56 protein-coding genes are annotated in these 55004 nt (G+C 68.6%); 26 read left to right on the top strand and 30 right to left on the bottom strand.

From position 1 onward, the window contains the following. The coding region (locus tag LK533_RS16955; protein WP_267495498.1) for a helix-hairpin-helix domain-containing protein at positions 1-382 on the top strand (382 nt) is incomplete at its 5' end. 497 nt (positions 383-879) lie between these two features. On the opposite strand, the gene LK533_RS16960 is transcribed toward LK533_RS16955, so the two are convergent. Next, the gene (locus LK533_RS16960; protein ID WP_229364255.1) at positions 880-2187 is read right to left on the bottom strand and encodes a hemolysin family protein; all 1308 of its coding nucleotides are present in this window, start codon (positions 2185-2187) and stop codon (positions 880-882) included. Between the two features lie 200 nt (positions 2188-2387). Here LK533_RS16960 and LK533_RS16965 point away from each other — a divergent pair, with 200 nt between their 5' ends. Then, positions 2388-3020, top strand: coding sequence for an OmpA family protein (locus LK533_RS16965; RefSeq protein ID WP_420705881.1), 633 nt, complete (start codon positions 2388-2390; stop codon positions 3018-3020). A 124-nt stretch (positions 3021-3144) separates the two neighbouring features. On the opposite strand, the gene LK533_RS16970 is transcribed toward LK533_RS16965, so the two are convergent. Both LK533_RS16970 and LK533_RS16975 read right to left on the bottom strand, forming a co-directional pair. Then, the gene (locus LK533_RS16970; RefSeq protein ID WP_229364313.1) at positions 3145-3573 is read right to left on the bottom strand and encodes a nucleoside deaminase; all 429 of its coding nucleotides are present in this window, start codon (positions 3571-3573) and stop codon (positions 3145-3147) included. A 183-nt stretch (positions 3574-3756) separates the two neighbouring features. Then, complete coding sequence (locus LK533_RS16975; RefSeq protein WP_229364257.1) at positions 3757-3972, bottom strand: hypothetical protein; 216 nt, start codon at positions 3970-3972, stop codon at positions 3757-3759. A gap of 184 nt (positions 3973-4156) precedes the next feature. Here LK533_RS16975 and rpmB point away from each other — a divergent pair, with 184 nt between their 5' ends. After that, positions 4157-4459 (top strand): 50S ribosomal protein L28, encoded by a 303-nt coding sequence (gene rpmB / locus LK533_RS16980; protein WP_229364314.1) that lies wholly within the window; start codon positions 4157-4159, stop codon positions 4457-4459. An 86-nt stretch (positions 4460-4545) separates the two neighbouring features. Here rpmB and LK533_RS16985 read toward each other — a convergent pair whose 3' ends face one another. After that, the gene (locus LK533_RS16985) at positions 4546-5514 is read right to left on the bottom strand and encodes an esterase-like activity of phytase family protein (RefSeq protein ID WP_229364258.1); all 969 of its coding nucleotides are present in this window, start codon (positions 5512-5514) and stop codon (positions 4546-4548) included. 205 nt (positions 5515-5719) lie between these two features. Here LK533_RS16985 and LK533_RS16990 point away from each other — a divergent pair, with 205 nt between their 5' ends. Further along, positions 5720-6106 (top strand): glycine zipper 2TM domain-containing protein, encoded by a 387-nt coding sequence (locus LK533_RS16990; protein ID WP_229364259.1) that lies wholly within the window; start codon positions 5720-5722, stop codon positions 6104-6106. 103 nt (positions 6107-6209) lie between these two features. On the opposite strand, the gene phbB is transcribed toward LK533_RS16990, so the two are convergent. Genes phbB through LK533_RS17005 form a run of 3 tightly spaced genes read right to left on the bottom strand, consistent with a single transcriptional unit; the run spans position 6210 to position 10207 of the window. Then, entirely contained in the window at positions 6210-6932 is a 723-nt protein-coding gene (gene phbB, locus LK533_RS16995; RefSeq protein ID WP_229364260.1) for an acetoacetyl-CoA reductase, read from the bottom strand. 54 nt (positions 6933-6986) lie between these two features. Next, the gene (gene hemH, locus LK533_RS17000; RefSeq protein WP_229364261.1) at positions 6987-7994 is read right to left on the bottom strand and encodes a ferrochelatase; all 1008 of its coding nucleotides are present in this window, start codon (positions 7992-7994) and stop codon (positions 6987-6989) included. Then, positions 7991-10207, bottom strand: coding sequence for a xanthine dehydrogenase family protein molybdopterin-binding subunit (locus LK533_RS17005; protein WP_229364262.1), 2217 nt, complete (start codon positions 10205-10207; stop codon positions 7991-7993). The genes hemH and LK533_RS17005 overlap by 4 nt, the downstream gene beginning before the upstream one ends. Before the next feature lie 157 nt (positions 10208-10364). Between LK533_RS17005 and lgt the strand changes: the two genes are divergently transcribed. Genes lgt through pgeF form a run of 4 tightly spaced genes read left to right on the top strand, consistent with a single transcriptional unit; the run spans position 10365 to position 13556 of the window. Then, a complete protein-coding gene (gene lgt / locus LK533_RS17010; protein WP_229364263.1) occupies positions 10365-11243 on the top strand; it encodes a prolipoprotein diacylglyceryl transferase in 879 nt (292 codons plus the stop codon). Beyond that, on the top strand, positions 11240-12286 hold the full coding sequence (locus LK533_RS17015; RefSeq protein WP_229364264.1) for a class I SAM-dependent methyltransferase: 1047 nt from the start codon (positions 11240-11242) through the stop codon (positions 12284-12286). Before lgt ends, LK533_RS17015 begins: the two co-directional genes overlap by 4 nt. Continuing rightward, the gene (locus LK533_RS17020) at positions 12283-12792 is read left to right on the top strand and encodes a GNAT family N-acetyltransferase (RefSeq protein WP_229364265.1); all 510 of its coding nucleotides are present in this window, start codon (positions 12283-12285) and stop codon (positions 12790-12792) included. The genes LK533_RS17015 and LK533_RS17020 overlap by 4 nt, the downstream gene beginning before the upstream one ends. After that, a complete protein-coding gene (pgeF, locus tag LK533_RS17025; protein WP_229364266.1) occupies positions 12789-13556 on the top strand; it encodes a peptidoglycan editing factor PgeF in 768 nt (255 codons plus the stop codon). The genes LK533_RS17020 and pgeF overlap by 4 nt, the downstream gene beginning before the upstream one ends. 71 nt (positions 13557-13627) lie before the next feature. On the opposite strand, the gene LK533_RS17030 is transcribed toward pgeF, so the two are convergent. Further along, on the bottom strand, positions 13628-13792 hold the full coding sequence (locus LK533_RS17030) for a hypothetical protein (protein WP_229364267.1): 165 nt from the start codon (positions 13790-13792) through the stop codon (positions 13628-13630). Positions 13793-13893: 101 nt separating this feature from the next. Between LK533_RS17030 and tgt the strand changes: the two genes are divergently transcribed. The 4 genes from tgt to LK533_RS17050 are packed head-to-tail and all read left to right on the top strand — an operon-like array spanning position 13894 to position 19093. Continuing rightward, on the top strand, positions 13894-15024 hold the full coding sequence (gene tgt / locus LK533_RS17035; RefSeq protein WP_229364268.1) for a tRNA guanosine(34) transglycosylase Tgt: 1131 nt from the start codon (positions 13894-13896) through the stop codon (positions 15022-15024). A 19-nt stretch (positions 15025-15043) separates the two neighbouring features. Next, entirely contained in the window at positions 15044-15244 is a 201-nt protein-coding gene (locus tag LK533_RS17040; RefSeq protein WP_229364269.1) for a hypothetical protein, read from the top strand. Between the two features lie 25 nt (positions 15245-15269). Continuing rightward, entirely contained in the window at positions 15270-18113 is a 2844-nt protein-coding gene (locus tag LK533_RS17045) for a M16 family metallopeptidase (protein WP_229364270.1), read from the top strand. A gap of 11 nt (positions 18114-18124) precedes the next feature. Then, the gene (locus LK533_RS17050; protein WP_229364271.1) at positions 18125-19093 is read left to right on the top strand and encodes a cell wall hydrolase; all 969 of its coding nucleotides are present in this window, start codon (positions 18125-18127) and stop codon (positions 19091-19093) included. A gap of 56 nt (positions 19094-19149) precedes the next feature. Here LK533_RS17050 and LK533_RS17055 read toward each other — a convergent pair whose 3' ends face one another. The 5 genes from LK533_RS17055 to LK533_RS17075 form a co-directional block, all read right to left on the bottom strand. Next, on the bottom strand, positions 19150-19491 hold the full coding sequence (locus LK533_RS17055; protein ID WP_229364272.1) for a hypothetical protein: 342 nt from the start codon (positions 19489-19491) through the stop codon (positions 19150-19152). A 218-nt stretch (positions 19492-19709) separates the two neighbouring features. Beyond that, a complete protein-coding gene (locus tag LK533_RS17060; protein ID WP_229364273.1) occupies positions 19710-20120 on the bottom strand; it encodes a hypothetical protein in 411 nt (136 codons plus the stop codon). Between the two features lie 142 nt (positions 20121-20262). Beyond that, positions 20263-20874 (bottom strand): TetR/AcrR family transcriptional regulator, encoded by a 612-nt coding sequence (locus LK533_RS17065; RefSeq protein ID WP_420705882.1) that lies wholly within the window; start codon positions 20872-20874, stop codon positions 20263-20265. Positions 20875-20908: 34 nt separating this feature from the next. Then, complete coding sequence (locus tag LK533_RS17070; RefSeq protein WP_229364275.1) at positions 20909-23422, bottom strand: ABC transporter permease; 2514 nt, start codon at positions 23420-23422, stop codon at positions 20909-20911. Continuing rightward, positions 23419-24117 (bottom strand): ABC transporter ATP-binding protein, encoded by a 699-nt coding sequence (locus tag LK533_RS17075; protein WP_229364276.1) that lies wholly within the window; start codon positions 24115-24117, stop codon positions 23419-23421. Before LK533_RS17075 ends, LK533_RS17070 begins: the two co-directional genes overlap by 4 nt. A gap of 29 nt (positions 24118-24146) precedes the next feature. On the opposite strand from LK533_RS17075, the gene LK533_RS17080 reads away from it, so the two are divergent. Together LK533_RS17080 and LK533_RS17085 are read left to right on the top strand one after the other, a co-directional pair. After that, on the top strand, positions 24147-24866 hold the full coding sequence (locus tag LK533_RS17080; RefSeq protein ID WP_229364277.1) for an arylesterase: 720 nt from the start codon (positions 24147-24149) through the stop codon (positions 24864-24866). A gap of 60 nt (positions 24867-24926) precedes the next feature. Continuing rightward, entirely contained in the window at positions 24927-25952 is a 1026-nt protein-coding gene (locus tag LK533_RS17085; protein ID WP_229364278.1) for a DUF6624 domain-containing protein, read from the top strand. 197 nt (positions 25953-26149) lie between these two features. Here LK533_RS17085 and LK533_RS17090 read toward each other — a convergent pair whose 3' ends face one another. The 8 genes from LK533_RS17090 to LK533_RS17125 all read right to left on the bottom strand — a co-directional run bounded on the left by LK533_RS17090 (position 26150) and on the right by LK533_RS17125 (position 32478). Then, positions 26150-26503: a HesB/IscA family protein gene (locus LK533_RS17090; RefSeq protein ID WP_229364279.1), complete on the bottom strand. Its 354-nt coding sequence runs from the start codon at positions 26501-26503 to the stop codon at positions 26150-26152. Between the two features lie 14 nt (positions 26504-26517). After that, positions 26518-26991, bottom strand: a complete 474-nt coding sequence (locus LK533_RS17095; protein WP_229364280.1) for an SUF system Fe-S cluster assembly protein — start codon at positions 26989-26991, stop codon at positions 26518-26520. Beyond that, the gene (locus tag LK533_RS17100) at positions 26991-28205 is read right to left on the bottom strand and encodes a cysteine desulfurase (protein ID WP_229364281.1); all 1215 of its coding nucleotides are present in this window, start codon (positions 28203-28205) and stop codon (positions 26991-26993) included. The genes LK533_RS17095 and LK533_RS17100 overlap by 1 nt, the downstream gene beginning before the upstream one ends. After that, the gene (locus LK533_RS17105; protein ID WP_229364282.1) at positions 28202-29281 is read right to left on the bottom strand and encodes a SufB/SufD family protein; all 1080 of its coding nucleotides are present in this window, start codon (positions 29279-29281) and stop codon (positions 28202-28204) included. The genes LK533_RS17100 and LK533_RS17105 overlap by 4 nt, the downstream gene beginning before the upstream one ends. Then, entirely contained in the window at positions 29278-30021 is a 744-nt protein-coding gene (gene sufC, locus LK533_RS17110; protein WP_229364315.1) for a Fe-S cluster assembly ATPase SufC, read from the bottom strand. The genes LK533_RS17105 and sufC overlap by 4 nt, the downstream gene beginning before the upstream one ends. 2 nt (positions 30022-30023) lie before the next feature. After that, entirely contained in the window at positions 30024-30386 is a 363-nt protein-coding gene (locus LK533_RS17115) for an endonuclease domain-containing protein (RefSeq protein ID WP_229364283.1), read from the bottom strand. 140 nt (positions 30387-30526) lie between these two features. Continuing rightward, on the bottom strand, positions 30527-31990 hold the full coding sequence (gene sufB, locus LK533_RS17120) for a Fe-S cluster assembly protein SufB (RefSeq protein WP_229364284.1): 1464 nt from the start codon (positions 31988-31990) through the stop codon (positions 30527-30529). After that, the gene (locus LK533_RS17125; RefSeq protein WP_229364285.1) at positions 31990-32478 is read right to left on the bottom strand and encodes an SUF system Fe-S cluster assembly regulator; all 489 of its coding nucleotides are present in this window, start codon (positions 32476-32478) and stop codon (positions 31990-31992) included. Before LK533_RS17125 ends, sufB begins: the two co-directional genes overlap by 1 nt. 183 nt (positions 32479-32661) lie before the next feature. Here LK533_RS17125 and LK533_RS17130 point away from each other — a divergent pair, with 183 nt between their 5' ends. Continuing rightward, entirely contained in the window at positions 32662-33687 is a 1026-nt protein-coding gene (locus tag LK533_RS17130) for a quinone-dependent dihydroorotate dehydrogenase (protein ID WP_229364286.1), read from the top strand. Between the two features lie 172 nt (positions 33688-33859). Here the strand turns inward: LK533_RS17130 and LK533_RS17135 are convergent, their stop codons facing one another. After that, the gene (locus LK533_RS17135) at positions 33860-34177 is read right to left on the bottom strand and encodes a 2Fe-2S iron-sulfur cluster-binding protein (protein WP_229364287.1); all 318 of its coding nucleotides are present in this window, start codon (positions 34175-34177) and stop codon (positions 33860-33862) included. 66 nt (positions 34178-34243) lie between these two features. On the opposite strand from LK533_RS17135, the gene LK533_RS17140 reads away from it, so the two are divergent. The 3 genes from LK533_RS17140 (at position 34244) to LK533_RS17150 (ending at position 35812) form a co-directional block, all read left to right on the top strand. Further along, entirely contained in the window at positions 34244-34867 is a 624-nt protein-coding gene (locus LK533_RS17140) for a DNA-3-methyladenine glycosylase family protein (RefSeq protein ID WP_229364288.1), read from the top strand. Positions 34868-34952: 85 nt separating this feature from the next. Beyond that, on the top strand, positions 34953-35414 hold the full coding sequence (locus LK533_RS17145; protein WP_229364289.1) for a DUF2721 domain-containing protein: 462 nt from the start codon (positions 34953-34955) through the stop codon (positions 35412-35414). Then, positions 35411-35812 (top strand): DUF4345 domain-containing protein, encoded by a 402-nt coding sequence (locus LK533_RS17150; RefSeq protein WP_229364290.1) that lies wholly within the window; start codon positions 35411-35413, stop codon positions 35810-35812. Before LK533_RS17145 ends, LK533_RS17150 begins: the two co-directional genes overlap by 4 nt. A gap of 134 nt (positions 35813-35946) precedes the next feature. Here LK533_RS17150 and LK533_RS17155 read toward each other — a convergent pair whose 3' ends face one another. After that, positions 35947-37536, bottom strand: a complete 1590-nt coding sequence (locus tag LK533_RS17155; protein WP_229364291.1) for an amidase — start codon at positions 37534-37536, stop codon at positions 35947-35949. Between the two features lie 180 nt (positions 37537-37716). On the opposite strand from LK533_RS17155, the gene LK533_RS17160 reads away from it, so the two are divergent. Together LK533_RS17160 and LK533_RS17165 are read left to right on the top strand one after the other, a co-directional pair. Further along, positions 37717-37872, top strand: coding sequence for a hypothetical protein (locus LK533_RS17160; RefSeq protein ID WP_229364292.1), 156 nt, complete (start codon positions 37717-37719; stop codon positions 37870-37872). A 97-nt stretch (positions 37873-37969) separates the two neighbouring features. After that, positions 37970-39871, top strand: a complete 1902-nt coding sequence (locus LK533_RS17165) for a ribonucleoside-diphosphate reductase subunit alpha (RefSeq protein ID WP_229364293.1) — start codon at positions 37970-37972, stop codon at positions 39869-39871. 77 nt (positions 39872-39948) lie between these two features. On the opposite strand, the gene LK533_RS17170 is transcribed toward LK533_RS17165, so the two are convergent. Beyond that, the gene (locus LK533_RS17170) at positions 39949-40827 is read right to left on the bottom strand and encodes a rhamnogalacturonan acetylesterase (RefSeq protein WP_229364294.1); all 879 of its coding nucleotides are present in this window, start codon (positions 40825-40827) and stop codon (positions 39949-39951) included. Between the two features lie 145 nt (positions 40828-40972). Between LK533_RS17170 and LK533_RS17175 the strand changes: the two genes are divergently transcribed. The 3 genes from LK533_RS17175 to LK533_RS17185 all read left to right on the top strand — a co-directional run bounded on the left by LK533_RS17175 (position 40973) and on the right by LK533_RS17185 (position 43947). Further along, a complete protein-coding gene (locus tag LK533_RS17175; RefSeq protein WP_229364295.1) occupies positions 40973-41869 on the top strand; it encodes a Gfo/Idh/MocA family protein in 897 nt (298 codons plus the stop codon). Between the two features lie 232 nt (positions 41870-42101). Then, positions 42102-42614, top strand: coding sequence for a metallophosphoesterase family protein (locus tag LK533_RS17180; RefSeq protein WP_229364296.1), 513 nt, complete (start codon positions 42102-42104; stop codon positions 42612-42614). Next, positions 42604-43947: an ABC1 kinase family protein gene (locus tag LK533_RS17185; protein WP_229364297.1), complete on the top strand. Its 1344-nt coding sequence runs from the start codon at positions 42604-42606 to the stop codon at positions 43945-43947. The genes LK533_RS17180 and LK533_RS17185 overlap by 11 nt, the downstream gene beginning before the upstream one ends. Here the strand turns inward: LK533_RS17185 and LK533_RS17190 are convergent. After that, on the bottom strand, positions 43935-44999 hold the full coding sequence (locus LK533_RS17190) for a spore photoproduct lyase family protein (RefSeq protein WP_229364298.1): 1065 nt from the start codon (positions 44997-44999) through the stop codon (positions 43935-43937). The genes LK533_RS17185 and LK533_RS17190 overlap by 13 nt on opposite strands. Positions 45000-45104: 105 nt before the next feature. Here LK533_RS17190 and LK533_RS17195 point away from each other — a divergent pair, with 105 nt between their 5' ends. Beyond that, entirely contained in the window at positions 45105-45446 is a 342-nt protein-coding gene (locus LK533_RS17195; RefSeq protein ID WP_229364299.1) for a hypothetical protein, read from the top strand. 49 nt (positions 45447-45495) lie between these two features. Continuing rightward, positions 45496-46380, top strand: coding sequence for an exonuclease domain-containing protein (locus LK533_RS17200; RefSeq protein WP_229364300.1), 885 nt, complete (start codon positions 45496-45498; stop codon positions 46378-46380). A gap of 39 nt (positions 46381-46419) precedes the next feature. Here LK533_RS17200 and LK533_RS17205 read toward each other — a convergent pair whose 3' ends face one another. Genes LK533_RS17205 through LK533_RS17215 form a run of 3 tightly spaced genes read right to left on the bottom strand, consistent with a single transcriptional unit; the run spans position 46420 to position 52306 of the window. After that, the gene (locus LK533_RS17205) at positions 46420-47871 is read right to left on the bottom strand and encodes an efflux transporter outer membrane subunit (protein ID WP_229364316.1); all 1452 of its coding nucleotides are present in this window, start codon (positions 47869-47871) and stop codon (positions 46420-46422) included. 25 nt (positions 47872-47896) lie between these two features. Next, positions 47897-51094 carry an efflux RND transporter permease subunit gene (locus LK533_RS17210; RefSeq protein ID WP_229364301.1) on the bottom strand — a complete coding sequence of 1066 codons (3198 nt, stop codon included), beginning with the start codon at positions 51092-51094 and terminating at the stop codon, positions 47897-47899. 6 nt (positions 51095-51100) lie between these two features. Further along, the gene (locus LK533_RS17215; RefSeq protein WP_229364302.1) at positions 51101-52306 is read right to left on the bottom strand and encodes an efflux RND transporter periplasmic adaptor subunit; all 1206 of its coding nucleotides are present in this window, start codon (positions 52304-52306) and stop codon (positions 51101-51103) included. 331 nt (positions 52307-52637) lie between these two features. On the opposite strand from LK533_RS17215, the gene LK533_RS17220 reads away from it, so the two are divergent. Next, on the top strand, positions 52638-53276 hold the full coding sequence (locus LK533_RS17220; RefSeq protein WP_229364303.1) for a TetR/AcrR family transcriptional regulator: 639 nt from the start codon (positions 52638-52640) through the stop codon (positions 53274-53276). 37 nt (positions 53277-53313) lie between these two features. On the opposite strand, the gene LK533_RS17225 is transcribed toward LK533_RS17220, so the two are convergent. After that, entirely contained in the window at positions 53314-54393 is a 1080-nt protein-coding gene (locus LK533_RS17225; protein ID WP_229364304.1) for an alpha/beta hydrolase family esterase, read from the bottom strand. Positions 54394-54407: 14 nt separating this feature from the next. Further along, the gene (locus tag LK533_RS17230; protein ID WP_229364305.1) at positions 54408-54818 is read right to left on the bottom strand and encodes a hypothetical protein; all 411 of its coding nucleotides are present in this window, start codon (positions 54816-54818) and stop codon (positions 54408-54410) included. Between the last annotated feature and the right edge of the window lie 186 nt (positions 54819-55004).

The raw sequence follows: 55004 nt of genomic DNA on the forward strand, positions 1-55004 counted from the left end.
CGAGGCACCCGCACCCGCACCCGCAGCGCCCGCGGCACCAGCGCCGGTCGAGCCGGCGCCAGTGGCCTCCCCCGTCCTGGCGGTCCCCGTGGCCCCTGCGCCCGTCGCGCCTGCGCCCGCAGCACCCGCCCCCGCGCCGTCGACCAGCGAGCTCACCACCTTGAAGGGGCTCGGCCCCAAGGTTGCCGCGCAACTGGCCGAACTGGGCTTCACCACCGTTGCCGACCTCGCCGCGCTGACCCCGGCAGAGGCGGAGCGCCTCGATGCGTCGCTAGGCGCCTTCCAGGGCCGCATGGCGCGCGACCGCTGGATCGAGCAGGCACAGCTGCTCACCGCCGGCGACCGCGCCGGCTATGAAGCCAAGTTCGGGAAGCTGGGCTAAGAAACTCTGGGGGCCGGACAGCCCCTACACCCACCCGTTCGTCTCGAGCAGGGATCGAGCTTGTCGAGAGCCCGTGTCGAGAGGGTCGCGGCCGGTTTCTCGAGACGCCGTCTCGACGAGCTCGACGGCTCCTCGAAACGAACGGATGGTTGGACCACGCTGGCATGGCCTGCTGCCGTTCATCCTGATAGCCAGCGGGCGCGGTCGAAATGGCGTATCGAAGGACCGCCACCGGTGCTTCGATACGGGTCTTCGGCTTCGTTCAGCCCCACGTCAGCGAGACCTTAGCAAAACCCCTTCTCGTGCTCCCGCGCAGGCGGGAGCCCAGGGCTCCAGACGCGGTACGCCGTTGTTCTGCTTGGCCCTGGATCCCTGCCTCCGCAGGGATACGGTAATTTTTTGGGCTCCCGTTCCGCGCTTTTGCAAGGTCTCACTCAGCACGAACGGTTCTGGTGGACCCCAGCCTAGCACCGAGCCCAGCTCCCAGCCCGATGGCCTCAGCCCGCGGTCGCCACCAGCAGCTTGTCGATCTTGCGGCCGTCCATGTCGACGATCTCGAATCGCCAGCCCTGCTCGACGAAATGCTCGCCTTCTTCGGGCAGGTGCTTGAGCACTGCGAGTGCAAGGCCGGCCACCGTCGCATAGTCGCGGTCCTCCGGCAGCTCGATGCCGAGCCGTTCCGCCAGCGCATCGGCCGACAGCTGGCCCGACACCAGCAGCGTCCCATCCTCGCGCTCGATGACGTTGGGCGTGTCGCCCGGCTCGACGTCCGAGGCGAAGTCGCCGGAGATCGCCTTCAGCAGATCCGCCGGGGTCACCAGCCCTTCGAAATGGCCATATTCGTCGTGAACCAGACCCATCGGCACTTCGGCACGGCGAAGCGCAGTGAGCGCGTCCATCGCGTCGACCTGGTCGGGGAGCACTGCGGCCACTCGCATCAGCCGACGCAGGTCCAGCGGCTCGCCGCGCATCGTCGCGGCAACGATGTCGCGCGCCTGCACGACGCCCACCACTCGGTCGATCGAGCCTTCCGCCACCGGCAGCCGGGTATGCGGCGTCTCGGCAAGCGCCGCGCGCAGCTTCTCCGGCTCCAGTTCCAGGTCGAGCCAGTCGACGCTGGTGCGCGGCGTCATGATCTCGCGCACCGGACGATCGGCCAGCCGCACCACGCCCGAGATGATCGAGCGTTCATGCTCTTCGATCACGCCCGACTTGGTCGCTTCCGCCACCAGCAGTTGCAGCTCCTCGGCCGTGACGCGATTCTCGGTTTCCCGATCCAGCCGCAGCAGCTTGAAGACAAGGCCCGTGGTGGTGTCGAGCAGCCACACGAGCGGCGCGGTGAGCTTCGACAGCCACAGCATCGGCAGTGCCAGCACGGCCGCGATCGGCTCGGGCGAACGCAGCGCGAACTGCTTGGGCACCAGTTCACCGATCACGAGCGAGGCATAGGTGGTGAGGCCGATCACGATCGCGAACCCGATGGTCTGGCCGGTTTCGGGCGTGAGGCCGAACCAGGCGCTCAGCCGCTCGCCCACCGGCCCGCCCAGGCTCGCACCCGAATAGGCACCTGCCACGATGCCGATCAGGGTGATGCCGATCTGCACGGTCGACAGGAATTTGCCGGGATCGCTCGCCAGCCGGCGCGCGGTGGCAGCGCCCCTGCCGCCGGCACGGGCCAGCGCCTCCAGCCGGGCGGGCCGTGCGGACACGATCGCGAGTTCGGACATGGCGAAGACGCCGTTCAGAAGGACCAGCGCGAAAATGATCGCGACATCGATCCACGGGAAAGGGGTGAACTGGGTCATTGTTCTGCACCATGCTTAGCCGCAATGCGGCAGCGGCCACAACGCACGATGTTGCTTTTGGTCAGCCGAGGTTCAAATCGCGGGCGGAACAATCGCGTTCGGGTCGGTGTTCACCGGCACAAGAGAACCAGAAAAGTCCATCACGGAGGATAATGATGCGGAGTGTTTCGAAGCTGATGTTGGCGAGCGCACTTGGCGCCATGACGCTGACCAGCGCGTGCGTGACCAACCCGGAAACCGGCGAACGCACCATTTCGAAGACGGCGCTCGGCGGCATCGGTGGCGTGCTGGGCGGCTATCTGCTCGGCGATCTCGTCGGCGGTCGGAACGACCGCACCGAAAAGATCATCGGCGCGGGCCTGGGCGGCCTCGCCGGCGCCGGGATCGGCAACTACATGGACCGCCAGGAGCGCGAGCTGCGCGAGCGCACTGCCGGCACCGACGTGCAGGTAGTCCGCCAGGGCGACGACCTGCTGCTGAACATGCCCTCGGGCATCACCTTCGCCACCGACAGCGCCAATGTGCAGCCGCAGTTCCAGCCCACGCTGGACCAGGTCGCCGACGTGCTGAAGCAGTATAACCAGACCTATATCGACGTGTACGGCCACACCGATTCGACCGGTGCTGACGCGTACAACCAGACGCTGTCGGAACGTCGCGCGTCCGCGGTCGCCGGCTATCTCTCCAGCCATGGCGTGCAGAGCGCCCGCATCGGCACCCGCGGTTTCGGCGAGACTCAGCCGATCGCCGACAATGCGACCGAAGCCGGCCGTGCGGCCAACCGTCGCGTCGAGATCAAGATCGTGCCGATCAACCAGGACGAACTGCGGTAAGCCCAGCGCCGCCGTCTCTGCGGTCCCGTGCTCCTGCGCAGGCAGGAGCACGGAACAGGTACGAAGCGCCCGTCGGTCTTCCCGGCGGGCGTTTTGCTATCCGTTCCGCATTCGAGAATTTGCCCTAGCGCCGCCCGGCGAAAAACGCGCGCAGCAGCGCCGCCCCCTCGCGCTCGCCGATGCCGGGATAGACCTCAGGCCGGTGGTGGCAGGTCGGCTGTGCAAAGAAGCGCGGGCCATGTTCGATTGCCCCGCCCTTGGGGTCGGACGCGGCATAATAGACACGCGCGATTCGGGCATGCGCGATCGCCCCGGCGCACATGGCGCAGGGCTCCAGCGTCACCCACAGATCGCAATCCTCCAGCCGCTCGCGCCCGAGTTCGGCGGCGGCAGCGCGAATCACCCGCATCTCCGCATGCGCCGTCGGGTCGCACAGCGTACGCGGGGCATTGCCGGCGGTCGCCACCACCCGGCCGCGATGCAGCAACACCGCCCCCACCGGCACCTCGCCCGCCGCTGCCGCCGCGCGCGCGGCGTTCAGGGCAAGTCGCATGGGTTCGGGAAGTGGAAAGGCCATGCGCGGGTCATGGCCCGGCCAGCGCGGTTACGCCAGCCGGACACACACCGTGCTCCTGCCCAGGCAGGAGCCAGGGTCGCGAAGGACATCGCCTGAAACCCGGTGCTCCGGCCTGCGCAGGAGCACCGACAGGATCAAGGCAGTCGTCCGTGCTGCCCCTTACTGCGCGGTTGCGTTGTCGGCGCGCTGGATGTCGACGGTCGGCACCTGCACCGTGCGGTTCTCCGTACCCAAGTCGACTCGGCCGACGTCCGCCTCGAACTTGGGCGCCTGCACGGCCCCGGGGCGGACCATGTCGATGTTGACCAGGCCAAGCAGCATGGCGCCAACCAGCAGGAGCACGAGAAGGCCGAGAATGAACAGGATCGTGCGCATGGAAAAATTCCCCGGTTGCCAAAAGGATTCGCCGCCGGAATAACGCGCCCAGGTGGCGGGCGGTTGCACGCTGCGCAACGTCCTCCTGCTCGTCGAGCGGTTGACGGGGCGCGCCTCTGCCGTTACTAGCGCCGACTTTCCCGGGGCAGATGCCCCGACCATTGCCGTAACCAGGAACCAACGCATGTCGCGCATTTGCGAGCTGACCGGCAAGGGCCGGCAGGTGGGTAACAACGTTTCCCACGCCAACAACAAGACCAAGCGTACCTTTCTGCCGAACCTGCAGAATGTGACGCTGCTTTCGGACGCACTCGAGCGTGGCGTGAAGCTGCGCGTGTCGACGCACGGCCTGCGCTCTGTCGAGCACGTCGGCGGCCTCGACAACTGGCTGCTCAAGACCAGCGACACCGACCTGTCGCTGCGCGTTCGTCGCCTGAAGCGCGAGATCGCCAAGAAGGTTTCGGCCACCGCGCAGGCGGCGGCCTGATCCAGCTGCCTGGCCGCCCTTTCGGGCGGCCGGGCACCGGATCCCCTCCCTTGCCGCCTCCGGGCGGCGGAGGAAGCCGGTCTCTGTTACCTCCTGCCCTTGGGCGGGAGGTCCAGCCGGAACTTCAAGAGCAAGGATTGCTCGAACCAATTCTGGTTGTCGTCGGACGCGAGCCACAGGATGGTCGCGTCTTTTTCATAGGTGACGGCCAGCGCCTCGTAGTTGTCATGCACGACCTCGCCCGCCAGTCTGGCGAGTTCCCGGCCCTGCACCACCGCTCCGGGCCGAATCGCATCCGGTTCGACCACCGACAGGATGGCGGTGAACCCCTCTCGCAGCGACGCCTTGCGATGCAGCACCAGCAGCCTGCCGTCGGCGAGCTCCACCATATCCGTGGGCGCATAGTCCTTGGGCGGCAGATAGCGGAAGTGAAAGCCGCGATTCGGAGCTTCGGTCGGATCCCCGGCGAATCGGATCGCATCCAGCCCGATGGCTGGGCGATTCGCGCCCGAACGCTTCCGCACGCCTTCACTAAGCACCAGAAAGGCGCCGGAGCGTAGCCGCACCATCGCCTCCGGCCCGCTCTGCTTGGGCCATTTCCGCATGGCCCGTGGCGCAACGTGCCGCTCGGGGGCGGAAAAGTCCGGTGCATAGCGCCAGATCGCATTCACCCGTTCGAAACCGACCCAGATACGGCCGGTGGCCGGATCAACGGTCATCGATTCGCTGTCGCGGTCGCGCTTTTCCCAGCCGGTGCCGGGCCCGCCGGGCAGATCCAGCGACTGCGGCTCCGAGAGGGTCCAGTCCTTGCCCAGTCGAAAGCGCAGGACCGTCCCAAAGTCGCTCAGCAGTGTGAACCGGTCCCCTTCGACTCGCATCGCGGAGAAACCGCCGAACGCCCGATCGCGGCTCGTCAGGCGGACCCCGCCCAGATAGGTGAGCGCCCCCAACCGGCGGTCGCCCGGCGCGCTGGCGCGCAGCGGGACCGGATGCACGGAGACGTCGGGGTGCTTGCCCAGCTTCTGACGGGGGAGGGTCCCGCTCCAGCTCGGCATCAGGGCCAGGGTCAGAAGTGCCACGGTCGCAATTCGCATGCTGCCGCCCTTACGAAGCGATCGGGCACCGCGACAGTCCTGTTGGCGCCTGAACGGGGGATAACAGGCGCATTCAGGCTCGGCTCAAGGCGACTCGGCCAAAAGGGCTGCATCGACGACGGGCAGTCCCGCCGCTGACGAAAGATTTCGAGTAGGGAGACCACCGATGTTCAAGAAGCTTTCTCTCGCAGGCGCCGCCCTCGCTATGGGCTTCACGGCGCTGGTTCCCGCCGCTCCTGCGGCCGCCCAGGGCCGCTACTACAGCGACCGTCATTATGACCGCGGATATGACCGTGGGTACGATCGCCGTGATGACCGCGGCTACGATCGGCGCAGCTATCGCGGCAACGATCGCCGCTACTACAACCGCAACCATCGCCGCTGCGACAATGGCGACGGCGGCACGGTGATCGGCGCGGTCGCAGGCGGCCTGCTCGGCAACCAGGTTGCGGGCCGCGGGGATCGCCTGCTCGGCACGGTGCTCGGCGGTGCAGTCGGTGCGGTTGCCGGCCGTGCGATCGACCGGTCGGACAGCTCGGGCCGCTGCCGCTAACAGTTCCGCTCCCCTGTAGCGTATCGGGAGCCGGGGCCGGTCCAGCGATGGGCCGGCCCTTTTTCATCATGCGAAACCCGGCAAACCAGGGTTCCGCCTCGCATCAGTACATGTGCTGACCGCCGTTGATCGACAGCGTAGAGCCGGTGATGAAGCCGCCGTCCTCGGCGCAGAGGAAGGCGACGCCGCGCGCGATCTCATGCGCCTGGCCCAGGCGACCGACCGGGATCCTGGCGACGATCTTTTCCAGCACGTCGGCCGGCACCGCTGCCACCATTTCGGTGTCGATATAGCCGGGCGCGATCGCGTTCACGGTCACGCCAAAGCGCGCACCTTCCTGCGCCAGCGCCTTGGTGAAGCCGTGGATGCCCGACTTCGCGGCCGCATAGTTCACCTGGCCATATTGGCCGGCCTGGCCGTTGATCGAGCCGATGTTGACGATGCGGCCCCATTTGCGCTCGCGCATCCCCGGGAACACGGCCTTGGCCATGTTGAAGCAGCCGCCCAGATTGGTACGGATCACCTCTTCCCACATCTCCGGCGTCATCTTCAGGATGGTGCCGTCGCGGGTGATGCCGGCATTGTTGATGACGACGTCGACCGGACCCAGTGCCGCCTCGACCTCTGCCACGCCGCGCTGGCACGCGTCATAGTCGCTGACGTCCCAGCGGAATGCGGCAATGCCGGTGCGCTCGGTAAAGGCCTTGGCCTTTTCCTCATTGCCGGCATAGTTCGCCGCCACCGTCATGCCGGCATCCTTAAGCGCCAGGCTGATCGCCTCGCCGATGCCGCGCGTACCGCCGGTTACAATCGCTACCCGTGCCATGATGTCCTCTCCTTGCGCGTGCGGCCGCTATCAACCGCCTGCCGTCGAACAAGGCTAAGCGGCGGGTAACCAGCCTGCAAGCTCCGCTGCCAATATGCTGCGCAACATTTCATGTCCCGCAGGCTCTGCATTGAGGCACGGGAGATAGGCGAATTCGGTTCCGCCGGCCTCCATGAACGTCTCGCGACCGCGGATCGCCAGTTCCTCCAGCGTCTCGACGCAATCCGCGGAAAAGCCCGGCGCGACGATTGCGATACGGCGCTTGCCGGCACGCGCCAGCTCCGCCAGCGTCGTATCGGTCGCCGGCCCCAGCCATTTCGCGCGGCCGAAGCGGGATTGGAATGCGCCGACCAGCTCCATGCCCAGCGCCTCCGACAGCAGCCGGCCGGTCTTCTGGCAATGGCAGTGATAGGGGTCGCCCAGCTCCAGCGTCCGCTGCGGCATGCCGTGGAAACTCGCCATCACCACGTCGGGCGTGAAGGGCAGCTTGGCGAGATCCTCGCGCACCGTCTGCGCAAGCGCTGCGATATAGGCGGGGTGATCGTAGTAGGGCGGCAGCGTGCGGATCGCCGGCTGCCAGCGCATCTGCGCCAGCGCCTCGAACGCCTTGTCGTTGGCGGTGGCAGTCGTTGCTGCGCAATATTGCGGATAGAGCGGCGCCAGCAAGATGCGCTCGCAACCCGCCGCCTTCATCGCGCGCAGCCGCTCGCCGATCGACGGATTGCCATAGCGCATGCCCCAGTCGACCAGCACCTCCGGCCCGAACGCGCCCTTCAACCCTTCGGCCTGGGCGCGGGTGATCGCGGCGAGCGGCGAGCCCTGTTCCGACCACACCTGGCTATAGGCATGGGCCGACTTCTTGGGCCTGGTCGTCAGGATGATGCCGCGCAGGATCGGCTGCCACGCAATCGCCGGCAGCTCCACCACCCGGCGGTCGGACAGGAACTCGCCCAGATAGCGCTTCACCGCGCGCGGTTCGGGCGCGTCCGGGGTGCCCAGGTTGATGAGCAGCACGCCGATACGCGGCGCGGGAATGGCGGGATGGTCGATGGGCGGCATCATGCGTCTTCCGGTAGCAGCGGAAGACGGCGGAGGCGAACCCCGGTTGCGGCCATCACCGCATTGGCGATGGCCGGGGCGACCGGCGGCACGGCGAGTTCACTCACCCCGCCCGGATCGGCATCGCTGCGGATCACCTCCACCGACACCTCTGGCGCGTCGGCAAGGCCAGGCAGGTTCATGTCCCCGAACCCGCGCACATCGGCGAGATTGTCGGTAAAGCCGGTACTGGCTCCCAGCGCGGCGGCCAGACCGAACATCAGCCCGCCCTCGATCTGCTGCAGCACCAGGTCGGGGTTGATCTGCCGTCCGCAGTCCACCGCCGCGACAAGCCGATCGACCTTCACCTGCCCGCCAGCGCCCATCCGCGCCTCGGCCATCACTGCGATATGGGAGCCGCGCATCTGGTGGCAGGCGAGCCCCTGCCCACTCCCCGGAATGCCCCCCTGCCAGCCGCCAAGGGTCGCCACGGTCGAGAGGCAGCGCGCCAGCCGCGGATTGCCGCCCAGCATCGCCATGCGGAACGAATGCGCCTCCACGCCCGCGACATGGGCGAGTTCGTCCAGGAAGCACTCGTTGAAAAAGGCGGTGTAGCTGTGCGCGCCGGATCGCCAATAGCCGGTCGGCACCCCGATGTCGGCCGGATGATGGTCCACTGCCAGCGCCGGGATCGCATAGGCCGGCACCGCCCCATCCACCGCCAGCGTGTCGCCGCCGCGCGGTCGCAGCATCGCAGCGCGCGCGGTGGTGTCGCCGGCCAGCAGCCGCTGCGAAAGCTCGTGACCGACCGCGGGGGCTGCGATCTTGCACAGCCACCCGGCCACCCCGCCGCCCTTCCCCAGCCGCGCGGTCATGCGGGCGGCGGCCGGCGGGCGATAGCGATCGTGGAGGCAAGTCTCGCTGCGCGACCAGGTGAGCTGCACCGGCTTTCCGAGCCGCCGGGCGAGCAGCGCCGCCTGTTCGGCCACGCGATGTTCCAGGTTCGCGCCAAAGCTGCCGCCGGCGATGGTGGCATGCAGCACCACGCGATCCTCGGCGATGCCGAGCGTCCGCGCCGCGGCGGCGCGGGCCAGTGCCGGCGCCTGCGTGGGCATCCACAGGGTCAGCCGCCCGTCGCGCCATGTCGCCGTTGCCGCGGTCGGCTCGATCGCGGCGTGCAGCGCGGCACCGACGCGATAGTCGGCGGTGACGACCTGCGCATCCTTGAACGCGCCGGCGAGATCGCCGACGCTGGTCATGCGGCTGCCCTCGCCGTCGAGCGCGCTGTCCAGCGCCGCATCGATCGACGCGCTGTCGACCAGTGCGCCGCGCGTCTCGAACCGCGGTGCCAGCGCGTCGAGCGCGCGGTTGGCGGCCCACCAGGTTTCCCCGACCGCCGCGACCCAGTTCGGGTTCTCGATGACTGCCGAGACGCCGCGCACGCGATCGGCCGCGGCGCGGTCGACGCGCACCAGCCGGCTGTCGCCGATCGGCCCCTGGCGGATCGCGGCGAACACCATGCCGGGCAGTCGGATGTCTCCGGCGAAATTGGCGCTGCCGTCGACCTTTGCGGGCGCATCGAGCCGCGGCAGCGACTGGCCGGTCAGCCGCTTTTCCTCGCCGGTACGCAGCGGCAGGTCGCCGCCCGGCAGCGATTCCTCCGCAGCGTCGGCCGCCAGTGACCCGAACCGCTCGCGCTGTGATGCCATCACGACAAAGCCGTCGACCGTGTCGCAGCTGTGCCAGTCCGTGTCCCAGCGCCGCGCCGCCGCCTTGCACAACAGGATGCGGGCGGCGCCTCCCGCCTGGCGCAATTCCTCCTCGAATGCGCGCACCGAGGTCGAGCCGGCGGTCAGCATCAGCGTCTGCGCCTCGGCATGGCGGCCGCGCAGCGGCTCGGGCACGTCGCCCAGCGCATCCTCGAACAGGATCCGTGCGGCCAGGCGGTTGGCATAGAGCGGGTTGATCGGCGCCGGCTCGACCGACACCGTCCGCCAGTCGGCGCCAAGCTCGTCCGCCACGATCTGCGGCAGCGCGGTGTACACGCCCTGCCCCATCTCCGCCTGTGGCACCGCGACGGTCACCTGCCCGTCCGCGCCGATCTTGAGCCAGGGGCCGAAGATCGTCTCCCCCTCCGCTGCGGTCAGGTTGACGGCATAGTCGCGCGGCCACAGCGCCCAGGCGACGACCAGCCCCACCCCCGCGGCGCCGCCCACCAGCAGCCTGCGTCGGGTCATCCCTGTTCCCGGGGCGGTGGTCTGGGGTGCGGGATGCTTGGCCATGGCGGCAGCGTCTATCGCCGGGCAGGAGCCCACGCCAGCGCGGACGCTTCCGCGCTTGGGTTTTCCCAACGGGCGGCGTACCAGCAGCGCACAGACATCCGGAGCCCCAGACTTGATCCTTTCGACGCTAGCCGCTGCCGGCGGCCACATCCGGTTCGACCAGCTCGGGCTAGACCCCGTGGCGCTCGACCTCGGCTTCTTTACGTTGAAATGGTATTCGCTCGCCTATCTCGCCGGCATCCTGGTCGGCTGGTGGTATCTGCTGAAGCTGCTCGCCCAGCCGGGTGCACCGATGGCGCGGCGCCATGCCGACGACATGGTCTTCTATGCGACGCTGGGCATCATCCTGGGCGGGCGCATCGGCTATGTGCTGTTCTATGGCGAGGACATGTGGTCCGATCCGTGGCGCATCCTGCGCCTGTGGGACGGCGGCATGTCGTTCCACGGCGGCGTGGTCGGCACCTCGATCGGCATCCTGCTGATGGCGCGCAAGCACAAGCTCAACTGGCTGCGCATCCACGATTACGTCGCCTGCTGCGCGCCGTTCGGCCTGTTCTTCGGCCGGCTGGCGAACTTCGTGAACGGCGAACTGTGGGGCAAGGCGAGCGACGTCCCCTGGGCGATCGTCTTCCCGCACACGGTGGCCGGCGGCCTCGACCCGGCGCGCCACCCCAGCCAGCTTTACGAGGCGGGGCTGGAAGGCATCGTCCTCGGCCTGCTGCTGTGGTTCCTGTTCTGGCGCACCAACGCCCGCTACCAGCCCGGCAAGCTCGTCGGCTGGTTCCTGCTCGGCTACGGTCTCAGCCGCTTCTTCGTGGAATTCTTCCGCGAGGCCGACGAGCAGCTGATGGACTTCGCCCGCCAGACCGGCCTGCACATGGGCCAGTGGCTGACGCTGCCGATGATCGTGGGCGGCATCTATCTGATCGTTACCGCCAACCGCCGCCGCCAGCGGATCGAGCCGATCGCGGGGACGGAGAGCGTCGCTTGAGCGAGGGGCCGCTTCCAGAACGGCTCGCCCGTGCGATCACGCTGGGCGGGCCGATCGCGCTGTCGCAGTTCATGGGTGCCGCCAACGCGCATTATTATGCAACGCGCGACCCGATCGGTGCCCAGGGCGACTTCACCACCGCTCCGGAAGTGAGCCAGATGTTCGGCGAGCTGGTCGGCCTGGCGCTTGCCGAGGCCTGGGATCGCGCCGGCCGCCCGCCTGCCCGCTATGTCGAGCTGGGGCCGGGCCGCGGCACGCTCGCCGCCGACGCACTGCGGGCCATGGCGCGGGTGGGCCTCAAGCCTTCGGTCCACTTCGTCGAGACCAGCCCCACCCTGCGCGCGGCCCAGAAGGAGCGCGTGCCGGACGCCGAATGGCACGTTGACCTGGTCGGCGTGCCGGACGACGGCGCGCTGCTGGTCGTCGCCAACGAGTTCTTCGACGCACTGCCGATCCGCCAGCTCATCAAGACGGCCGAGGGCTGGCGCGAGCGGCTGGTCGCCTGCCAGGACACGCTGTTCCTGCCCATCGCTGGCACCACCGGCTTCGATCCGATCGTGCCGGAGGGGCTACGCGGTGCGCCGGTGGGCTCGATCCTGGAGACCGCGCCCGCCGCCGTTGCGATCATGCGCCAGCTTGCGAAGCGGCTGGTTGCGCAGGGCGGCACCGCGTTCGTGATCGACTATGGCTATTCCGGCCCGGCGATCGGCGACTCGCTGCAGGCGGTGCGCGATCACGGCTTCGCCAACCCGTTCGAGACGCCGGGCGAAGTCGACCTCACCGCGCACGTCGATTTCGGTACGCTGGTGGAGGCGGCGCGGGTCCAGGATGCCAAGGCCTATGGCCCGCTCGAACAAGGCTTCTGGCTGACGTCGCTCGGCATCGACGCGCGGGTGGCGACGCTCGCGCTCGCCAGCCCCGAGCGGGCGCAGCAGATCGCCGAGGATCGCAACCGGCTGGTCGCCCCCGACAAGATGGGCGAGCTGTTCAAGGCGATTGCCGTCACCGCGCCCAACTGGCCAGCGCCGGCGGGGTTCGCATGATCCTGCGCGATGCCGTGCCGGCAGACGGGGCGGCGCTGTCGGAGATGGCCAAGCGCTGCTTCGGCGACACCTTCGGCACGTTGTACCGCGCGTCCGACCTTGCCGCGTTCCTGGACTCGACCTTCGGCGAGGCCGGCCTGCCCTCGCACCTCTCGGACCCCGCGTACAAGGTTCGGCTGGCCCAGGCGGAGGATGGCGCGATCGCCGGCTTCGCAAAGCTCGGCCCGGTCCTGTTTCCGGGCGAATGGGGCGCGCGCACGGTCGAGCTGCACCAGCTCTATGTGCTCGGCCCCTGGCAAGGCGAAGGCGTGGCCCCGGCGCTGATGGACTGGGCGCTGGCCACCGCACGGGCCGGCGGCGCCGACCGGCTGGTGCTCAGCGTCTATGTCGACAACCATCGCGCCCAGCGCTTCTACGCGCGCTACGGCTTCATCGAGGTCGGCCGCTATGAATTCCTCGTCGGCGAGCAGATCGACGACGACCGCATCTGGAGCCTGGACCTGTGAGCGAAGCCCCCGAAGTGATCCGCGCCGCCGCACTGGCGGGCGTGCCGCATGGTTTCCTCGGCCGGCGCGGTGGCGTGTCGAGCGGTATTCATGCCGGTCTCAACGTCGGCTTGGGCTCCGGGGATGCTGCCGATGTGGTGGCGGAGAACCGCCGCCGCGCGACGGAGGCGGTGCTGCCGGGCGCGCAACTGGTGACGCTCTATCAGGTTCATTCGGCCGAGGCGGTGGCGGTGACGACCCCATTCGAGCAGGCGTTGCGCCCGCACGCCGACGCGCTGGTGACCGACCGGCCGGGCCTGGCACTCGGGATCCTCACCGCCGATTGCGCTCCCGTGCTGCTGGCGGACGTGCAGGCGGGCGTGGTCGGCGCCGCCCATGCCGGGTGGAAGGGCGCGATCGGCGGCGTCACCGACGCGACGCTCGCGGCCATGGAGCGGCTGGGCGCGCGGCGCGACCGCATCGCCGCGGCGGTCGGCCCCTGCATCGCCCGCGCCAGCTATGAGGTCGATGCCGCATTCGTCGACCGCTTCGCCGCTGCCGATCCGGAGAACGAACGCTTCTTCACCGACACGCGCGAAGGCCACGCCCAGTTCGACCTGGAGGCCTATGTCGTCCATCGGCTCGCAACGGCCGGCGTGCGGCGCATCGAGGCGCTGGGGCTCGACACCTATGCCGATCCCGATCGCTTCTTCAGCTACCGCCGGGCGACGCACCGCGGTGAGCCGGATTATGGACGGCAAATCGCGATTATCGGGCTCACCTGACCGCCATACGGTTCTGCGCCAGGCTCAGCCCCTGCTCAGCAGGAACGGACTGGAGAGGGCCAGACAAGCCCTCACCCCCCGCCGATCCCCTCGATCACCTTGCCCGTACCCTCGCATTCCGGACATTCGGCACCATCGATCTGCCCGCTTCCGCTGCAGCGCGGGCAGAGGTTCTCGCCGGTGCCGGGGGTGCCGGGTGCGGCGTCGTCGCCGGGCGACAGGGGTTGTTCGGCCATGGCTTGCTCCTCTTCCTCTTGCCTTCAAACGCACCGCGCCGCCTGACGCTCCCGCGCGATCGCGGCTCGACAGCAGCCGCGCGCAGCGGCATCAGGCGGCCATGTCCCCCCGTTTCGACTTCACCATCCACGCGACCGACGGCCGCGCCCGCACCGGCGAGATCGCGATGCGCCGCGGTACCATCCGCACCCCCGCCTTCATGCCGGTCGGCACCGCCGCTACGGTGAAAGCCGTCAAGCCCGCCGACGTGCGCGCGGCCGGCGCCGACATCCTGCTCGGCAACACCTATCACCTGATGCTGCGGCCCGGCGCCGAGCGCGTCCACCGGCTGGGCGGGCTGCACGGCTTCATGGGCTGGGACCGGCCGATCCTGACCGACAGTGGCGGCTATCAGGTGATGAGCCTGTCGGACCTCACCAAGCGGTCCGAGGACGGTGTCGAGTTCAAGAGCCACCTCGACGGCTCGCGCCACCTGCTGAGCCCCGAACGTTCGATGGAGATCCAACGACTGCTCGGCTCCGACATCGTCATGGCGTTCGATGAGCTGGTGCCGACCACCGCCACGCGCGACGTGCAGGCGCGCGCGATGGAGCGCTCGATGCGTTGGGCCAGGCGCAGCCGCGACGGCTTCGACTCGGGCGGTGCCCATGCCGAGGGTGCGGCACTGTTCGGCATCCAGCAGGGTGCGCTCGACGAGTCGCTGCGCCGCGAGTCGGCCGATGCGCTCAAGGACATCGGCTTCGACGGCTATGCGATCGGCGGCCTGGCGGTCGGCGAGGGCCAGGAGGCGATGTTCGGCGTGCTCGATTATGCCCCCGGCCAGCTCGACGCGACCAAGCCCCGCTATCTGATGGGCGTCGGCAAGCCCGACGACATCGTCGGCGCCGTCGAGCGCGGCGTCGACATGTTCGACTGCGTACTGCCCACCCGCTCGGGCCGCACCGGCCAGGCATTCACCCGCACCGGCCCGATCAACATCCGCAACGCCCGCTTTGCCGAGGATACGGGGCCGCTCGACCCCGAATGCCCCTGCGCCAGCTGCACCGGCTGGAGCCGCGCCTATATCCACCACCTCGTGCGTGCCGGCGAAATCCTGGGCGCGATGCTGATGACCGAGCACAACCTGTGGTTCTACCAGCGGCTGATGGCCGATCTGCGCGCGGCAATCGCGTCGGGCAGCTTATCCATGTTCGCCAACGACTTCCGGACGCGCTATTCCAGTCGCGGATGATCGCACCCGGAGAGGAAAAATGACCGACACCCACCCGATCAACGAGGTCGAAGCCGCCTGCAAGGACGCCAAGCGCGTGCGCGAAGCTGCCGGCGACACGCGTGAGCACGACCGCCCCACCCGCTGGCCTGCCGTGCCGATCAGCATCGGCGTCGGCATCGGCTCCGCCGCGCTCACCGCCGCGCTCCTCTACGCCAACCGTTCCCGCACCAAGCGCTGATTCCAGCGCACACCAAGGCTGATCGATGCTCCATTTCCGCGCGGCACTGCTGCTCGCCACCGCTCTCGTTCCCGCAACCGCCAGCGCGCAACCGGCCCCCGGAGCATCGACCGCCACACCACCGGCTCCCGCCCCGGTGGCCCCGCTCGCCTATACCGAGCGGACGCTGGCGAACGGCCTGAAGGTCTATGCGATCCGTGACACCTCGACGGCGAACGTGTCGGTGCAGGTCTGGTATGACGTGGGCTCGAAGGACGATCCGCGCGGCCGCTCCGGCTTTGCCCACATGTTCGAACATCTGATGTTCAAGCAGACGCGCAACCTGCCGTCGGAGGCGTTCGACCGGCTGACCGAGGATGTCGGCGGCTACAACAACGCCTCCACCGCCGACGACTACACCAACTATTTCGAGGTGGTGCCCGCCAACCATCTCGAGCAGCTGTTGTTCGCCGAGGCCGATCGCATGGCGACGCTGGTGGTGGAGCCGACCAGCTTCGCCTCCGAACGCGGTGTTGTGAAGGAGGAGCTGCGCAGCCGCGTGTTCGCGCAGCCCTATGGCAAGCTGTTCGGCTTCTACCTGCCGATGATCTCCTACACCCGCCACCCCTATGCGCGGCCGGGCATCGGCAGCATCGAGGATCTGGACGCGGCGACGATCGACGACATCCGCGCCTTCCACGCGACCTACTACCGGCCCGACAATGCGGTGCTGGTGGTCGCGGGCAACTTCGATCCCGCACAGCTGAACCGTTGGGTCGACCAGTATTTCGCGCCCGTTGCCCGCCCAAACCGGCCGATCCCGCGGGTGGCCGTCAAGGAACCTGCGCGCACTGCCGCCACGCGCCATGTCGTCCACGCCGAAAACACCCCGCTCCCCGCCGTCGTGCTCAGCTACCAGATTCCGCCGGACAACCATCCCGATCAGGCCGCGCTCGCGGTGCTGAACGCGGTGCTGTCGAGCGGCCGCAGCTCGCGGCTGTACCAGTCGCTCGTCTATCGCGACCAGCTCGCCCAGTCTGCGGAGACCTATCTCGACGGTAGGAAGGACACCGGCGTGCTCGCCGCCTATGCGATCGCCGCCGGCGGCAAGGACATCGATGCGGTCGAGGCGGGCCTCAAGCGCGAGGTCGCGCGCCTGCGCGATGCGCCGGTGACCGCCGCCGAACTTGCCGAGGCCAAGAACGAGATCCTCGCCGCCTCCCTCGCCCGGCGCGAGACCGCCGAGGGTCGCGCCTTTACGCTTGCCAGCAGCGTGATCGTCGACGGCGATCCGCGCGCCGCCGACCAGCAGCTCGCCGCCATCGCCAAGGTGGACGCGGCCGCCGTCCAGCGCGTGGCCCGCCGCTATCTGGGCGAGAATCAGGTCGCGGTGCTCCAATATCTGCCGCAGGCGGACGGCGCCCCTGCCGACACTTCGCTGTCGGTGCCGAAGACGGTCGAGACTCGCCCGCTCGCGATTCCGCCCGGCGTGCCGGTCCACCAGGTCGCGGCCGAGGGTGAGCGCACGCCGCTGCCTGCGATCGGCGCACCCGTGGCGGCCGCGCTGCCGGCGCGTACCGAGACTCGCCTCGCCAACGGCCTGCGGCTCGTGACGGTGCCCAAGCCCGGCCTGCCGCTGGTCGCCGCCACCATGGTGGTCGACACGCGCGAGCTGTCGGCGCCCGGCCGCCGCCCGGAACCGAGCCAGTTCGCGACCGAGCTGCTGACCGAGGGCACCCGCACCCGCTCCGCCACCCAGATCGCGGCCGAGGTCGAGGCGCTGGGCGCCTCGCTCGACACCGGGGCCGAGGATGACGGCGCCAGCGTCTCGCTGCTGGTCGGCACCAATGGCCTAGCACCCGCGATGAACATCCTGGCCGATGTGGTGCGCAACCCCGCCTATGATCCCAAGGAGATCGAGCGGGTCCGCACCCAGTGGATCGACGCGCTCCAGATCGAGCGATCGGACCCCGGCGCGCTCGCCGGCAAGGTCGCGGCGCGCGCGGTGTTCGGCGACAGCCGCTATGGCAAGGTCGGCACCGAGACGAGCTATCGCCAAGTCGACCGCGCGCAGATCGTCGCCGCGCACGGCGAGAGCTGGCGCCCGGACCGCGCCACGCTGATCCTGGTCGGCGACATCACCCCGGCCAAGGCGCAGGCCATGGCAGAACAGCTGTTCGGCGACTGGAAGGCTCCGGCCGGCACGGTGGCGGCACCGGCCGAACCGGCGCTGCCCAAGACCCCGCGCGTCATCGTCGTCGACCTGCCCGGCAGCGGCCAGGCGGCCGTGGTCGTGTCGCGCGCAGCGCTGGCGCGCGGCGACGCCCGCTTCCCGGCCGCGCGGCTGGCGAGCACGGTGCTTGGCGGCGGCTTCTCGTCGCGGCTGAACCAGGAGATCCGCATCAAGCGCGGCCTCTCCTATGGCGCGCGCGCCGCATTGGATGCGGACCGCGGCGTCGGCGCGTTCAGCGCCACCGTGCAGACCAAGAACGAATCCGCCCCCGAAGTCGTCGACCTGATCGTCGGTGAGCTGCAGCGCATCGGCCGCGATCCCGTGCCGACGGCCGAGCTTGCCACGCGCAAGGCGGTGCTGTCGGGCGGGTTCGGCCGCGACGTCGAGACGCGCGGCGGCCTCGCCGGCAAGCTCGCTGCCTATGTGCTCGCGGGCCAGCCGGTCGACGCCATCGATCAGGCGCTCGCCGAGATCGAGGGCGCGGACGCTCAGGCCGTGCAGCAGGTCGCGGGCCAGGTGCTCGACCCGGCCGGCGCGAGCATCGTCGTGGTGGGCGACGCCAAGCAGTTCGCGGACACGCTGCGCAAGCGCTACCCCCAGGCGGAGGTGATCCCGGCGAGCGCGCTCGACCTCGACAGCCCCAAGCTGACGCGCTGACCGGCGGCCGCGTGAGGAGCTGGGGACCGCTTCGCACGCGGCGGCGCGCCGTGCTGCTGCTGGCCGGCGGCGCCGGCCTCGCCTTTGCGGTCCATGCCGGCTCGATCGCGGTCGACCAGCAGCAGCGCGCCGCCGCCCGACGCATGGCGCTGCCGCCGCGCAGTAGCGCGCAGGCGCAGGCCCCTGTCTTTTCGGGCGCACTCGCGGCACCGCAGGCGGGCACCACCGGTACGACGACGCTGCCGGACTTGCCGATCCCCGCGCTGGCGCTGGAAGGGGACGGTTCGATCGTCCCGGCGCAGCCGTTCCACGCGCGCGGCAGCGTCATCGATCAGGCACGCGCGCTCGAATGCCTGACCACGGCCATCTACTACGAGGCGGCGAACGAGCCCGACGACGGGCAGCAGGCGGTCGCGCAGGTGGTGTTGAACCGCGTGCGCCATCCGGCCTTCCCCGCCACCGTCTGTGGCGTCGTCTATCAGGGATCGGAGCGGCGCGGCTGCCAGTTCAGCTTCGCCTGCGACGGCGCCCTTGCCCGAGCGCGTGCCCCCGGACCCTGGGCCCGCGCCCGCCGAGTCGCGGCGCGCGCACTCAGCGGATCGGTGTTTGCGCCCGTGGGCCTGGCGACTCATTACCACACCTATGCCGTCACACCGGCGTGGAACCGCTCGCTGGTGATGACCGGCGCGTTCGGCGCCCATTTCTTCCATCGATGGAAAGGCTGGTGGGGAACCGCGGACGCCTTCGCCGATCGCTATGTGGGCCACGAGCCGGTACCCGGCCCGCACGTCCGCTCCCCGCTGGATCCCCTGCCGCTTCCGCAACCGACCACTGCCGCCCCGGCGGAGGCTGCCCCAGCAGAGCCGCTGCCGGTCGCGCCGCGCACCGCCCCGACGCCCGCACCCCAGCCGCCCGAGAACAGCCTGCCGGAATCCGCCATCCGCGACCGCTGGAAGGATTCGGGCAAGCCGCTGCGCTGATGCAGCGACGCCCCGCCGTTGCCGGCGAGGCGTCCCGGAAGTCCGAAGCGACAGGCTCAGCGGCGGTGGCCGCGATGCTCCTGGCGATCATGCTTCTCGTAGCGCGTGCGTGCGGTCAGCTGGTCCAGGCGACGGTCGAGGTCGCGCCGCTCGCTGACGGACAAACCACCGCCGCTGCGGCGATAGCGATTCTCGAGTTGCGCGATCTGGCGAACCTCGGTGCGCAACTGCACGGCCTCGCGGCGGTTGAGCTGGCCGCTGCGCACGCCCTGGTCGATGCGACGCTCGATGGTCGCCTGGCGCTGATTGACGCCCTGCCACGGAGCGGCGCTGGCGGCGGTGGGCAGTGCGGTCACGGCGATCCCGAGGCCCGCAATCATCAGTGCGATCTTCTTCATGGTGACACTCCTCAAAACCGACCGTCGTTCGGTCGAGAAGCAATCTGGGCCTGGCTCGTCGCGCAGGTTTGTCAGCAACACCGCTTTTGTGTCGCCGTCTGTCGCAAGTGCGAGCGGTTCGTTCAGCTTCGCACGGGCTTGGTCTACTCCGCAAAAAAAGAAAGGGCGGCTCGCCCACGGCAAGCCGCCCCAAGGGGGACGAAGGGAGCTGGTAAGCGTCAGGCAGCGCGGGTGCGCGTTCCGGCGAGACGCCCGCGACCGATGCTGGTCAGCAGCGTCTCGAACTGGTTGGTGGTGAAACCGGCTTCCAGGAAGCGGCCGATCTCCGACTTGGGCAGATTGTCGCCGCGGTGCCATGCCAGCACAGAGATACGACGCAGCGCCTCCAGCCGTGGATCGGCGAGCGGCAGGCGGGCCCGCATGCCGAACACGGATGCCAGCGCCACCGCAATGCGGCCCGGCTGCTTCAGGCTGGAAAGCCGCTCGCCCCGCGCGATCGCGACTACCGACCACTCAAGCGCCGACAAGCCTGTGGCGGCCGGTACCGGATCGGCCTTGGGCGCCGGTGCGGCGACCCATGCCTTGGCAGCGGCGGCGCCGCCCAGTTCGCTGAATGTCAGATAGCCCATGGCCTTCCCTCGCTTGGCAGATGGGCCGGACCAGGGGGGATGCCGCTGTCGTGCCCTCAATACCTACTGGGCGGTATAGAAGCAGCTCGTGGCCGTCAATGACATTCCATACCCGGCGGTATATTTTCTTGAAACCCAGCGTTCAGGCGCTCGGCCACATCGCCAGGCTGGTGTCGACAAGGGCGTCCAGTGCCTCGCGGCTGGCACCCGCACCCGCCTGGACGCTGATGCCCTGGAGAATGGCCACCAGATAGGCGGTGAGCCCGGTCGCATCGATCGACGCCGACAGATCGCCCTCGGCCTTGGCACGCTCGAAGCGGGCGACCACGGCATCCTGCGACGACGCCCGGCGCTTGATGACCTCGTCACGGATCCCTTCGGCATCGGCCCCACAGGCGACCGAGCTGATCACGCCCAGGCAGCCGCGCGGACCCGACGCGCTCGCATGGCTCTCCACCGCGCCGCGCAGCAGCCGCTCGGCCACTCCGCGCGCCGTCGGTGCTTCCAGCGCGACGTTGATATAGCCGAGCTTTTCCTGCTCGTAGAGGTCCAGCGCCTTGCGGAACAGCGCTTCCTTGTTGCCGAACGCGGCGTAGAGGCTGGGGCGGGTGATGCCCATCGCCTCGGTCAGGTCCGACAGCGACGCCCCCTCATAGCCCTTGCTCCAGAAGACGCGGAGCGCGGCGGCCAAAGCCTCGTCGACATCGAATTCGCGGGGACGACCCCGACCGGAACAGCACAGCACGCTTTTCATAATTCCTGTCATATAAACAACTTAGCGCCGACCGCTAGAGCTGCCGCAAGGCGCGTGCCGGACGGACGCCCAGGATCGGGAGCGCCCCCAGGATGCCGATCAGCAGCGTAACGCCCGCCCCTGCCGCAAGCGTACCCAGCACCGCCCCATAGTTCGGCAGCCAATCGAATGCGAAGACATCCACCACCACATACCAGGCACCCGCCAACCCCAGCCCGAGCGCCAGCACGGCGACGGCGAGGCTCAGCAGCACATATTCCAGCGCCTGCACCGCCAGCACCTGCCCCCGCGTGGCGCCCAGCGTCTTCAGGATCACGCCGTCATAGGTTCGCGCTTCCCGCGCCGCGGCAATCGCGCCGATCAGCACCGCGATGCCGGCCAGGATTGCGACCGAGGCTGCGGCGGCGATCGCCGTCGCCATCTGGCTCACGATGGTACGCACCTGCTCCACCACGCCGCGCACCTCGATCACCGAAACCGAGGGGAAGCGCGGCAGCAACGCACGCGTGACCGCCCCCTCCTGCCCCTTGGACAGGTCGATGGTGGCGGCCAGGTTGTGCGGCACGTCGGAAATGGCGTTGGGGCTGAACACCATCACGAAGTTGAAGCCCATCGTGTCCCAGTGAATGCGGCGGAACGAGGCGACCCGCGCCTCCCGCTCCACCCCCAGCACCGAAAAGCCGAGGGCGTCGCCGATCCGCAAGCCCAGTGCCCGCGCGAGGTCGACGTCGAGGGAGACGAGCGGCGGCCCCGCATAGTCCCTGGGCCACCACTTGCCCTCGACCAGTTCGTTGCTGTCGGGAAGCGTCGCCGAATAGGTAAGCCCACGCTCGCCCCTGAGCGCCCAGGCCCCCTCGGGCAGCGTCTTGAGGTCGGCGACCCGCGTCCCGGCATAGGCGGTGATCGTGCCGCGCATCAGCGGCACGGTGCGGATCTCGGCCGCCGGGGCCGCCGCGGTGACGGTGCGCCGGAACGCATCGACCTGGTCGCGCGGCACGTCGAGCGCGAACAGCGCCGGAGCCTTTTGCGGGATGGTCTCGCGGATGTTCGCATCGATGCTCGTGCGGATCGCCGCCAGCAGCACGAACAGGGTGAGCCCCAGCCCGAGTGCCACCACCAGCGTCACCGTGCGCGCCCCCGGCCGGTGCAGCCCGGTAAGCGCCAGCCGCAGCAAAGGCCCGCGCGGACGCGGCAGCCGCTGGGCGAGCCAGCGCACGCCCCAGCCAAACCCGGCGAGCAGCAGCAGCGCGCCCGCGATCGTCGCCAGGAAGCCGGCGGTGAGCCCGGGCTGGTCGGCGGTAGCAACCGCGATGCCGACGATCAGCGCCCCTGCCCCGCCCGTCCAGGGCAGCACGCGCCGCCACGGCGCGCGACGCAGGTCCAGGCTGCCGCGCAGCAGCCCGGCGGCGGGCACCGTGCCGGCCCGCACCAGCGGCGGCGCGGTAAAGGCAAGCGCGGTCAGCAGGCCATAACCCGCCGCCAGCGCCAGCGGCGCCGGATGGATGGCGAACTCCGGCGCGACCGGCAGCACGTCGCCCGCCACCCACAGGATCAGCGGCACCGCAGCGATCCCCGCGATCACCCCGAGCAGGATGCCGATGCCGGCGACCACTGCCACCTGCAGCAGATAGACGCGCGCGATCCCACCCGAGGTCGCGCCAAGCACCTTCAGCGCCGCAATGCTGCCGCGGCGGCTGGCGAGATAGGAGCCGACGCCATTGCCCACGCCGATGCCGGCGATGGCGAGCGCGGCAAGCCCGACGAGCACCAGGAACTGGCCCATGCGATCCAGAAAGCGCGCCGCACCCGGCGAGGCGCGATTGCGCGTCTTGCTCTCCCAGCCGCCGTCGGGAAACGCCCTCTTGATCGCCTCTGCCGCCGCATCCGGCGACCGCCCGGCGGGCAGTGCGACGCGGTATTTGGTTTCGTACAGGCTCCCCGGCTGGATCAGCCCGGTTCGGGCGACCCCCTCCAGCGAGACGATCGCGACGGGGCCAAGCGTGAAGCCCTCCCCCAGCCGGTCGGGCTCGTCGGCGATGATGCCGGCAATGGTGAAGCGCGCGCTACCCAGTCGCAGCGGCTCGCCGACCCTGACGCCCAACCGCTCCGCCAGCCCAGGCGCGATCCACACGCGCGTCGGATCGGCAGGATGGGCGGTGCTTCCGTCTGCGAGGCGCAGGTTGCCGTACAGGGGGTAGGCCTGGTCGACTGCCTTGAGGGTGACGGGCACGGTCTGTGGCCCGGTCGTGCCGCCGTCGCGCACCGCCATCGCCTGCATGCTGCTGGTCTGCGACACCCGGCCGAGGCGCGCAAAGGCCGTGCGCTCGGCATCCGTAGCCCCACGCTGCGACGTCGCGAACTCGACGTCGCCGCCCAGGATCGCGGCGCCACGCGCCTTCAACTCGCCGTCGATCGCGGCCGACAGGCTGCCGATCGCAGCCAGTGCGCCGACGCCTAAGAACATGCACACCAGCAGCAGCCGCAGGCCGCGGAAGCGCCCGTGCAGTTCGCGCCGCGCCAGCCGCCAGGCCAGCCGCCATTCGCTCATCGCGTCTCGTCCCGCGCGATGCGTCCGTCGGCGAGCGAGACGATGCGGTCGCAGCGTTCCGCCAGCGCGGCGTCATGGGTGATCACCACCAGCGTCGCCCCCGTCACCGCGCGCCGTTCGAACAACAGGTCCATGATCGCAGCGCCGGTGGCGGCATCGAGGTTGCCGGTCGGCTCGTCGGCGAACACGATCTCCGGCCGCCCGGCAAGCGCGCGGGCGATGGCGACGCGCTGCTGCTCGCCGCCCGAAAGCTGGGCAGGATAATGGCCCAAGCGATGACCGAGCCCGACCGCGTGCAGTTCCGCCTCCGCCCGCGCGAACGCGTCTGCCGCGCCTGCCAGTTCCATCGGCACCGCCACATTCTCCAGCGCGGTCATGGTGGGGAGCAGGTGGAATGCCTGGAGCACGATGCCGATCCGCCCGCGCCGGGCGCGGGCCAGTGCATCCTCGTCGAGGGCGCCGAAGTCGAGCCCGGCCACGGTAACGCTGCCACCGGTCGCGCGTTCCAGCCCGGACAGCACCGCCATCAGCGACGACTTGCCCGAACCCGACGCGCCGAGCAGCGCAAGGCTGGTGCCGCGCGCGACCGACAGGTCGATCCCGCGCAGGATCGGGGTCGCCGCATCGGCAGCGCCCAGCGTCAAGGTGACATCGCGGGCGACGATCACCATATCGCCGTGGTCGGTGTTGAGCATGTCGGAGGATCGCGTTGGAGAATGGAAGTGTGCGTTATGGGGCGGGTGCGCTGCTTCTCCAAGCACTGCTGCTCGGCGGCTGCGATGACCAGAGCGCGCAGGGCGTCGCGCCCGAGCAGGCGAATACGCCGATGAACGACGCGCAGCCGACGGCCACGCCCGCCGCAAGCGTGCCCCAGGGCCCCGAGCGGCTGGTGCTGGCGTTCGGCGACAGCCTCTATGCCGGCTATGGCCTGGCGCGCGGGCAAAGCTTCCCGGACGGGCTCCAGACCGCGCTGCGCAGCGCGGGGATCAACGCGACGGTGGTCAACGCCGGCGTCTCCGGCGACACGACCGCGGCCGGTCGCCAACGGCTCGCCTTCTCGCTCGACAACCTCAAGCGCACGCCGGACCTGGTGGTGCTGGGGCTGGGCGGCAACGACGTGCTGCGCCAGATCCCGCCCGCCACCACGCGCGAAAACCTCAAGGTGATGCTGGACGAGCTGAAGCGCCGCAAGATCCCGGTCGTGCTGACCGGCATGATGGCGCCGCCCAACCTGGGCGCGGACTATGCCGGCACCTTCAACCGCATCTTTCCCGAACTCGCCGAGGAATATGACGCGGTGCTCTATCCGTTCGTCCTCAACGGCGTGATCGGCAACCCGACGCTGATGCAGGCCGACCGCGTGCACCCCAATGCGAAGGGCGTGCAGCAGATGGTTGTGCGGATTGCCCCGGTGGTGACGGAACGGCTGCGGCGGCTGGAGTAGGAGGAACTTCCGACCGGATCGGTCGCTACACCGCGACCGATTTGACATCCGGGCCGCCGCTTGGTCCTCTTCGGCATGCGCTCCGTATGTCTGCTGCTGCTTTCCTGGCTGCTGGTCGGTACTGCGCCGCCGCTGCCGGACGCTCTGAAACCCTATGTTCACGAGGGCCGCTTCGACCCCGGGGACTACGGCTGGATGCGGGGGCGGTTCGAAGACGCGAGGCCTGCGGACAAGGAGGCGACTGCAGCCATTTCGGCCTGGCTGGACGCGTGTTTCATGACAGACATGGCTGAAACGCGCGCCGAACTCCGCGCAATGGGCATTGCCGATCCTAAGCTTGAGCGCGGCGCTTTCCGAGATCTCCTGTGCGCTCAGGTCGCAAGCGCACCCTACCCGATCGACCTACATTCCTTTTCGAAGTTCGAGCAGGCGGTCAGCACCGGACGACCTGTTGCGGAAAGCTATTTGGCTGCCACGCGAGCGGCCGAGCAGGCGGGAGGAGCCAAAGGACCTTCGCTTAGGGATGCGTTGCTGGCGCGCCCTTTGCGCGAGCAGATGCTCAGGCTCGGCCTCGGATGGGGTGAGGGTGACATGCAGAACGTTCCTCCGCTCCCATCCGATACAAGGGCGGTCGTGGTATCGCGTTTCGCTGTAGCATTGGCGGAGACGGACCGTAGCAACACGCAATGGCTCAAGAAGATCATTGCGGATCGAGGTTGGCCGAAAGCATCCGAGATCGGCCAAGACGGCGCGAGGGAGGCCTGGCTGTTGGTCCAACATGCAGATGCGGACCCTGCGTTCCAGCTCAAGGCGTTGCGCTTGATGCAGCCCCTGCTGGCTACCGGCGATGTCTCCAAGCGCAATTATGCTTATCTGCACGACCGGGTCATGCTGAAGTTGATTGGCAAACAGCGCTACGCGACTCAGGTTACCTGCGAAAACGGCAAGCGGATCCCCCTGCCATTGGAAGATCCTGAGCATCTGGATCGGCTACGCGCGGAAGTTGGCCTTGAGCCCCTTCCTACGTACATGGACCAAATTCGAGAATCGGCAGGGGAGTGTCCGCGTTCAGTCCCTGCCGACTGAATGCTGCCTGTGCTCTGATCACCAGCCGGACACAAGGTCAGCATCCAGACGCACTGCACCGCACCTCGTCCCGTTAGCGAGGTGGATACTGACTCCCGTCAGGATGGCGAGGGTGTCTCGCAAGCGCGTCGTTCGAAGCGCAGTCGGGCGTGGCGGTTGCCGATCAAACCGACCCTGCCTCTGCAGGCGCGTACCCCTCAGACCGTGAAGCTCTCGCCGCAGCCGCAGGCACCCTTGGCATTGGGGTTGTTGAACACGAACCCAGCGGTGAAATCGTCCTCGACCCAGTCCATCGTCGAGCCGACGAGGTACAGGATCGAGCCGCCGTCCACGAACAGCGTGCCGCCGGCGGTGTCGATGCGCTCGTCGAACGGCTTGGCCTCGGTCACATAGTCGACCGAATAGGCGAGGCCCGAACAGCCGCGGCGCGGGGTCGACAGCTTGACGCCCACCGAGCCGTCCGGCGCCTTCGCCATCAGGTCGGCGATGCGCTGCTCGGCTGACGGCGTCAGCGCGAGGGCTGCGGGACGGGGGCGAAGGGTGGTAGCCACAACGTGTTCCTTGCTTACAGCATTCCGAGTTCGAGCTTGGCCTCGTCGGACATCTTCTGCGGGTCCCAGGGCGGATCCCAGATCAGGTTGACCTCGGCCGTGCCGACGCCCGGCACTGCGCCGACGCGCAGCTCGACCTCTCCCGGCATCGATTCCGCGACCGGGCAATGCGGCGTCGTCAGCGTCATGGTGACGGCGACATGGCCGCCCTCCGTCACGTCGACGCCATAGATCAGCCCCAGGTCATAGATGTTGACCGGGATTTCCGGGTCATAGATTTCCTTCAGCGCCTGGATAACGCCGTCATAGATCGCGCCGCCGGGCTCGCCCGCCGACTGCGGCTCGGGCTTCTGCGCCAGGAAGCCGTCCAGATAGTCGCGGCGGCGCGGTTCGGCCGCCGGGGCGTCGACCACGTCGTCCACGCGCGCCTTGCGCGGTGCGTCGACCGCGTCGACCTCTTCCACTGCGATCCTGCGTGTCTCGTCCATTACCCGAAGATCCTGCTCACTCGTTCCAGTCCGCGCACCAGAGCATCCACATCAGCGGCGGAGTTATAAACGCCGAAGCTCGCGCGCGCCGTCGCCGGCACGCCGAGCCGATCCATCAGCGGCTGTGCGCAATGATGGCCGGCGCGGATCGCCACGCGTTCCTCGTCCAAGATGGTGCCGATGTCGTGCGGATGCACCCCCTCGATCGCAAAGCTGACGATGCCGGCGGAATCCTCCGGCCCGAACAGCGTGACCGAGTTGATCCGCCCCAGCCCCTCGCGCGTGGCGGCGACCAGCGCCGTCTCGTGCGCGTGGATCGCGTCCAGACCGATGCCGGACACATAATCGATCGCGGCATGCAGCCCGAGCACGCCGACGATGTGGGGCGTCCCCGCCTCGAACCGGCCCGGCGGCGGCGCATAGGTGGTGCGCTCGAAGGTCACCCGGTCGATCATCGACCCGCCGCCCTGGTAGGGCGGCATCGCTTCCAGCAGCTCGCCCCTGCCCCACAGCACGCCGATGCCGGTCGGGCCATAAAGCTTGTGGCCGGAGAAGACGTAGAAGTCGCAGCCGAGCGCGCGGACGTCGACCGGCAGCCGCGCGACCGCCTGGCAGCCGTCGATCAGGATCTTGGCGCCGACGCCGTGCGCGAGCGCAGTCGCGCGCTGCACGTCGAGCACCGAGCCCAGCACGTTCGAGACATGGGCGAGCGCCACGAGCTTATGCTCCGGCCGCAACATGCGCTCCATGACGTCCAGGTCGATGCGCCCATCGGCGGTGAGCGGCACCACGTCGATCGCCGCACCCACGCGCTCGGCGACCATCTGCCACGGCACGATGTTGCTGTGGTGCTCCAGCATCGACAGCAGGATGCGATCGCCGGCCTTCAGCTGCGTGCCGGCCCAGCATTGCGCGACCAGGTTGATCCCCTCGGTCGCGCCGCGCGTGAAGACGATCTCGTCCGACGAGCCCGCGCCGATGAAGCTCCCGACCCGCCGCCGGGAGGCCTCGAATGCCAGCGTCATGTCGGCCGAACGCTGGTACACCCCGCGGTGGACGGTGGCATAGGTCTCGCCATAGCCGCGCGCGATCGCGTCGAGCACCGGCCGCGGCTTCTGCGCGGTGGCGGCGGTGTCGAGATACGCCCAGCCCGCCGGGATCGCCGGGAAGTCGGCGACCACGTCGAGCGGGCGGGTGTCGGCGAGCACGCTCACAGCGCCGCTTCCAGCCAGCGATCGGCGTCGGCCACGAACGCCTCGCGCACCGTCTCCTGGCCGATACGGTCGAGCGAATCCGCCACGAACGCACGGGTCAGCAACGCCTTGGCGCGCGGGCGCGGCACGCCGCGGCTCTGGAGGTAGAAGAGCGCGCGATTGTCGAGCTCGCCCACGGTCGCGCCATGCGCGCACTTCACGTCGTCGGCAAAGATCTCGAGCTCGGGCTTGAGGTTCACCGTTGCCGTGCGCTGGAGCAGGATGCCGCGCAGCGACTGTTCGCCGTCGGTCTTCTGCGCACCGCGCGCGACGTCGACCCGCGCGGCGAGGCTCGCTGCCGACTGGTCGGCGGCAACCGCGCGCCAGGTCTGGTGGCTGGTGCCGCGCTCGGCCGCATGGCGGACGGTCACCGCACACTCCTGCCGCTGCTCGCCGCGGGTCAGCAGCGCGCCGCCCATTTCGGCATAGGCGTCGGTGCCGCTGACGACCAGTTCGCCGTCGATGCGGCTACTCATGCCACCGGCACCCAGGAAGGTAGCGGCATAGCTCGCCGCCTGGCCGACATCGACCTCGTCGCGGATCGAAACGAACCCGTCCGCCTGGATCAGCCGGACCGAGCGCATCAGCCGCGCACCGCGGGCGAGCTCGATACGGGTCTGGCGATTGGCCCAGCCGCTGCCGACGAACGTCTCGACCACAGAGGCCGCGGCATCGGCCGCCAGCACGATCGAGCCGCGCAGGTGATTGCCGCCACCCGAGCCGAGATGCACGATCTGGATCGGATCGGTTACCGCTTCCTGGCCAAGCTCCAGCGCCCAGCCTTCGCCAGGAGCAAAGCGGGCGAGCGGGTGCTCGCTGGTCCAGGCCCGGCTGCCGACCGCAACCGGTCCCGGCGCGCTGCGCGCGGCGTCATAGACGCCGTCGACAAACACCAGCCGCGGGCCGTCGATCGGCAGCAGCGCGGAGTCCAGATCGGGCGCAACACCGCGCGGGCTCTCGGCCGCGCGCTGCAGCGCCGGCAGGTCCGCCCAGCGCCACCGCTCCGACTTGGGCGAAGGAAGTTCGAGCGTGCTCACGCGGCCACCTGCGCGTAGCCCTCGCGCTCCAGCTCGTGCGCGAGTTCCGGGCCGCCGGTACGCACGATGCGGCCGTCGGCGAGCACATGGACGACGTCCGGCTTCACGTAATCGAGCAGCCGCTGATAGTGGGTGATCAGGATCACCGCCTTGTCCGGCGCGCGCATGATGCGGTTGATGCCGTCGCCGACGATCCGCAGCGCGTCGATGTCGAGGCCGGAGTCGGTCTCGTCGAGGATCGCGAGCTTGGGATCGAGGATCCCCATCTGCACCATCTCGTTGCGCTTCTTCTCGCCGCCCGAAAAGCCGACGTTCACGGGACGCTTGAGCATCTCGGCATCCATGCTGAGCGCATCGGCCTGCGCGCGGGCGAGCTTCAGAAACTCGCCGCCCGACAGCGGCTTTTCGTCGCGGGTTTTGCGCTGGGCGTTGAGCGCCTCGCGCAGGAACTGGACGTTAGAGACGCCGGGGATCTCGACCGGATATTGGAAGCCCAGGAACAGGCCGGCGGCGGCGCGTGCGTCCGCCTCCATCTCCAGCAGGTCCTCGCCTGCGAAGGTCACCGAACCCTCGGTCACTTCATAACCGGGGCGACCGCCGAGGACGTAGCCCAGCGTCGACTTGCCGGCGCCGTTCGGCCCCATGATCGCGTGCACTTCGCCCGCGTTTACGGTGAGCGTCAGGCCCTTGAGGATCGGCTTGCCGTCGATCTCGGCGTGAAGGTTGTTGATTTCGAGCATCGTCATCTTTCAAGCCCCTCCCCTTCAGGGGAGGGGTTGGGGTGGGGACCGGACCAGCGATCCGGCGCGTTGTTCAATGCGTGCGCAATATGCGTGAGCACGCCTTCCATGTTGTTCAGCACGTCGCGATTGGTGACGCGGACCACAGTGTAGCCATGTGCAACAAGCCAAGCGTCGCGCACCGTATCCGCGCCCTCCGCATGGGTGTTGCCGTCAACTTCAACCACCACTGCCTTCTCCGGGCAGAGGAAGTCGGCGATATAGCGGCCGATTACTGCCTGACGCCGGAACTTGAAGCCTGCGAGCTTGCTGCCGGACAGCGCACGCCAGAGCCGCTTTTCAGGCTCGGTCGGTTCGCTGCGCATGGCGCGGGCATGGGCCTGCAACGGGGCAAGTGTCTGCTTGGACAGGCCCCACCCCTTGCCCCTCCCCTGAAGGGGAGGGGTTTGCTCATTCTCTAAGCCCCTCCCCTTCAGGAGAGGGCTTGGGGCGAGGCCTTCCTGGTTCACCCCACGCTCCCCTCGAGGCTGATCCCCAGCAGCTTCTGCGCTTCGACCGCGAACTCCATTGGCAGCTGCTGCAGCACTTCGCGCGCGAAGCCGTTGACGATCAGCGCGACCGCCGCTTCCTGGTCGAGCCCGCGCTGCATCGCGTAGAACAGCTGGTCCTCGCTGATCTTCGACGTAGTCGCCTCATGCTCGATCTGCGCCGACGGATTGCGCACCTCGATGTACGGCACCGTGTGCGCGCCGCACTGGTCGCCCAGCAGCAGGCTGTCGCATTGGGTGAAGTTGCGGACGTTCTCCGCGGTCGGCCCCACGCGGACGAGCCCGCGATAGGTGTTGTCCGAACGCCCGGCCGAGATGCCCTTCGACACGATCGTCGAACGCGACCCCTTGCCCAGATGGATCATCTTGGTGCCGGTGTCGGCCTGCTGGCGGTTGTTGGTGACGGCGACTGAATAGAATTCGCCGACGCTGTTCTCGCCCGCCAGGACGCAGCTGGGGTACTTCCAGGTGATGGCGGAGCCGGTCTCGACCTGCGTCCACGACACCTTCGAGTTCTTGCCCTGGCACAGCGCGCGCTTGGTGACGAAGTTATAGATGCCGCCGACGCCGTTCTCGTCGCCCGGATACCAGTTCTGCACGGTCGAATATTTGATCTCGGCATCGTCCAGCGCGACCAGCTCGACGACAGCCGCGTGGAGCTGGTTCTCGTCCCGCATCGGCGCGGTACAGCCCTCGAGATAGCTAACGTACGCGCCCTTGTCGGCGACGATCAGCGTGCGTTCGAACTGGCCGGTATTCTCCGCATTGATGCGGAAATAGGTCGACAGCTCCATCGGGCAGCGCACGCCCTCCGGGATGTAGACAAAGGTACCGTCCGAGAAGACCGCGGAATTGAGCGTGGCAAAGTAATTGTCACGCTGCGGCACGACCTTGCCGAGCCACTTTCGGACCAGCTCGGGATATTCCTTGATCGCCTCGCTGATCGAGCGGAAGATGACGCCCGCGGCTTCCAGCTCCTTGCGGAAGGTGGTGGCGACCGAGACGCTGTCGAACACCGCGTCGACCGCAACCTTGCGCGCGCCCTCGACCCCGGCGAGCATCTTCTGCTCCTCGATCGGGATGCCGAGCTTTTCATAGACGCGCAGGATTTCGGGATCGACCTCGTCCAGGCTGCCGAGCTTCGGCTTCGCCTTGGGCTCCGCGTAATAATAGGCGTCCTGATAGTCGATCGGCGGGACGTTGAGCTTCGACCAGTCCGGCGCTTCCATCGTCTGCCACAGGCGGAACGCCTTGAGCCGCCAGTCGAGCATCCATTCGGGCTCGCCCTTCTTGGCGCTGATGTAGCGGACGGTGTCCTCGCTCAGTCCCTTGGGCGCGAAGTCCTGCTCGATGTCCGAGGAGAAGCCCCACTCGTACTTCTTGTTCGCGGCGGCGAGCGCCTCTGCGTTCTTGGTAGCCATTATGCGTGCACTCCGGCACCGGGACGAAGGCCCGGCTCCAGTTGGGAAAGGGTCTGTTCGGCAGGCTCGCTGCCGACGGGGTAGGAAGAAGAAATCGTCGCCAGGCTCACCGAGGCGAGCGCATCGCGGACCAGCGCATTCACGCCACCCCAGTGCGGGCGGACCCGGCAGCTTCCCTCGACCGCGCAGTCGTGCCGGTCGGCGTCGACGCAGGTGGTAAGCGCGATCGGTCCCTCCACCGCCTCGACGATGTCAGCAAGCGAGATCGCCGCTGCCGGTCGCGCCAGGCGGAAGCCGCCGGCAGCGCCGCGCCCGGTCTCGATCAGCCCGGCGGCCGACAAGCGGCTCACCAGCTTCTGGACGGTCGGCAGCGGCAGGCCCGTGTCCTCGGCCAGCCGCGTCGCGTTGAGCCGCGCCACGCCACCGCAATGGCGCGCGGTCGCGCTCATCATCACGACGGCATAGTCGGCAAGGCTCGAAAGACGCATGGCTCCCAATCGGATCGTTCCGGTCTGAATTGCAGATGGTGGTGCGGACCGCGTGGGTCAACCGGATTTTGCGGCTACGAAGCTCGCGCCGGCCTTATTCTTCCGATCACAGTCATCGCCGCCCGCCATCGTCGCGCAGCCAGGGGCTTTGACCCCCTTTCCCGCCGCTGCCATAGCCCGGTCATGCGCTTCTACCATCCCCTGCTGTTCGCGCTCGATGCCGAGCGAGCCCATCGCCTCACCATCCGGATGCTGTCCGCCTGGGGTGCCGCCGGCACGCCGCTCGCGCCCGGTGCCGGCCGCGACCTGCCGGTCACGATCGCAGGCCTGCGCTTCCCCAATCCGGTCGGGCTTGCCGCCGGGGTCGACAAGGATGCCGAAGCGGTCGCCGGCTTCTTTGCGCTCGGATTCGGATCGGTCGAGGTCGGCACGCTGACCCCGCGGGCGCAGCCGGGCAATCCGCAGCCGCGGCTGTTCCGGCTGGTGGAGGACCGCGCGGTGATCAACCGCATGGGGTTCAACAACGGCGGGCTCGACGCGGCGCTCGACCGCATCGCCCGAATGCCGCAGCGTCGCGGCGTGCTCGGCATCAACGTGGGCGCCAACAAGGAGTCGGTGGCGGGCGACAGCGCCATCGCCGACTATGTCGCCGGCATCACCAAGGCCGCGCCCTTCGCCGACTATCTGACGATCAACATCAGCTCGCCCAACACGCCGGGCCTGCGCAACCTGCAGGCACAACCGGCGCTCGGTGAGCTGATCGCCGCCTGCGACGCTGCACGCCACACGGGCGGCAAGGGCGTGCCGCTGTTCCTGAAGGTCGCGCCCGACCTCGACCGCGCCGGGCTGGAAGTCGCCGCCCGTGCGGCGATCGACGGCGGCATCGACGCGCTGGTCGTCTCCAACACCACCATCTCGCGGCCGGCGGGGCTGCGATCGGTTCATGCCGGGGAGACGGGCGGGCTTTCGGGGGCGCCGCTCGCCGAACTCGCCCGCGCAAAGCTCGCCGAAGCGCGCGCGATCACCGGCGGGCAATTGCCGCTGGTCTCGGTCGGCGGCATTGGTTCGCCGGACGAAGCTCAGCGGCGGCTGGATGCGGGTGCCAGCCTCGTCCAACTCTATTCGGCGCTCGTATTCGAAGGCCCGGGCTTGGCCCGGCAGATCGTAAACGGACTGCGCGCCAGCCGACCGCCCGCCCCCGCCTTCTAGGGGCTCTTCGCGTCTCCCGCCGCCGTGCTCCCGCGAAGGCAGGAGCCCAGGGTTTCAACGAACCGCACTCCGTTGTCCTGCGCGGCCCCGTATCCCTGCCTGCGCAGGGATACGGCAGGATGCGACGGTTTGCCCCCTCTTCGTCAGTAGGACGACGAGGGATGAGACCCCCTCAGTCCTCCGCGGCGATGGTCACGCGCAGGCCGTCGAGCGCCGGGGTGAACTGGATCTGGCACGACAGGCGTGAGCGTTCGTCGCGGTCCGAGGTGCTGTCGAGCAGCTCGTCCTCGTCCTCGCTCATCGTCGGCAGCAGCGGCAGGAACTCCTCGTCGACATGCACGTGGCAGGTTGCACAGCTGCAGCAGCCGCCGCACAGCGCCAGCAGCTCGTCGAAGCCGGCGTCGCGGATCACTTCCATCACGCTCAGCCCGACTTCTGCGGGCACGCTGCGTTCTTCTCCTTCGCGCGTGGTAACGGTAAGCGTGGGCATGCATTTTCTCCAGAACAGCTGGCAGGGCATTGGCGACCGCCGCCGCCAAATTCAAGGCGCACGGGCATGGGCCTGAGTGCGGAACAGCTGCGCGAGGCGCTCGACGCGCTCGCCACGATCGAACCGGCGTTCGCCGCCGCCGTCGGGCGCGTCGGCTATCCGCCACCCCGCATCCGCGAGCCGGGCTATGCCACGCTGCTGCGCACGATCGTCGGCCAGCAGGTCAGCGTGCATGCCGCCGCCGCGGTATGGCGCCGGCTGGAGGAAGCGCTGGGCACCGCAGACGACCCCGCCCGCCTCATCGCCGCCGACGACGAGACGCTGCGCGCCGCCGGCCTCTCCCGCCAGAAGATCGGCTATGCCCGCAGCCTGGCCGAGGAAGTGGCGAGCGGCCGCCTCGACCTCTCGGCGCTCCCCAAGGACGATGAGGAAGCCATCACTGCCCTCACCCGCATCAAGGGGATCGGGCGCTGGTCGGCCGAAATCTACCTGCTGTTCGCCGAAGGTCGCCCCGACATCTGGCCAGCCGGCGACCTGGCCGTGCAGGTCGAGGTCGGCCGTATCCTCGGCCATGCCGAGCGGCCCAACGAGAAGCTGGTCCGCGTCCTGGCCGAGCCGTGGCGCCCGCACCGCGGTGCTGCCGCGATCCTCGCCTGGCACCATTACAACAGCAAGATGGAAGTGATCTGAGCGCCTTTGCCGGCCCGGCACCACGTGCCTGGCCCCCGCTACCATTTCGCTTGCGCAACCCCGGTCCCGGACGAATAACAGGCGCGTGGCATTCTCCCCCGTCCTCTCCACCGTTGCGGAAACGATCCAGGTCGCGATCGCGCCCGTCTTTCTGCTCGCCGGCCTCGGCGCGATCCTGAACGTGATGGTCGGGCGGCTTGCCCGCATCGTCGACCGGTCGCGCCAGCTGGAAGTGCTGCACGTCAGCACGACTGGTCTGGAGCGGCAGCGGCACATCCAGGAGCTGCGGCTGATTGACGGCCGCATCCGCACGATCAACACCGCGGTCTATCTGAACGTCATGGCCGCGATCGCCATCTGTCTGGTGGTGGCGATGCTGTTCGTCGCCGAACTCGGCAACTTCCAGATCGGTCAGGTGATCGCCGTCGCCTTCATCATCTCGATGCTGCTGCTGACCGGCGGGCTCATCTGCTTCCTGATCGAAATCCATATGTCGGTGCGCGCGATCCGCGTCCGCTCGGACCTGCTCGAACTGCCGCTGCCGTGAGCCGCAGCGCCGAGCGCCGGCTGCTGCAGGGGGTGGTGGCGCTGCTGTGCCTGATCCCGCTGTCCACCGCCAGCGCCGGTATCCTTGGGGGCGCCGAGTGGCTGGCGCACACGCCCGTACGCGCCGATCTCGACAGCCACTTCCGCTATCTGTCCGGCATCTTCCTGGGCCTGGCGCTGGGCTTTGCCAGCTGCATCCCGGCGATCGAGCGCCAGGGGGCGCGCTTTTGCCTGCTGGGGATGATGGTGGTGATCGGCGGGCTGGCGCGCGCGTGGTCGCTGCTGTCGGTGGGTGCGCCGTCCACCGGCCACCTCGTCGGCCTGTGCGTGGAACTGGGCGCAGTGCCGCTGGTGCTGCTGTGGCAGGCCAGCCTCGCCCGCCGCTGGCGGCACGGCTAGGGGGCAAGCCCGCTCCCGCGCGCACCGTATCCCCGCGCAGGCGGGGATCCAGGGTTCAGCGGAACAACGGCGGTGGCCGGTAACCCTGGGCTCCTGCCTGCGCAGGAGCACTGCGATGCCAGCCGCTGGCGCCCCTACCGCGCCGCCTCCAGCCCGCCGTCGGTCGGCACACTCGCGGCATAGCCCGGCTTCACCCGCATCCGCCCGCGCTGCTCGAACGCATAGCCTGCTCCCAGCAGAAGCGCCTCGCTGTACTTCGGCCCCAGGAAGGAGAGCCCGGCGGGCAGGCCCTGCACCAGCCCCATCGGCACGGTCAGGTGCGGGGTGCCGGCCACCGCCGGAAGCTCGCTTGCCGACGGCGGCATGAAATGGTCGCCATGGACGGGATCGGACAGCCACGGCAGGCCATAGGTCGGCGACACCAGCAGCTGCACCTGTGCCTGGCCGAGCATCGCGTCGATCCCCTCGGCGCCCGCCAGCCGCAGCGCCTTGGCGCGCGCCGCCTTGTAAGCCGGGTCGTCCAGGCCAGGCATCTTCTGCGCCTCTTCGAACGTGTCCTGGCCGAAAAAGCGCAGTTCCGCATCGCTATGCGCCGCGTTGAAGGCGATGATGTCGGCGAGCGTCCGGCTCTTCACCGCGGGCGGCGTGGAGGCGAGATAGGCGTTGAGGTCGGCCTTCAGCTCGGCCTTGAGCACCAGGAACTCCGCCTCGCCCAGCCCCTCCAGCTTGGGCGGGGTCACGTCGACCAGGGTCGCACCGGCCGCACGCAGCACCGCCAGCGCCGCGTCATAGCGCTTGGCCAGCGCCGCCGACATTTCCGGCCGCAGCACGCCCACGCGCACGCCCTTCAGCGCATCCGCAGAGAGGCCCGCCGCATAGTCGCTGCGGTGCCGGTCGGCGTCGCGGGTGGTCGGGTCCGCCGGGTCGCTGCCGACCATTGCGGACAGGAGCAGCGCGGCATCGCGCACGCTGCGCGCCATCGGTCCGGCCGTGTCCTGGCTGTGGCTGATCGGCACGATATGGGTACGGCTGACCAGGCCGATCGTGGGTTTGAGCCCCACCAATCCGTTCATCGCCGCCGGGCACACGACCGAGCCGTCGGTCTCGGTTCCCACCGCCGCCGCGGCGAGGCTCGCGGCCGCCGCGGCGCCGCTGCCGCTCGACGATCCGCAGGACGTGCGATCGAGCGCATAGGGATTGCGCACCAGGCCGCCGACCGCGCTCCACCCGCTCATCGAGGCGGAGGAACGGATGTTCGCCCATTCGGACAGGTTGGTCTTGCCCAGAATGACCGCCCCTGCCGCGCGCAGCCGCGCCACCACCGGCGCGTCACGCCCGGTGCGATTGTCCTTCAGCGCCAGGCTGCCTGCGGTAGTCGGCAGCTCGCGCGTCTCGATATTGTCCTTCACCAGGATCGGCACGCCATGCAGCGGACCCCGAACGCGGCCGGCACGCCGTTCGGCGTCCAGCGCCCGCGCCTGCGCCACCGCATCGGGGTTGATGGCAATGACGCTGCGCAGCGTCGCCCCCTGCCGATCGAGCGCCTCGATCCGGGCGAGATAGGCGCGAGTCAGCGCCTCGCTGCTGGTGCCCGCCGAAAGTGCCGCTGCCGCGTCCGAAAGCGAAAGCTCCTCGACCGCTGTCTTCTCCTGCGCCACCGCGTGGCCCGTAACCGCAAGCGCAACCAGCGCCGCTCCCATCATCCCAGCCTTCAGCCGTCGCATACACTCAACCCCTTGTCTCGGGCCTAGCTTGGAGCCACCCGCGGCAGCTTGCAAGCCGGACCGCCGGGGCGCCGACCGAGTGCGCCGGAACAGTCCGGAACGGCCGCATCAAAAATTTTTCGCCGTGCGGTTTTCGCTTGAAGCCTAGGTATTTCCACGCGTCGCGCGGCCATCGAACCGATGAATGCCGGATTCATTGCGGCGAAGCGGCTTGCCTCCCGAACCGCTTTGCGCGACACCAAGTCTTGTGGTGGCGCCCGGGAAGCGGCGCTACTTCTGGTATTCGGCGTACGCTTCCACAATGAACGTTATGCAGCGGAAAAGCTGCGTTTTTGATGGTGCCAGGGTCATCCAGCCGCTGGCGGCCGCGTTCGGCGAGGCGACGACACCGGGTCGGATTCGATCCGGAACAGACAATAGGAACGAGGGCAGCATGGACTTCACCAGGGACAGCCACGACACGCGCGCAAGCGACAGCACCACCACGCTGGACGCTCCCGCCGCAGCCGTCGCGCGCGACAGCCGTTCGGTCGCAGCACCCTATCCGGTCACGGTCGATCGCTCGCGCGACGCGCTGCTGACCGAGTTCGGCAAGGAGACGCTCACCGATCGCTATCTGCTGCCGGGGGAGAGCTTCCAGGACCTGTTCGTCCGCGTGGCCTCGGCCTATGCCGACGATGCGGCGCATGCGCAGCGCATCTACGACTATATCTCTCAGCTTTGGTTCATGCCGGCCACCCCGGTGCTGTCCAACGGCGGCACCGGCCGCGGCCTGCCGATCTCCTGCTACCTCAACTCGGTTCCCGACAGCCTGGAAGGCATTGTCGAGACCTGGAACGAGAATGTCTGGCTCGCCTCGCGCGGCGGCGGCATCGGCACCTATTGGGGCAACGTCCGCGGCATCGGCGAGCCGGTCGGCCTGAACGGCAAGACCAGCGGCATCATCCCGTTCGTGCGCGTGATGGACTCGCTCACCCTCGCGATCTCGCAGGGCTCGCTGCGCCGCGGTTCGGCCGCCTGCTACCTCGACATCTCGCACCCGGAGATCGAGGAGTTCCTCGAGATCCGCAAGACCTCGGGCGACTTCAACCGCAAGGCGCTGAACCTCCACCACGGCGTGCTGATCCCGGATGCCTTCATGGAAGCAGTGCGGGCCGGCGCCGAATGGAACCTCACCAGCCCCAAGGACGGCTCGGTTCGTGCGACCGTGGACGCGCGCGCGCTGTTCCAGAAGCTGGTCGAGGTCCGCCTCGCCACCGGTGAGCCCTACATCGTCTTTTCCGACCATGTGAACTCGACGATGCCCAAGCATCATCGCGACCTGGGGCTCAAGGTGTCGACCTCGAACCTCTGCTCGGAAATCACGCTGCCGACCGGCACCGACCATCTCGGCAACGACCGCACGGCGGTTTGCTGCCTGTCCTCGCTCAACCTGGAAAAGTGGGACGAGTGGAACGGCGACAAGCGCTTCATCGAGGATGTGATGCGCTTCCTCGACAATGTGCTGACCGACTACATCACCAACGCACCCGACGAGATGGCGCGCGCCCGCTATTCGGCGGAGCGCGAGCGCTCGGTGGGCCTGGGCGTCATGGGCTTCCACAGCTTCCTCCAGGCGCGCGGCCTGCCGTTCGAGGGGGCGATGGCCAAGTCGTGGAACCTCAAGATCTTCAAGCACATCAACGCCCAGGTGAACGAAGCGTCGATGCAGCTGGCGGTCGAGCGCGGCCCCTGCCCGGATGCGGCCGACATGGGCGTGATGGAGCGGTTCAGCTGCAAGATGGCGATCGCGCCGACCGCGTCGATCTCGATCATCTGCGGCGGCACGTCTGCCTGCATCGAGCCGATCCCGGCGAACATGTACACGCACAAGACGCTGTCGGGCTCGACCGCGGTCAAGAACCCGCACCTCCAGAAGCTGCTGCGCGAGAAGTCGAAGGACTCGGACGCAGTCTGGAACTCGATCCTCGAGCATGGCGGCTCGGTCCAGCACCTCGACTTCCTGTCGCTGGACGAAAAGGCGTGCTTCAAGACCAGCTTCGAGATCGACCAGCGCTGGCTGCTCGAACTGGCCGGCGACCGCACGCCCTATATCGACCAGGCGCAGTCGCTGAACCTGTTTATCCCGGCCGACGTGGAGAAGTGGGACCTGCTGATGCTCCACTTCCGCGCCTGGGAGCTGGGCATCAAGTCGCTCTATTACCTGCGGTCGAAGTCGATCCAGCGCGCGGGCTTCGCCGGCACCGGCGGCGTCGAGGCGGACAACACGCCCGAGGCGCCGAAGTTCGAGATCGGCGAGAGCACCGACTACGACGAGTGCCTGGCCTGCCAGTAAGCAGTGCGAGGTCCTACCCTCCGGTCCGTTCGGTGGCCATGCGGTTCCGCATGGTCGCCGGACGGATTTTTCGTTAATCAGGGGATCAACTGCGGGCGCAGTTCGGGAACGGCCGTCGCCAGCTCGTCCACGACCAGCTTCGAGAAGAAGTCGGCGCCTGCCGCTCCCAGATGCGTATAGTCGAACGACAGCTTCGGATCGCCGAACCGCTCGACCTGCGCGTTGTTCTGCGCGGACGCGCTGCCCGGCGCGGTGGCGCCGCTGTTGGCCGCGATCGTCGTGCCCGAAAGCATTGCTGAGGCGACCTCCGGCGACGGCGGCAGCTGCGCAAACCGGGCCGAGCCCGCGGCGCCTAGCACCTCTACGACGTCACTGCTCCGCCGCAGCAGGTCGATGATCGGCGTCCTGGTTTCTGCTGCCACCTTGCGAATGGCCTCTCCCCAGGCGTCGAGATCGCGGACGAGCCTTCCATCCTTGAACTGGCGCCGCGTCAGCGGGGTCACCAGGATCGGCACCGCGCCGGCCGCGCGGGCTTCAGCGACATACCGCCGCAGGTTCTGCGGGAATTCAGTGGCGAGATCGGTCGAGCGGCCCGGCTTGCCCGGCTGGTCGTTGTGCCCGAACTGGATCAGCACATAGGTGGCGGTGAACCCCGGCGTCTTCATCTCCGCCAGCGCCAGATCCCAGCTGCCTTCCGCACGATAGCTGTAGGTGCTGCGCCCGCCCCGCCCTAAGTTCACGCAGGCGATGAACGAGCTGACGTGATAGCCGCAGAAGCTGCCGCCCCAGCCCGAGTTCGCCTGCATGGTCGAATCGCCGACCAGGACGATCTTCGCTGCGCGGATCGGCACTGGCTTTGGCCGCGGATGGATGCCGTCCGTGGCCGGCGGCGCGGGTTGCGCATGGGCGCTGACCGCAAGGACCAGGGCGGTCGCAGCCGCTGCCGGAAATCGCATGCATCCTCCATTGCTTGTTCTGGCAGAGGGTATGACACCGATATCATGCGGCCGGAAGGCATGCGGCTGCGCGAGCCAGCGGGATGGACGAAGGCGTCCCCGGGCCCGATAGCGGGCCTGGCACTGGTTGCACGGAGGAGCCCGCATGCGCGTCTTGATGATCGGCCTGGGGGACATTGCCCGCAAGGCGTACCTGCCCGTGCTCACCACTATGGCGGGGCTGGAGATCCACCTGGTGACTCGGGACGCCACGGTGCTGGAGGAACTCGGCACTCGCTACCGCCTCGCCCATCGGCACCAGAGCCTCGACGCAGCCCTCGAGGGCACGGCGTTCGACGCCGCCTTTGTTCATGCCGCCACGCCCGCCCATCCCGCTCTGGTCGAAGCCCTGCTGCATCGGGGCGTTCCGGTGATGGTCGACAAGCCGCTGGCCGACAATCTGAACGATGCGGAGCGACTCGTCGCGCTCGCGGAGCGTCAAAAGGTGCTACTCACGGTAGGCTTCAACCGCCGCTTCGCGCCCGACTATGCGGCGCTGCGCGATCGGCCGCGCACCCTGGTGCTGATGCAGAAGCACCGCCATGCGCAGCCGGCCGCGATCCGCCAGACCGTGTTCGACGACTTCATCCATGTCGCGGACACGCTGCGCTTCCTGGCCCCGACGCCAGTGCAGCACGAGCAGATCGACACGCTGGTGCGCGACGGCCTGCTCGAAGCGATCACCCTGACGCTGCGCGGCGACGGGTACCGCGCGATCGGCATCATGCATCGTGCGTCCGGCCTCGACGAAGAGACGCTGGACATCCTGGGCGGCGACCGCAGGCATTCGGTGCACGACCTGTCGAGCCGGGTCGAGTGCGACGGTGCCGAGCGCCGGAGCCGGCGCGGCGACTGGACATCGGTCGGGCGCCAGCGCGGCTTCGAGGCGATGTGCACCCACTTCCTCGACGCCGTCCGGGCGGGCCACCCCACGGCCGCGGAGGACCTGCTCGAAACCCACCGGCTGTGCGAGCGGATCGTACGACACGCACAGCCAAGCTAGAGCGGGGTGAGGTCGAGCAGATCGGTTCGTGCCGAGTAGGGGCGGAGCTTGTCGAAGCCCGTATCGAAGCACCTGGAGCCAGTCCTTCGACACGCCCTCACGTCCAGCAGCCGTCCGAAAAGCCCGTCCCCGCCTGAACAACCCGGCCGCCGGCTCGTTCGTCCCGCATGTCCTCGTCATCGCCCCGCCCCACCCCCTGCTGCATGCGCACCGGCGGGGCCGGCTGCGCTCGATGACGATCTTCTTCACCGCCGACACGCATTTCGGGGACCATCGCACCATCAACATCTGGCGCCGGCCGTTCGCGAGCGTGGCAGAGATGGACGCGCTGCTCATCGCGCGCTGGAATGCCGTGGTGAGGCCGGGGGACAGTGTCTGGCACCTCGGCGACGTCGCTCGCCGCCCGGACGCTGTCTCGGGCCTGCTCGGCCAACTGAACGGCACCAAGCACCTCCTGCGCGGCAACAATGATCCCGACGCGACGCTCGCCGCATCCGGCTGGGCGAGCACCGGCGACTATGCCGAGATCGAGGCGGACGGCCACCGGCTCGTGCTGTGCCACTACCCCTTCCGATCCTGGAACGGGCAGCATCGCCGCGCGATCAATCTCCACGGGCACAGCCATGGCCGGCTGAAGCCGATGCTGCGCCAGTTCGACGTCGGCGTCGACGTCCACGACTTCGCCCCCGTCCCCCTCGCCCGCCTGCTCGACCCCCTTCGCAAGGACGACATCCATGACCGATGACCGAGGCGGCGACGGCCGCGCAGTGCCGAGCGGCCGCTTGTCGCGGCTGGGGCGGTTCGGCCGCATGGCGGGTGGCGTTGCTGGCGGCATGGTCGCCGAAGGGGCGCGCCGGCTCGCGGCGGGCGAGCGGCCGCGCATGGGCGACCTGCTGCTCACGCCAGCCAATGTCACCCGCGTTGCCGACCAGCTCGCCCACCTGCGCGGCGCCGCGATGAAGCTGGGGCAGATGATCTCGATGGATGCCGGCGACATCCTGCCGCCCGAGCTCACCCAGATCCTGGCCCGGCTGCGCGACAATGCCCACCACATGCCGCCGCAGCAGCTCGACCGCGTGCTCGCCGCCGAATGGGGCCGCGACTGGCGCCGCCGCTTTCGCCAGTTCCAGGCGCATCCGACCGCCGCTGCCTCGATCGGCCAGGTCCATCGTGCCGAGCTGCCGGACGGACGCGTGCTCGCGATCAAGGTGCAATATCCCGGCGTCGCCGACAGCATCGACGCCGACGTCGACAATGTCGCCACCCTCCTGCGAGTCTCCGGCCTGCTGCCGCGCGAACTCGACGTCGCGCCGCTGCTGGAGGAGGCCAAGCGCCAGCTCCACGAGGAGGCGGACTATGCCCGCGAACGGACCATGCTGGAACGCTATCGCGCGCTGGTGGGCGACGATCCCGCCTATGTCGTGCCGGCCGCCGATCCCTCGCTCAGCACCGGCCATGTCCTGGCGATGGAATTCGTATCCGGCGAGCGGATCGAGGCACTGGCCGATCGCAGCCAGGAGGAGCGCGACCGTGCCGCCCACGCCGTGGTCGCGCTGGTGCTGCGCGAGTTGTTCGCCTGGGGAACGATGCAGACCGACCCGAACTTCGCCAACTATCGTTGGCAGGCGGACACCGGCCGGCTCGTCCTCCTCGACTTTGGCGCGGCCCGCGACGTGCAGCCCGCCACCCGGAACGGCTACCACCGGCTGCTGATGGCCGGGCTCGACGGCGATCGCGACCGGGTGCGGGAAGCAGCCGTCGACGCCGGCTTCCTCGGCCAGGCGGCGGCGGAGCGGCACGGCCCCGTGGTCGACCGCATGATCGACGTGATCCTGGGCGAACTCGGCCGCACGGGGCCGTTCGACTTTGGCGACCGCGCTTTCATCTCGGTGCTGCGCGAGGAAGCGACCGTGATGGCCCAGGATCGCGCGACCTGGCACCTGCCGCCCGTCGACACGCTGTTCGTCCAGCGCAAGGTCAGCGGCACCGCCCTGTTGTGCGCCCGGTTGAAGGCGCGGGTCGACGTGCGCGCGATGATCGAGAGCTACCGCGACCGCCCGCCGGTTCAGAACGCGTAGCGCACCTCGCAGTAAGGCATCGCCTCCCCCAGCCAGCTGAGGAAACGGTCGAGCCACTGGCGCTTCCACCCTGCCTTGTAGCGCAGGTTGCGCATCCCCGACTGGCTCCACTTCTGCTCCTGCAGGTCCGGCCGCCACAGCCATTCCTCGGCCCGCGGGTGCCAGCGCAGGTTCAGGTCGTGCAGCGCTTCATTGTGGGTGAGGAAGATGACCTCGCACTTGAGCTGCGCGCGCGCCGCGGGCGACAGCGCGGCATCGAGTTCCGCGAACAGCGCCTTCCACTCCGCCTCCCAATGTTCGTGCACGATCACGGGCGAGAAGTTGACATGCACTTCATAGCCGGCCGCAACGAAGTCGTTGATCGCCGCGATTCGCTCGCTCATGGCCGAGGTGCGCACGTCCACCACCCTGGCGATCGTCTCCGGCATCAGCGAGAAGCGGATGCGCGTGCGCCCTTGCGGATCATAGCCGAGCAGGTCGCGGTTGACGTATTTGGTCGCAAACGACCCCTTCGCGCCGGGGATGGTGCGGAACGCCGCGACCAGGTCGCGGACATTGTCCGACAGCAACGCATCCACCGACAGGTCGCCGTTCTCGCCCAGGTCGTACACCCAGTCGCGCGGGTCGATGCTGTTCGGCTCGGGCTTCGGGCCGAGCCGGGCGGCGTGCCGGCCGATCGCGCGCGTGATCTCGTCGATGTTGACGAACACGCTGATCGGGTTCGCATAACCCTTGCGCCGCCCCACATAGCAATAGGCGCACGCCATCGCACAGCCGTTGGAAGTGGAGGGCGCGATGAAGTCGGCCGACCGCCCGTTCGGCCGCATCGCCAGCCCCTTCTTCACCCCCAGCACCAGGATCTCGCGCTTCACGCGCAGCCAGTCCTCGGCGAGCGCCGGGTCGCCGAGCTCGGGGATCTTCCAGTGGCTCGCCACCTCGACCTGTTCGGCATCCGGAAAGCGCGCCAGCACTTCGGCACCGCGTGGGAAGGCCCGCACGCCGGGCTCCAGATAGATCAGCCTGGGTTCGATCAGCGTTCGGGGCAGCGCCATACGACAGATATGGGGATTCCCGTGCCTGGAACCACCTCTTGCACCGGAACAGCGCCGGGGCATGAAGCGTCCTTCGGAAACAATGGCGATCAAGCGAACCCCGGGGTGACGGTCACGCACAAACCACCCCCGCCGGTCACTCCGGACGGGCGCTACATCGTCGTGCGCGGCCGGCTGTGGCGGCGGACCAACCCGCATCTGGACGCGGACCGGCGTGAAACGCTTGTCGCCGAACTGATGCAAGCGCGCCGGGCGGTGGGCATCGCAGGACGGTCCGGCGACACAGGGGCGCTCGCAGCCGCACGGGCGCGCGTGCACGCTGCCAAGGTCGCGCTGGGCGAGCGTGGCCCCGTCTGGTGGAGCGACGGAGCGCCGGATCAGAATCGGCGCATGGCGCGCAACACCGACTATGCGGACTGGTACGCCGCGCTGGAGGGGCAGAACTGAACTGCGCGGGAGGCGTGCCCAGGCCCGGCGGACATGCTACCCTATGCCGATGCACCCTCTGACGAAGATCCCGGCAGAACCCGCCAACACGCCCACTGCGCAGCCCGCCGTGGACTTCGTGGTCATCGATGTGGAGACCGCCTGTTCGCGGGTCAGCAGCATCTGCCAGATCGGCATCGTCGGCTTCCGCGACGGGCGTGAGGTCTTCGAGTACGAGACCCTGGTCGATCCGCGCGACGAGTTCTCGCCCTTCAACACGCGCATCCACGGCATCCATGGCGGCCATGTCGTGGGCAAGCCGACCTTCGCCCATATCCACCAGCTGGTCGACGGCCATCTCGCCGGCCGGATCACCGTCGCCCACTCCAGCTTCGACAAGGGCGCGCTCGCTGCTGCCTGCCTGGTCCATGATTGCCAGGCGATCGAGACAACCTGGCTCGACAGCGTGCGCGTGGCGAAGCGCGCCTGGCCCGATCTGCCGAGCCACCGGCTGAATGTCCTCAGCCGCTTTCTGGGCGTACGGCATCAGCACCATGACGCGCTCAGCGACGCTCGTGCGGCCGGCATGGTGATCGTGCGGGCGATCGAGCACACCGGCATCGAGCTGGCGAACTGGCTGACCGTTCCTGCGCAAAAGCAGGGACGTGCGCCCAAGCCCGCGGCAGAGGGACCGCTCAAGGGGCAGCGGGTGGCGATCCTCGGCGCCTCCCGTACCAGCGCGCTGGCGCAGTGGCTGGCAGGGTCCGGCGCGCGAGTGGTCGCCTCGGTCGGCACGACGACGACGATGCTGGTGATCGGCACCGAGCAGCCGTTCGGCCGGTTCGCGCACGCAAGCCCGCCCTATCGCAAGGCAGAGGAACTGCGCCGGGGCGGTGCCCCCCTGGAGATCGTGACAGAAGCGGCGCTTCGGGAACGGCTGGCTGCTGCCGCCTGAGCCCTCCCGCGCGACGGCGCGCGGGAGGTGCCGGAGCCCTTAGTTCAGCCCACCACCCAGCGAACGATAGAGCTCGACCAGGTTGTTCGCCCGGTTGAGCCGGGTGGTGACCAGCTGCTGCTCGGCCGCATAGGCGGTGCGCTGCGCGTCGAGCGTGGTGAGGAACGAGTCGATGCCGGCGCGGAAGCGCGCGTTCGACAGCCGCGCTGCGGTCGATGCCGCCGCCGCACGCGCGGTCTGGGCGTCCACCTGCTCATCGATCGTGCCGCGCTGTGCCAGCGCATCGGCGACTTCGCGGAACGCCGTCTGGATCGAGCGTTCATAGGTCGCGACCGCCACCGCCTGCGACGCGCGGGCATATTCCAGATTGCCCTGCCGCTGGCCGCCGTCGAACAGCGGCAACGAGATGCCCGGCGCCGCATTGTAGGTGAAGCTGCCGCCGGAAAAGAGGCTGGAAAGCGCGGTGCTGATCGTGCCCACCGTCGCCGTCAGCGAAATCGTCGGGAAAAAGGCCGCGCGCGCCGCGCCGATGTTGGCGTTCTCCGCGATCAGCTGATGCTCGGCCTGCAGCACATCCGGACGCCGCAGCAGCACCTCCGACGAGACGTTCGCCGGCAGCGCGTCCCGCGTGACCGCTTCCTTGCCGAGTGCGACCGGAAGCTGGTCGGCAGTGACGGTCGTCCCGACCAGCAGGTTGAGCACGTTCTGGTCCTGCGCAACCCGCGTCTCCAGCGTCGCGATGTCGTTGCGGGCCGCCTGGAAGCTGGTTTCCGCCTGGCGGACCTCCAGCTCGGAGCCGACGCCGATGCGGAACTGTGCGGTGGTCAGATTCAGCGTCTGCTGGAAGGTCTTGAGCGTCTCGCGCGAGACGCGCAGCTGTTCCTGGTCCGACGCCAGGGTCAGCCACGCCGTCGCGATCTCGGCGATGAGGCTGATCCGGGTCGACCGCTGCGCTTCCTCGCTAGCGAACACCTGCTCCTGCGCGGCGCGGCTGAGGTTGCGCACGCGTCCGAACAGGTCGAGCTCGAAGGAGGAGAAGCCGGCGTTGACCGAATAGATCTCCAGATCGGAACTGCTGCTGGTGCCGACGCCAGCCCCGGTACCCACACCGGTGCCGCTGCCCGTCCCAGTGCCGGTGCCCGTGCTTGCCCCTGAGGCGCTGAGCACGTTGTTGGTGTAGGTGCCCGATCCGGTCACCGTCGTCGCCGGCACCAGCGCCGAACGCTGCACCCGCAGCTGGGCACGCGCCTGCAGCACGTTGCCCGCAGCGATGCGCAGGTCGCGGTTGTTGGCGAGCCCCGTCTCGATCACCTGCCGCAGGCGGGGTTCGAGGAAGAAGTCCCGCCAGCCGATGCGCGTCACGTCCGGCGCATCGGTCGCGGCGGCGGGATAGATGCCGCCTTCCGGCAGGGTGGCAGGCACCGCGCCCGTGGGCCGGGCATAGTTCGGCGCCAGGTTGCAGCCGGCGAGCATGGTTGCGCCCGCCAGCATGGCGATCAGCGACTTGGTCTTCACATCAGGCTCCCTGCGGCGCGGTGCCGCCTCCGGAGGATTTGTTGCCGCCCTCGGGCTCCACGTCCGAGTTCGCGCTCGGCCGGTCCGTCTGCCCGTGCTTGAACAGACGGGCGACCACCACGAAGAACATCGGCACGAAGAAGATCGCGAGCACGGTTGCAGAGAACATGCCCCCGACCACCGCACGCCCGATCGCGTTCTGGCCGCCGGCACCCGCGCCGGTGGAGACCGCCAGCGGCATCACGCCGAAGATGAACGCCAGCGACGTCATCAGGATCGGGCGAAGACGAAGCCGCGCCGCTTCCACCGCCGCGTCGAACGCGTTCATGCCGTCGCGTACCCGCTCTTCGGCGAACTCGACGATCAGGATCGCGTTCTTTGCCGACACGCCGATGGTCGTGATGAGGCCCACCTGCAGGTAGATGTCGTTGTTCAGCCCCGTCAGCTTCGCGGCGAGCACCGCACCAAGGACGCCCAGCGGCACCACCAGCATGACGGCGATCGGCACCGACCAGCTTTCGTACAGCGCGGCAAGGCACAGGAAGACGATCAGCAGCGACAGGGCATAAAGCGCCGGCGCCTGGCCGCCCGACAGCCGCTCTTCATAGGAGAGGCCGGTCCACTCCAGGCTGGTGCCCGGCGGCAGCTTCGCCTGCATCTCCGTCATCGCCTCCATCGCAGCACCCGTGCTGAGACCGGCCGCAGGAGCACCCTGCAGCTGCATCGCCGGACGCCCGTTGTAGCGGGTCAGGATCACCGGTGCCGTCTTCCACGACAGGGTCGAGAAGGCGCTGAACGGCGCCATCTGGCCACTGGTGCTGCGGACGTAGAAGTCCCCGATCGCCTCGGGCGAAGAGCGATACTGCTCGTCCGCCTGCAGATAGACGCGCTTGGTGCGCCCGCGATCCAGGAAGTCGTTCACATAGGCACCGCCCCAGGCCGAGGAGATGGCGGAGTTGATCGCGCTGATGTCCAATCCGAGCGCGCCGGCCTTGTCCTGGTCGACGTCGACCAGAAGCTGCGGCGCATCGTCCAGGCTAAGCGGACGCACCTGCGCCACCCGCTTGTCCTGCGCGGCCATGCCGAGCAGCTGGTTGCGCGCGGCCAGCAGGCCCTCGTGGCCGACGTCTCCGGTGTCCACCAGCCACATGTCGAAGCCGGTAGCGTTGCCCAGTTCCTGCACGGCCGGCGGCACCAGCGCAAAGATGCTCGCATCCTTGTACTGGGAGAAGACGCCCATCGAGCGGCCCACGATCGCCGGTGCACGATTTTCGGCACCATCGCGCTCCGCCCAGTCCTTCAGCTTGATGAAGGCGAGGCCGGCGTTCTGGCCCTGACCCGCGAACGAGAAGCCGCTGACCGTGAACACGCTGGTGACGTTCGCGCTCTCGCTCTTGAGGAAGTGGTCCCGCACGACGTCCAGCGCCTTTTGCGTGCGCGGCAGCGTCGCACCCGGAGGCGCCTGGACGAGCGCGATCATGGTCCCCTGGTCCTCTTCGGGCAGGAAGCCGCTCGGCAGGCGCATGAAGGTGATCGCCATCACCGCCACGATCAGGATATAGACGAGACCCGAGCGCTTCCAGCTGCGCGCCGTCCGCTTGACACCGCCTTCATACTTGTTGGTGCCGCGGTCGAACTTGTCGTTGAACCAGCGGAAGAAGCGCGCGAACGGGCCGTTGCCCTGCTGCTGCTTGGGATCATGGGCCTTCAGGATGGTGGCGCACAGTGCCGGCGTCAGGATCAAGGCGACCAGCACCGACAGCACCATCGAGGCGACGATGGTGATGGCGAACTGGCGATAGATCACGCCCGTCGAGCCGCCGAAGAACGCCATCGGCAGAAACACCGCCGACAGCACCAGGCCGATGCCGATCAGCGCGCCGCTGATCTCGTCCATCGACTTGCGCGCCGCCTCCTTGGGAGAGAGGTGCTCGGTCTGGATGAGGCGTTCGACGTTCTCGACGACCACGATCGCGTCGTCGACCAACAGGCCGATCGCCAGCACCATGCCGAACAGCGTCAGCGTGTTGATGGAGTATCCCAGCGCCGACATGACGGCAAAGGCACCCAGCAGCACCACCGGCACCGCGATCGTCGGGATCAGCGTCGCACGCCAGTTCTGCAGGAACAGGAACATCACGAGGAAGACGAGGACGACTGCCTCGACCAGCGTGTGGATCACCTGCTCGACCGACAGCCGCACAAACGGCGTCGAGTCATAGGGATAGACGACCTTCACGTCGCCCGGGAAGTTCTTGGCGATGCGCTCGATCTCGGACTTCACCAGGTCCACCGTGTCGAGCGCGTTGGCACCCGTCGCCAGGCGGACGCCGAAGCCCGATGCCGGGTGGCCGTTGTACTGGGTTTCGAAGCCGTAGATCTCGGCCCCCAGTGCCACGCGTGCGACGTCGCGCAGGCGCACCACGGCACCGCTCTGGTCGGTCTTGAGGCGGATCGCGCCGAACTGCTCCGGCGTCTGCAGGCGCGACTGGACCGAGACGGTCGCGTTCAGCTCCTGCTCCTTGGACGAGGGCAGCTGGCCGATCTGGCCGGCCGAAACCTGCGCGTTCTGCGCAGTGACTGCCGTGGTGACGTCGTCGATCGTCAGGTTGTAGCTGCGCAGCTTGAGCGGATCGACCCAGATGCGCATCGCATACTGCGTACCGAACACCTGCAACTCGCCCACGCCGGTGACGCGGCTGACAGGGTCCTGCACCTGGCTGACGATATAGTCGGACAGGTCGTTGGCGGTGTGGCTGTCGTTGTCGGAATAGATCGCGGCGACCAGCAGGAAGCTCGCCGCCGACTTGGCGACGGTCACGCCCTGGCGCTGCACTTCCTGCGGCAGGAGCGACGTTGCCGCCTGCAGCTTGTTCTGCACCTGGACCTGGGCGATGTCCGGATCCGTACCCTGCTCAAAGGTCAGCGTGATCGTCACGCGCCCGGCCGAGGACGACTGCGCCGAGAAGTAGCGCAGGTTGTCGATGCCCTTGAGCTGCTGCTCGATGATCTGCGTGGTGGTGCGTTCCAGCGTCTCCGCATCGGCACCCGGATAGGTGGCGCTGATCGACACCGTGGGCGGTGCGATCGACGGAAACTGGGCGATGGGCAGGCTGCGGATCGCGATCACGCCGGCCAGCATCAGGACGATGGCGATGACCCAGGCGAAGATCGGCCGGTCGATGAAATAGCGGGGCATGATGGATTACTTCGCCTGTGCCTGAGACTGCGACGGCGCCTGGCCCTGCGGCTGGCCCTGGCGCTGTCCTGTCGCGGGCTGTGCCGCCGCCTCACGCAGCGGCACGCCCTTCACCGGCGTACCGGGCCGCAGGTTCTGCGCCCCTTCCACCACGACCTTGTCACCCTGCTTCAACCCGCCGGTTACCAGCCAGCTGTTCCCGACCGTCCGCGGTGCGGTGAGCTCACGCAGCTGCAGCTTGCCGTCGGCACCGATCACCAGCGCGGTCGGGTTGCCGCGCTCGTTGCGCGACACCGCACGCTGCGGGATCAGCAGGCCGTTGGACTTGGTGCCTTCCGTCAGCTCGGCCCGCACATACATGCCCGGCAGCAACAGCCCGTTGCTGTTGGGGAAGGCCGCGCGCACGACCTGGCTGCCGGTGGTCGGATCCACGGTCACGTCGGTGAAGCGCAGCGTGCCTTCCACCGGATAGGTGCTGCCGTTCTCCAGCTTCAGCCGGACGCGGGCCGCGCCGCCTTCGCGCGACAGGGCGCCGGACATGATCTGCTGGCGCAGGTTCAGCACTTCCGCGCTCGACTGCTGGATGTCGACAAACATCGGGTCGAGGCGCTGGATGGTGGTCAGCGGCTCGGTCTGCGACGCGGTCACCAGGGCACCAGTCGTGAAGGTCGAACGGCCGATGCGGCCGCTGATCGGCGCCCGGATGGTGGTGCGGGCAAGGTCGATCTCGGCGTTGCGCAGCGCTGCCTGCTGGGCAGCGACGTCCGCCTGCGCCTGCTGTGCCCCGGTCACCGCATTCTCGGCCTCCTGGCGCGAGATGGCGTTGATCTTGACGAGCTCGTTGTAGCGACGTGCCAGCGCCGCGGTGGACGCGATCGCCGCACGTGCGCGGGTGACGGCTGCACGGGCGCTCGCCACCTGCGCCTGATAGGGGGACGGATCGATGCGGTAGAGCGGCTGGCCCTTGCGCACCATGTCGCCCTCTTGGAACAGGCGCGCGAGCACCAGGCCGTTGACCTGCGGCCGGACGTCCGACGTCTCATAGGCGCTGGTGCGGCCCGGCAGCTCGGAACTGAGCGTCACCGGCTGTTCTGCCACCGTGATGTACGAGACCTGCGGCGGGCCGGCGGGCGCCGGAGCCTGCTGTTCGGAGCCGCCGCCGCAGGCAGCGAGAAGCAACGCCAATCCGGCTGCTGGAACGATCTTCTTCATGCCCACCTTCGGTCCGTTGTGCGTGTGTGTCGAAGCAGTGTCGCGAACGTGCTCGTCACCGTCCATTACACAAGGCACGGCGCGACTCGTGGTTCTCAAATGACCCGAAATCGTGAACAACATCTGCTTCATCCGAATATCGAGCGCCTGTGAAGGGCGCAGCCAAAACGCTCGCCAGCGCTCTTGCGCGGCGATTCCAGCGGAATCCTCACCCTGCATCGGCCGACGAATTTGCGTATGCGCCTCGTCCGACATATGAGTGATTGCTCACTCACAATTTGGTCCCTAGGGCGATGGCGGCCGCTTGGCAAGCATGTTGAAGAGGATGGCGATGACGACGCAGGCAGCAGATCGGCAGGGACGCGGCGCCCGTGCGGATGCTCGCCGGCGCCACCTGCTCGATGTCGCGCGCAGCCTGTTCGTCGAACAGGGCTTCCATCAGACCGGCATCGCCCAGATCGCCACGGCGTCGGGCATCAAGGTCGGACAGATCTATCGCGATTTCGAAAGCAAGGAGGCGATCATCGCCGCCATCTGCGAATCGGACGTGACCGGCTGGCTTGAAGAGGATGTGCTGGCGCGCGCGGTGGCAGCCAAGGACCTGGCCGCCATCCGCGCTTGGCTGACGCGATTCGGCAGCCAGGCGGAAACCGCCCATGATTTTCGGCTGATGACGGAAATCCTGGCGGAAGCAGGCCGCAATTCACGGGTTGCAGAGATCTATCGGACGCTGGACGGCCGGGTCCACACGAGCCTGTCGGCGGCATTGGCAGCCCTCGCCCCCAGCGCAGGCGCTGAGGAGATCGAGTATCTCACCGAACTGATCCTGACGCTTGGCGCCGGGACCGCATGCCGGCGGATCGTGCACGGCGAAACCTCGGCCAAGACTGTGGACTGCATCCTCGACAGGGTCCTGAACAACGAGATGGACACGCTTGCCCGCGCAGCCGGCACATCCTGCACGACCTAAGCCCACCGTCTAAGCTCACCGCTTGCCGGCGGGCGGCTCAGACACCGCCCGCCGCTCCGCGCGTATGCTCCAGAAAGAACCGGACCATTTCGCGTGATGCGTCCGGTCCCTTGGGATCGGTGTAGGAGCTGGCCGGGTTCCCGCCGGACCAGGCGTGGCCGGCACCCGCAATCGTCCAATGCTCGATCTGAACGACGCCTGCCGCATCCACGTGCATCTCGCGCCGGAACGCGCTGCCGCCGGCGCTTCGTCCTTCCTCGGTCCGGACTCGAAGCGAGCCCCCCGCCGCGGCCACAGCCGAGTCGACGATCTCGCGGCTGTTGGTCGCATGCACCGTCTGGTCGCGATCGCCGTGAAAGGTGATGACCGGCACAAAGCGGCGGCCCGCCGCCTGCGTCCGCGCCGCCCCGCCCCCGCGCTGCATGGCCGAAAGCGCGCTCGGCAGGTCGCGGGCCGCCCCGCAGGCCAGCCCCGAGTGGATGCCCGCTGCCGCAAACAGGTCCGGATATTCCGCCGCCAGGATCGCGGCCGCGGCACCGCCCGCGGACAGGCCGGCGACATAGACCCGCTTCGCATCGACGCCATGCTCGGCGATCACCTGCCGCGTCACGCCCGCCAGCAACGCCGGCTCACCGCGATCGCGCTGCTGGTCGCCCGGCTTGAACCAGTTCCAGCATTTCTGCGGATTGGCGGACTGAGCCTGGCGCGGATAGGCGACCAGAAAGCCCAGCGCATCCGCCAGCCGGTTCATGCCGGTCCCGCGCGCGAAATCCTCGGGCGACTGGGTGCAACCGTGCAGCATCACGATCAACGGCATCCCCGGGGTCGCGCCGGCAGGCACATAGAGGCGGTAGTGCATCGTGCCGCCGCTCCCCTGATAGACATGCTCGTCGAACCGCGCTCCGGCGGGTTCCGCAGGAGCGGTCCGGGGCGACGACGCCGGCCCCGGCTGCCGGCGCGGCAACAGGTCGAGCAGCCCGGCGGCCGTGTCGTCGGGCGACGGCGGTGCGGGTGCATGCGTCGGCTTGAGCGCGTCGCGGAGCAGCGCCGTCGCGCCCGCAAGATCGCCGGCGCGGGTGCGCCGAAGCGCTTCGATCATCGATGCGTGCAGGGTCATATCCGAGTCCTTTGTCACAGCATGCGGTCGGCAAGCGCCGCCTTGATCTCCGCGCTCGCATGCAGCGCGCCAAGGACGGTCAGGGATGCGATGGTCGCGCGGGCAAGTTCGGGCGACACGTCGCCTGCGATGCTGGCGAGTCCCAGCACGCGAATCTCGAGCGACTCGCCGCGGGCGCGCACCGCCTCCAGCTGGGCGCGGGAGAAGTGGCTGATGCCCAGGTCCAGCTGCTTGCGGACCACCGACTTTTCGGCCGCCTCGCGGTGCCGCTCCAGCTGGTTGCGAATCGCGGTGCGGATGCAGTCGGTGCGGTTGGCGTAGAAACCCTCCTGCACCAGCAGGTCGATGTGCCCCAGGTCGACATAGCCCAGGTTGATGGTGATCTTTTCGCTATCGCCTTGCTTTGGGTCCTTGAGCTTGACCATCTCTTCTCACCATCCTGCTGGATGGTATATGGATGGCACGACAGGCGGATACAAGGGCAGCGATCGATTTGGTGCGCGGCTTTCTTGCTGAGGCGAACGGACGGAGAAGCCAAAGGCGCGACACCGACGGCAGCCGTTGCAGCTATGTACCAGATATAGCGTCGCTATCGAGCAGCAGCCCCAGAT

Source organism: Sphingomonas sp. PL-96, from assembly GCF_020707215.1.
Classification (GTDB): domain Bacteria; phylum Pseudomonadota; class Alphaproteobacteria; order Sphingomonadales; family Sphingomonadaceae; genus Sphingomonas.

What these genes read in the sequence shown, in the direction of transcription:
- LK533_RS16960 (WP_229364255.1), bottom strand. Translation starts at nt 2,187, where the DNA reads ATGACCCAGTTCACCCCTTTCCCGTGGATCGATGTCGCGATCATTTTC.
- LK533_RS16965 (WP_420705881.1), top strand. Translation starts at nt 2,388, where the DNA reads ATGACGCTGACCAGCGCGTGCGTGACCAACCCGGAAACCGGCGAACGC.
- LK533_RS16970 (WP_229364313.1), bottom strand. Translation starts at nt 3,573, where the DNA reads ATGCGACTTGCCCTGAACGCCGCGCGCGCGGCGGCAGCGGCGGGCGAG.
- LK533_RS16975 (WP_229364257.1), bottom strand. Translation starts at nt 3,972, where the DNA reads ATGCGCACGATCCTGTTCATTCTCGGCCTTCTCGTGCTCCTGCTGGTT.
- rpmB (WP_229364314.1), top strand. Translation starts at nt 4,157, where the DNA reads ATGTCGCGCATTTGCGAGCTGACCGGCAAGGGCCGGCAGGTGGGTAAC.
- LK533_RS16985 (WP_229364258.1), bottom strand. Translation starts at nt 5,514, where the DNA reads ATGCCGAGCTGGAGCGGGACCCTCCCCCGTCAGAAGCTGGGCAAGCAC.
- LK533_RS16990 (WP_229364259.1), top strand. Translation starts at nt 5,720, where the DNA reads ATGTTCAAGAAGCTTTCTCTCGCAGGCGCCGCCCTCGCTATGGGCTTC.
- phbB (WP_229364260.1), bottom strand. Translation starts at nt 6,932, where the DNA reads ATGGCACGGGTAGCGATTGTAACCGGCGGTACGCGCGGCATCGGCGAG.
- hemH (WP_229364261.1), bottom strand. Translation starts at nt 7,994, where the DNA reads ATGATGCCGCCCATCGACCATCCCGCCATTCCCGCGCCGCGTATCGGC.
- LK533_RS17005 (WP_229364262.1), bottom strand. Translation starts at nt 10,207, where the DNA reads ATGACCCGACGCAGGCTGCTGGTGGGCGGCGCCGCGGGGGTGGGGCTG.
- LK533_RS17020 (WP_229364265.1), top strand. Translation starts at nt 12,283, where the DNA reads ATGATCCTGCGCGATGCCGTGCCGGCAGACGGGGCGGCGCTGTCGGAG.
- LK533_RS17030 (WP_229364267.1), bottom strand. Translation starts at nt 13,792, where the DNA reads ATGGCCGAACAACCCCTGTCGCCCGGCGACGACGCCGCACCCGGCACC.
- tgt (WP_229364268.1), top strand. Translation starts at nt 13,894, where the DNA reads ATGTCCCCCCGTTTCGACTTCACCATCCACGCGACCGACGGCCGCGCC.
- LK533_RS17040 (WP_229364269.1), top strand. Translation starts at nt 15,044, where the DNA reads ATGACCGACACCCACCCGATCAACGAGGTCGAAGCCGCCTGCAAGGAC.
- LK533_RS17045 (WP_229364270.1), top strand. Translation starts at nt 15,270, where the DNA reads ATGCTCCATTTCCGCGCGGCACTGCTGCTCGCCACCGCTCTCGTTCCC.
- LK533_RS17055 (WP_229364272.1), bottom strand. Translation starts at nt 19,491, where the DNA reads ATGAAGAAGATCGCACTGATGATTGCGGGCCTCGGGATCGCCGTGACC.
- LK533_RS17060 (WP_229364273.1), bottom strand. Translation starts at nt 20,120, where the DNA reads ATGGGCTATCTGACATTCAGCGAACTGGGCGGCGCCGCCGCTGCCAAG.
- LK533_RS17065 (WP_420705882.1), bottom strand. Translation starts at nt 20,874, where the DNA reads ATGAAAAGCGTGCTGTGCTGTTCCGGTCGGGGTCGTCCCCGCGAATTC.
- LK533_RS17070 (WP_229364275.1), bottom strand. Translation starts at nt 23,422, where the DNA reads ATGAGCGAATGGCGGCTGGCCTGGCGGCTGGCGCGGCGCGAACTGCAC.
- LK533_RS17075 (WP_229364276.1), bottom strand. Translation starts at nt 24,117, where the DNA reads ATGCTCAACACCGACCACGGCGATATGGTGATCGTCGCCCGCGATGTC.
- LK533_RS17095 (WP_229364280.1), bottom strand. Translation starts at nt 26,991, where the DNA reads ATGGACGAGACACGCAGGATCGCAGTGGAAGAGGTCGACGCGGTCGAC.
- sufC (WP_229364315.1), bottom strand. Translation starts at nt 30,021, where the DNA reads ATGCTCGAAATCAACAACCTTCACGCCGAGATCGACGGCAAGCCGATC.
- LK533_RS17115 (WP_229364283.1), bottom strand. Translation starts at nt 30,386, where the DNA reads ATGCGCAGCGAACCGACCGAGCCTGAAAAGCGGCTCTGGCGTGCGCTG.
- sufB (WP_229364284.1), bottom strand. Translation starts at nt 31,990, where the DNA reads ATGGCTACCAAGAACGCAGAGGCGCTCGCCGCCGCGAACAAGAAGTAC.
- LK533_RS17125 (WP_229364285.1), bottom strand. Translation starts at nt 32,478, where the DNA reads ATGCGTCTTTCGAGCCTTGCCGACTATGCCGTCGTGATGATGAGCGCG.
- LK533_RS17130 (WP_229364286.1), top strand. Translation starts at nt 32,662, where the DNA reads ATGCGCTTCTACCATCCCCTGCTGTTCGCGCTCGATGCCGAGCGAGCC.
- LK533_RS17135 (WP_229364287.1), bottom strand. Translation starts at nt 34,177, where the DNA reads ATGCCCACGCTTACCGTTACCACGCGCGAAGGAGAAGAACGCAGCGTG.
- LK533_RS17140 (WP_229364288.1), top strand. Translation starts at nt 34,244, where the DNA reads ATGGGCCTGAGTGCGGAACAGCTGCGCGAGGCGCTCGACGCGCTCGCC.
- LK533_RS17155 (WP_229364291.1), bottom strand. Translation starts at nt 37,536, where the DNA reads ATGCGACGGCTGAAGGCTGGGATGATGGGAGCGGCGCTGGTTGCGCTT.
- LK533_RS17160 (WP_229364292.1), top strand. Translation starts at nt 37,717, where the DNA reads ATGAATGCCGGATTCATTGCGGCGAAGCGGCTTGCCTCCCGAACCGCT.
- LK533_RS17165 (WP_229364293.1), top strand. Translation starts at nt 37,970, where the DNA reads ATGGACTTCACCAGGGACAGCCACGACACGCGCGCAAGCGACAGCACC.
- LK533_RS17170 (WP_229364294.1), bottom strand. Translation starts at nt 40,827, where the DNA reads ATGCGATTTCCGGCAGCGGCTGCGACCGCCCTGGTCCTTGCGGTCAGC.
- LK533_RS17175 (WP_229364295.1), top strand. Translation starts at nt 40,973, where the DNA reads ATGCGCGTCTTGATGATCGGCCTGGGGGACATTGCCCGCAAGGCGTAC.
- LK533_RS17180 (WP_229364296.1), top strand. Translation starts at nt 42,102, where the DNA reads ATGACGATCTTCTTCACCGCCGACACGCATTTCGGGGACCATCGCACC.
- LK533_RS17185 (WP_229364297.1), top strand. Translation starts at nt 42,604, where the DNA reads ATGACCGATGACCGAGGCGGCGACGGCCGCGCAGTGCCGAGCGGCCGC.
- LK533_RS17190 (WP_229364298.1), bottom strand. Translation starts at nt 44,999, where the DNA reads ATGGCGCTGCCCCGAACGCTGATCGAACCCAGGCTGATCTATCTGGAG.
- LK533_RS17200 (WP_229364300.1), top strand. Translation starts at nt 45,496, where the DNA reads ATGCACCCTCTGACGAAGATCCCGGCAGAACCCGCCAACACGCCCACT.
- LK533_RS17205 (WP_229364316.1), bottom strand. Translation starts at nt 47,871, where the DNA reads ATGCTGGCGGGCGCAACCATGCTCGCCGGCTGCAACCTGGCGCCGAAC.
- LK533_RS17210 (WP_229364301.1), bottom strand. Translation starts at nt 51,094, where the DNA reads ATGCCCCGCTATTTCATCGACCGGCCGATCTTCGCCTGGGTCATCGCC.
- LK533_RS17215 (WP_229364302.1), bottom strand. Translation starts at nt 52,306, where the DNA reads ATGAAGAAGATCGTTCCAGCAGCCGGATTGGCGTTGCTTCTCGCTGCC.
- LK533_RS17220 (WP_229364303.1), top strand. Translation starts at nt 52,638, where the DNA reads ATGACGACGCAGGCAGCAGATCGGCAGGGACGCGGCGCCCGTGCGGAT.
- LK533_RS17225 (WP_229364304.1), bottom strand. Translation starts at nt 54,393, where the DNA reads ATGACCCTGCACGCATCGATGATCGAAGCGCTTCGGCGCACCCGCGCC.
- LK533_RS17230 (WP_229364305.1), bottom strand. Translation starts at nt 54,818, where the DNA reads ATGGTCAAGCTCAAGGACCCAAAGCAAGGCGATAGCGAAAAGATCACC.